The organism is Tabrizicola sp., assembly GCF_030694085.1.
GTDB lineage: Bacteria > Pseudomonadota > Alphaproteobacteria > Rhodobacterales > Rhodobacteraceae > Tabrizicola.
In genome coordinates this window covers 1-55,403 of sequence record NZ_JAUXZE010000048.1, presented here as the reverse complement: position 1 = coordinate 55,403, position 55,403 = coordinate 1, and the positions used below count along the sequence as shown (strand labels likewise).

General features: G+C 65.1%; 57 protein-coding genes and 1 tRNA gene (1 of these 58 running past the window's edge). 31 read left to right on the top strand and 27 right to left on the bottom strand.

Features of this window, described 5'->3' with window-relative positions; genetic code table 11:
* The 4 genes in view from mrdA to Q8M85_RS12380 are tightly spaced (at most 41 nt apart) and all read right to left on the bottom strand, a layout consistent with a single transcriptional unit that may run on beyond the window.
* Positions 1-159: the 5' portion of a penicillin-binding protein 2 gene (gene mrdA / locus Q8M85_RS12395; protein WP_305544930.1), read on the bottom strand. 1,788 nt of this gene lie to the left of the window's left edge; the window shows 159 of its 1,947 coding nt (coding positions 1-159); the start codon lies at positions 157-159; its stop codon lies beyond the left edge, outside the window.
* Entirely contained in the window at positions 156-695 is a 540-nt protein-coding gene (locus Q8M85_RS12390) for a rod shape-determining protein MreD (RefSeq protein ID WP_305544927.1), read from the bottom strand. The genes mrdA and Q8M85_RS12390 overlap by 4 nt, the downstream gene beginning before the upstream one ends.
* Positions 688-1,689, bottom strand: coding sequence for a rod shape-determining protein MreC (mreC, locus tag Q8M85_RS12385; protein ID WP_305544924.1), 1,002 nt, complete (start codon positions 1,687-1,689; stop codon positions 688-690). Before mreC ends, Q8M85_RS12390 begins: the two co-directional genes overlap by 8 nt.
* Before the next feature lie 41 nt (positions 1,690-1,730).
* Positions 1,731-2,768: a rod shape-determining protein gene (locus Q8M85_RS12380; protein WP_295017756.1), complete on the bottom strand. Its 1,038-nt coding sequence runs from the start codon at positions 2,766-2,768 to the stop codon at positions 1,731-1,733.
* A 227-nt stretch (positions 2,769-2,995) separates the two neighbouring features.
* Between Q8M85_RS12380 and Q8M85_RS12375 the strand changes: the two genes are divergently transcribed.
* Both Q8M85_RS12375 and Q8M85_RS12370 read left to right on the top strand, forming a co-directional pair.
* On the top strand, positions 2,996-3,748 hold the full coding sequence (locus Q8M85_RS12375) for an SDR family NAD(P)-dependent oxidoreductase (RefSeq protein ID WP_305544917.1): 753 nt from the start codon (positions 2,996-2,998) through the stop codon (positions 3,746-3,748).
* The gene (locus tag Q8M85_RS12370) at positions 3,745-4,494 is read left to right on the top strand and encodes a hypothetical protein (RefSeq protein WP_305544914.1); all 750 of its coding nucleotides are present in this window, start codon (positions 3,745-3,747) and stop codon (positions 4,492-4,494) included. Before Q8M85_RS12375 ends, Q8M85_RS12370 begins: the two co-directional genes overlap by 4 nt.
* Here the strand turns inward: Q8M85_RS12370 and Q8M85_RS12365 are convergent.
* The gene (locus Q8M85_RS12365) at positions 4,491-4,688 is read right to left on the bottom strand and encodes a hypothetical protein (RefSeq protein WP_305544911.1); all 198 of its coding nucleotides are present in this window, start codon (positions 4,686-4,688) and stop codon (positions 4,491-4,493) included. The genes Q8M85_RS12370 and Q8M85_RS12365 overlap by 4 nt on opposite strands.
* Before the next feature lie 94 nt (positions 4,689-4,782).
* On the opposite strand from Q8M85_RS12365, the gene Q8M85_RS12360 reads away from it, so the two are divergent.
* Entirely contained in the window at positions 4,783-5,697 is a 915-nt protein-coding gene (locus tag Q8M85_RS12360) for a LysR family transcriptional regulator (RefSeq protein ID WP_305544908.1), read from the top strand.
* Positions 5,698-5,768: 71 nt separating this feature from the next.
* Here the strand turns inward: Q8M85_RS12360 and Q8M85_RS12355 are convergent, their stop codons facing one another.
* From Q8M85_RS12355 to Q8M85_RS12340, 4 genes are all read right to left on the bottom strand, one after another.
* The gene (locus tag Q8M85_RS12355; RefSeq protein ID WP_305544905.1) at positions 5,769-7,331 is read right to left on the bottom strand and encodes a 2-isopropylmalate synthase; all 1,563 of its coding nucleotides are present in this window, start codon (positions 7,329-7,331) and stop codon (positions 5,769-5,771) included.
* Between the two features lie 328 nt (positions 7,332-7,659).
* Complete coding sequence (locus tag Q8M85_RS12350) at positions 7,660-8,253, bottom strand: hypothetical protein (RefSeq protein WP_305544902.1); 594 nt, start codon at positions 8,251-8,253, stop codon at positions 7,660-7,662.
* Between the two features lie 57 nt (positions 8,254-8,310).
* Complete coding sequence (locus Q8M85_RS12345; protein ID WP_305544899.1) at positions 8,311-9,192, bottom strand: hypothetical protein; 882 nt, start codon at positions 9,190-9,192, stop codon at positions 8,311-8,313.
* Between the two features lie 381 nt (positions 9,193-9,573).
* Complete coding sequence (locus Q8M85_RS12340) at positions 9,574-9,990, bottom strand: tellurite resistance TerB family protein (RefSeq protein ID WP_305544897.1); 417 nt, start codon at positions 9,988-9,990, stop codon at positions 9,574-9,576.
* 109 nt (positions 9,991-10,099) lie between these two features.
* On the opposite strand from Q8M85_RS12340, the gene Q8M85_RS12335 reads away from it, so the two are divergent.
* Positions 10,100-11,680, top strand: coding sequence for a lysine--tRNA ligase (locus tag Q8M85_RS12335; protein WP_305544894.1), 1,581 nt, complete (start codon positions 10,100-10,102; stop codon positions 11,678-11,680).
* Between the two features lie 18 nt (positions 11,681-11,698).
* Positions 11,699-12,289, top strand: coding sequence for a hypothetical protein (locus tag Q8M85_RS12330; RefSeq protein WP_305544891.1), 591 nt, complete (start codon positions 11,699-11,701; stop codon positions 12,287-12,289).
* A 129-nt stretch (positions 12,290-12,418) separates the two neighbouring features.
* Here the strand turns inward: Q8M85_RS12330 and Q8M85_RS12325 are convergent, their stop codons facing one another.
* A complete protein-coding gene (locus tag Q8M85_RS12325) occupies positions 12,419-13,279 on the bottom strand; it encodes a S9 family peptidase (RefSeq protein WP_305544888.1) in 861 nt (286 codons plus the stop codon).
* A 133-nt stretch (positions 13,280-13,412) separates the two neighbouring features.
* On the opposite strand from Q8M85_RS12325, the gene Q8M85_RS12320 reads away from it, so the two are divergent.
* Both Q8M85_RS12320 and Q8M85_RS12315 read left to right on the top strand, forming a co-directional pair.
* Positions 13,413-13,814 (top strand): DUF4864 domain-containing protein, encoded by a 402-nt coding sequence (locus tag Q8M85_RS12320; protein WP_305544886.1) that lies wholly within the window; start codon positions 13,413-13,415, stop codon positions 13,812-13,814.
* A 510-nt stretch (positions 13,815-14,324) separates the two neighbouring features.
* On the top strand, positions 14,325-16,613 hold the full coding sequence (locus Q8M85_RS12315) for a right-handed parallel beta-helix repeat-containing protein (RefSeq protein WP_305544884.1): 2,289 nt from the start codon (positions 14,325-14,327) through the stop codon (positions 16,611-16,613).
* Positions 16,614-16,664: 51 nt separating this feature from the next.
* Here Q8M85_RS12315 and Q8M85_RS12310 read toward each other — a convergent pair whose 3' ends face one another.
* Positions 16,665-17,171 (bottom strand): pyridoxamine 5-phosphate oxidase, encoded by a 507-nt coding sequence (locus Q8M85_RS12310; protein ID WP_305544881.1) that lies wholly within the window; start codon positions 17,169-17,171, stop codon positions 16,665-16,667.
* Positions 17,172-17,275: 104 nt separating this feature from the next.
* Between Q8M85_RS12310 and Q8M85_RS12305 the strand changes: the two genes are divergently transcribed.
* From Q8M85_RS12305 to Q8M85_RS12265, 9 genes are all read left to right on the top strand, one after another.
* The gene (locus tag Q8M85_RS12305) at positions 17,276-18,925 is read left to right on the top strand and encodes a SulP family inorganic anion transporter (RefSeq protein WP_305544878.1); all 1,650 of its coding nucleotides are present in this window, start codon (positions 17,276-17,278) and stop codon (positions 18,923-18,925) included.
* 288 nt (positions 18,926-19,213) lie between these two features.
* On the top strand, positions 19,214-21,172 hold the full coding sequence (gene acs / locus Q8M85_RS12300; protein WP_305544875.1) for an acetate--CoA ligase: 1,959 nt from the start codon (positions 19,214-19,216) through the stop codon (positions 21,170-21,172).
* A 4-nt stretch (positions 21,173-21,176) separates the two neighbouring features.
* Positions 21,177-21,839 carry an adenylate kinase gene (locus Q8M85_RS12295; protein WP_305544872.1) on the top strand — a complete coding sequence of 221 codons (663 nt, stop codon included), beginning with the start codon at positions 21,177-21,179 and terminating at the stop codon, positions 21,837-21,839.
* Positions 21,840-21,902: 63 nt separating this feature from the next.
* Positions 21,903-22,160, top strand: coding sequence for a DUF4212 domain-containing protein (locus Q8M85_RS12290; RefSeq protein ID WP_305544870.1), 258 nt, complete (start codon positions 21,903-21,905; stop codon positions 22,158-22,160).
* Positions 22,161-22,174: 14 nt separating this feature from the next.
* A complete protein-coding gene (locus Q8M85_RS12285) occupies positions 22,175-24,121 on the top strand; it encodes a sodium:solute symporter family protein (RefSeq protein WP_305544867.1) in 1,947 nt (648 codons plus the stop codon).
* Positions 24,122-24,181: 60 nt separating this feature from the next.
* Positions 24,182-26,005: a DUF294 nucleotidyltransferase-like domain-containing protein gene (locus Q8M85_RS12280; RefSeq protein ID WP_305544865.1), complete on the top strand. Its 1,824-nt coding sequence runs from the start codon at positions 24,182-24,184 to the stop codon at positions 26,003-26,005.
* A gap of 7 nt (positions 26,006-26,012) precedes the next feature.
* Complete coding sequence (locus tag Q8M85_RS12275) at positions 26,013-26,531, top strand: hypothetical protein (protein WP_305544862.1); 519 nt, start codon at positions 26,013-26,015, stop codon at positions 26,529-26,531.
* Positions 26,532-26,534: 3 nt separating this feature from the next.
* Positions 26,535-26,915 (top strand): response regulator transcription factor, encoded by a 381-nt coding sequence (locus tag Q8M85_RS12270; protein ID WP_305544859.1) that lies wholly within the window; start codon positions 26,535-26,537, stop codon positions 26,913-26,915.
* Positions 26,916-26,918: 3 nt separating this feature from the next.
* On the top strand, positions 26,919-28,976 hold the full coding sequence (locus tag Q8M85_RS12265) for an exonuclease domain-containing protein (RefSeq protein WP_305544857.1): 2,058 nt from the start codon (positions 26,919-26,921) through the stop codon (positions 28,974-28,976).
* Positions 28,977-29,038: 62 nt separating this feature from the next.
* Here Q8M85_RS12265 and truA read toward each other — a convergent pair whose 3' ends face one another.
* Positions 29,039-29,812: a tRNA pseudouridine(38-40) synthase TruA gene (gene truA, locus Q8M85_RS12260; RefSeq protein WP_305544854.1), complete on the bottom strand. Its 774-nt coding sequence runs from the start codon at positions 29,810-29,812 to the stop codon at positions 29,039-29,041.
* 213 nt (positions 29,813-30,025) lie between these two features.
* Between truA and Q8M85_RS12255 the strand changes: the two genes are divergently transcribed.
* Both Q8M85_RS12255 and Q8M85_RS12250 read left to right on the top strand, forming a co-directional pair.
* Positions 30,026-31,441, top strand: a complete 1,416-nt coding sequence (locus tag Q8M85_RS12255) for a YcjX family protein (RefSeq protein ID WP_305544851.1) — start codon at positions 30,026-30,028, stop codon at positions 31,439-31,441.
* Positions 31,442-31,470: 29 nt separating this feature from the next.
* The gene (locus Q8M85_RS12250; protein ID WP_305545208.1) at positions 31,471-32,421 is read left to right on the top strand and encodes a YcjF family protein; all 951 of its coding nucleotides are present in this window, start codon (positions 31,471-31,473) and stop codon (positions 32,419-32,421) included.
* Positions 32,422-32,558: 137 nt separating this feature from the next.
* Here the strand turns inward: Q8M85_RS12250 and Q8M85_RS12245 are convergent, their stop codons facing one another.
* Entirely contained in the window at positions 32,559-33,575 is a 1,017-nt protein-coding gene (locus Q8M85_RS12245) for a DUF2332 domain-containing protein (protein WP_305544848.1), read from the bottom strand.
* The gene (pth, locus tag Q8M85_RS12240; protein WP_305544845.1) at positions 33,572-34,243 is read right to left on the bottom strand and encodes an aminoacyl-tRNA hydrolase; all 672 of its coding nucleotides are present in this window, start codon (positions 34,241-34,243) and stop codon (positions 33,572-33,574) included. Before pth ends, Q8M85_RS12245 begins: the two co-directional genes overlap by 4 nt.
* Before the next feature lie 72 nt (positions 34,244-34,315).
* Here pth and Q8M85_RS12235 point away from each other — a divergent pair, with 72 nt between their 5' ends.
* Positions 34,316-34,999: an FkbM family methyltransferase gene (locus Q8M85_RS12235; RefSeq protein WP_305544843.1), complete on the top strand. Its 684-nt coding sequence runs from the start codon at positions 34,316-34,318 to the stop codon at positions 34,997-34,999.
* Here the strand turns inward: Q8M85_RS12235 and Q8M85_RS12230 are convergent.
* Positions 34,976-35,413: an NAD(P)H-dependent oxidoreductase gene (locus tag Q8M85_RS12230; RefSeq protein WP_305544840.1), complete on the bottom strand. Its 438-nt coding sequence runs from the start codon at positions 35,411-35,413 to the stop codon at positions 34,976-34,978. The genes Q8M85_RS12235 and Q8M85_RS12230 overlap by 24 nt on opposite strands.
* 220 nt (positions 35,414-35,633) lie before the next feature.
* Between Q8M85_RS12230 and Q8M85_RS12225 the strand changes: the two genes are divergently transcribed.
* The gene (locus tag Q8M85_RS12225; RefSeq protein ID WP_305544837.1) at positions 35,634-35,756 is read left to right on the top strand and encodes a hypothetical protein; all 123 of its coding nucleotides are present in this window, start codon (positions 35,634-35,636) and stop codon (positions 35,754-35,756) included.
* A 143-nt stretch (positions 35,757-35,899) separates the two neighbouring features.
* Here the strand turns inward: Q8M85_RS12225 and Q8M85_RS12220 are convergent, their stop codons facing one another.
* Entirely contained in the window at positions 35,900-36,511 is a 612-nt protein-coding gene (locus Q8M85_RS12220; RefSeq protein WP_305544834.1) for a 50S ribosomal protein L25/general stress protein Ctc, read from the bottom strand.
* A 428-nt stretch (positions 36,512-36,939) separates the two neighbouring features.
* Here Q8M85_RS12220 and Q8M85_RS12215 point away from each other — a divergent pair, with 428 nt between their 5' ends.
* Positions 36,940-38,085 (top strand): MFS transporter, encoded by a 1,146-nt coding sequence (locus Q8M85_RS12215; RefSeq protein ID WP_305544832.1) that lies wholly within the window; start codon positions 36,940-36,942, stop codon positions 38,083-38,085.
* Here Q8M85_RS12215 and Q8M85_RS12210 read toward each other — a convergent pair.
* Genes Q8M85_RS12210 through Q8M85_RS12190 form a run of 5 tightly spaced genes read right to left on the bottom strand, consistent with a single transcriptional unit; the run spans position 38,073 to position 43,012 of the window.
* Positions 38,073-39,656, bottom strand: a complete 1,584-nt coding sequence (locus tag Q8M85_RS12210) for a 5-guanidino-2-oxopentanoate decarboxylase (RefSeq protein WP_305544829.1) — start codon at positions 39,654-39,656, stop codon at positions 38,073-38,075. The genes Q8M85_RS12215 and Q8M85_RS12210 overlap by 13 nt on opposite strands.
* Complete coding sequence (locus tag Q8M85_RS12205) at positions 39,653-40,840, bottom strand: pyridoxal phosphate-dependent aminotransferase (RefSeq protein WP_305544827.1); 1,188 nt, start codon at positions 40,838-40,840, stop codon at positions 39,653-39,655. The genes Q8M85_RS12210 and Q8M85_RS12205 overlap by 4 nt, the downstream gene beginning before the upstream one ends.
* On the bottom strand, positions 40,837-41,496 hold the full coding sequence (locus Q8M85_RS12200) for a TetR/AcrR family transcriptional regulator (RefSeq protein WP_305544824.1): 660 nt from the start codon (positions 41,494-41,496) through the stop codon (positions 40,837-40,839). The genes Q8M85_RS12205 and Q8M85_RS12200 overlap by 4 nt, the downstream gene beginning before the upstream one ends.
* Positions 41,497-41,553: 57 nt before the next feature.
* Positions 41,554-42,444, bottom strand: coding sequence for a cation diffusion facilitator family transporter (locus Q8M85_RS12195; protein ID WP_305544821.1), 891 nt, complete (start codon positions 42,442-42,444; stop codon positions 41,554-41,556).
* Entirely contained in the window at positions 42,434-43,012 is a 579-nt protein-coding gene (locus Q8M85_RS12190; protein ID WP_305544818.1) for an SH3 domain-containing protein, read from the bottom strand. The genes Q8M85_RS12195 and Q8M85_RS12190 overlap by 11 nt, the downstream gene beginning before the upstream one ends.
* A gap of 129 nt (positions 43,013-43,141) precedes the next feature.
* Between Q8M85_RS12190 and Q8M85_RS12185 the strand changes: the two genes are divergently transcribed.
* From Q8M85_RS12185 to Q8M85_RS12170, 4 genes are all read left to right on the top strand, one after another.
* Positions 43,142-44,128, top strand: a complete 987-nt coding sequence (locus Q8M85_RS12185) for a D-glycerate dehydrogenase (RefSeq protein WP_305544816.1) — start codon at positions 43,142-43,144, stop codon at positions 44,126-44,128.
* Between the two features lie 115 nt (positions 44,129-44,243).
* On the top strand, positions 44,244-44,519 hold the full coding sequence (locus tag Q8M85_RS12180) for a hypothetical protein (protein ID WP_305544814.1): 276 nt from the start codon (positions 44,244-44,246) through the stop codon (positions 44,517-44,519).
* Positions 44,520-44,791: 272 nt separating this feature from the next.
* Entirely contained in the window at positions 44,792-44,977 is a 186-nt protein-coding gene (locus Q8M85_RS12175; protein ID WP_305544811.1) for a hypothetical protein, read from the top strand.
* 224 nt (positions 44,978-45,201) lie between these two features.
* On the top strand, positions 45,202-45,396 hold the full coding sequence (locus Q8M85_RS12170; RefSeq protein ID WP_305544808.1) for a hypothetical protein: 195 nt from the start codon (positions 45,202-45,204) through the stop codon (positions 45,394-45,396).
* A gap of 67 nt (positions 45,397-45,463) precedes the next feature.
* Here Q8M85_RS12170 and Q8M85_RS12165 read toward each other — a convergent pair whose 3' ends face one another.
* The 6 genes from Q8M85_RS12165 to Q8M85_RS12140 all read right to left on the bottom strand — a co-directional run bounded on the left by Q8M85_RS12165 (position 45,464) and on the right by Q8M85_RS12140 (position 50,591).
* Positions 45,464-46,348, bottom strand: coding sequence for an MBL fold metallo-hydrolase (locus Q8M85_RS12165; protein ID WP_305544805.1), 885 nt, complete (start codon positions 46,346-46,348; stop codon positions 45,464-45,466).
* A 15-nt stretch (positions 46,349-46,363) separates the two neighbouring features.
* Positions 46,364-46,795, bottom strand: a complete 432-nt coding sequence (locus Q8M85_RS12160) for a YeeE/YedE family protein (RefSeq protein ID WP_305544802.1) — start codon at positions 46,793-46,795, stop codon at positions 46,364-46,366.
* On the bottom strand, positions 46,795-47,229 hold the full coding sequence (locus Q8M85_RS12155; protein ID WP_305544799.1) for a YeeE/YedE family protein: 435 nt from the start codon (positions 47,227-47,229) through the stop codon (positions 46,795-46,797). Before Q8M85_RS12155 ends, Q8M85_RS12160 begins: the two co-directional genes overlap by 1 nt.
* Before the next feature lie 7 nt (positions 47,230-47,236).
* Entirely contained in the window at positions 47,237-47,440 is a 204-nt protein-coding gene (locus Q8M85_RS12150; protein ID WP_305544796.1) for a DUF2892 domain-containing protein, read from the bottom strand.
* Between the two features lie 61 nt (positions 47,441-47,501).
* Positions 47,502-48,158 (bottom strand): Crp/Fnr family transcriptional regulator, encoded by a 657-nt coding sequence (locus tag Q8M85_RS12145; RefSeq protein WP_305544793.1) that lies wholly within the window; start codon positions 48,156-48,158, stop codon positions 47,502-47,504.
* A complete protein-coding gene (locus Q8M85_RS12140) occupies positions 48,159-50,591 on the bottom strand; it encodes an FAD-dependent oxidoreductase (protein ID WP_305544791.1) in 2,433 nt (810 codons plus the stop codon).
* Between the two features lie 168 nt (positions 50,592-50,759).
* Here Q8M85_RS12140 and Q8M85_RS12135 point away from each other — a divergent pair.
* The 6 genes from Q8M85_RS12135 to Q8M85_RS12110 all read left to right on the top strand — a co-directional run.
* Positions 50,760-50,849, top strand: a tRNA-Ser gene (locus Q8M85_RS12135).
* A 96-nt stretch (positions 50,850-50,945) separates the two neighbouring features.
* The gene (locus Q8M85_RS12130; RefSeq protein WP_305544788.1) at positions 50,946-51,410 is read left to right on the top strand and encodes a hypothetical protein; all 465 of its coding nucleotides are present in this window, start codon (positions 50,946-50,948) and stop codon (positions 51,408-51,410) included.
* On the top strand, positions 51,397-51,900 hold the full coding sequence (locus Q8M85_RS12125) for a hypothetical protein (protein ID WP_305544785.1): 504 nt from the start codon (positions 51,397-51,399) through the stop codon (positions 51,898-51,900). The genes Q8M85_RS12130 and Q8M85_RS12125 overlap by 14 nt, the downstream gene beginning before the upstream one ends.
* A 12-nt stretch (positions 51,901-51,912) precedes the next feature.
* Positions 51,913-52,563, top strand: coding sequence for a hypothetical protein (locus Q8M85_RS12120; RefSeq protein ID WP_305544782.1), 651 nt, complete (start codon positions 51,913-51,915; stop codon positions 52,561-52,563).
* Positions 52,560-52,841: a hypothetical protein gene (locus Q8M85_RS12115; protein ID WP_305544779.1), complete on the top strand. Its 282-nt coding sequence runs from the start codon at positions 52,560-52,562 to the stop codon at positions 52,839-52,841. Before Q8M85_RS12120 ends, Q8M85_RS12115 begins: the two co-directional genes overlap by 4 nt.
* Before the next feature lie 1,503 nt (positions 52,842-54,344).
* The coding region (locus Q8M85_RS12110) for a hypothetical protein (protein ID WP_305544776.1) at positions 54,345-55,403 on the top strand (1,059 nt) is incomplete at its 3' end.

Sequence of the window (55,403 nt, the reverse complement as noted above, 5' to 3'; positions counted from 1 at the left end):
CTCGGCCAGAAGCTTGAACTGGTCGGCCTGATCAACCTGGAGATAGCGCATCCTGACACCCAGGACGGCGACCATCGCCGCCATCGCGCCGCCCAGCATCAGGGTGCGGCGGTTGAGGCTGCGGTTGCTTTCCTCGGTGTCGCGGGCCGTGCGTCTCACAACCGTCTCCCGAAATTGTCCACTTCGCCGGTCGCGGGCTTGCGCAGGTCAAGGGCCAGGTGCGACAGGCCAACGACCACCGGATAGACCGCGATCGACCACAGGACCTGCACGATCACAAAGCCGAACGGGGCTTGTGGCACGAAGGCGATGCCCAGTGTCAGCCGATAGATCAGCATCATGCCCAGCATCACGCCCGAGACAAGCAGCCATTCGACAACGAAACTTAACTCTCGCGTGAGCGCGATGCGCCCGCGCAGGAACTCGGTCGCCAGGATCACGATGGCGGTCCACAGGCCGGGGGGGCGCATCAGGATCAGGTCCTCGGCCAGGATCACGACCAGGATCAGCGGCATTGGCAGGAATTCGGGTCGGCGGACGATCCAGGCCAGGATCACGCACATCAGGATATCGGGGCCGGGCAGGGCACCGGGCGCGTTGCCAAGCGGCAGCAGGCGCATGAACAGAAGAAGCAGCGCGATCACCACGAAAAGGCTGCGGAAGACCAACTGCTCCTGGCGCCAGAAGTCACCCATCGGCGGCCTCCGTCGCGGGACCTTCGGCCGCGCCCGAGCCCGCTTCCTCGACATTGCCGCCCTCGGTCGCGGCGGGCGGGGCCCCGGCGGCGGCTTCGGCGGCACCGGCCGAGGTATCGGGCAGCGGGGCGGTCGCGGGCGGCGCCACCAGGCTGCCGGGGTCGGTGATCGGTTCAAGGTTGTGACTGCGCAGGACACGCAGGAACTCTAGCCGCTGGTAGTCGGCCGCCAGCACCACCCGCAACCGCTTGTCGGTGCCAAGCGCGACCTGTCCGACCAACAGGCCCGCCGGGAAGACCTCGCCATCGCCCGACGTCACGACACGGTCGCCGGGGCGGACCTCGTCGGTGTCCTCGATGAACTCCAGGGGCGGCAGGGGCGAGTTGTCGCCGGAGAGCAGCGCCTTCTGGCCCGAGGGCTGGATGGTGACCGGGATACGGCTGTTGCTGTCGGTCACCAGGATCACGCGGGCCGTGCGCTCGCCCACGCCCGAGATGCGGCCGACAAGTCCGATCCCGTCCATCGTCGCCCAGCCATCGCGGATGCCGTCGCGGGCGCCGACGTTCAAAAGGACCGACTGGCGGAACGGGCTGCCGCTGTCGGCCATCACCACGCCAGTCACATGGGTCAGTTTCGGGTCGAGACGCACGTTGTTCAGGTCCAGGAGGCGGGCGTTCTTCTGTTCCAGCTGAAGCGCCGCCTCTTTCCAGGCCTTCATCTGCTGAAGCTCGCGCTTAAGCTCCTGGTTCTGTTCGTAGATCCGGGTATAGGACTGGAAGTCGTCGACCATGCCCGCGACCATCGTGATCGGGCGCATGGCCCAGTCGAAGTTCGGCACCACAGCGTCGATGATCGCGGCGCGGAAGCGTTCCACGCGCGGGGAATCGATGCGCCAGACGAGAAAGATCGCCAGCAGCACCAGCACCGCGATCCAGACCAGAAGTCGGCGCAGCGGGCGCGAGTATTCCTCGGGGGCGGTGCGGTTCTTGGCCACGGGACTTCAGCCTTCCTTCGCCGTCAGGCCTGCGGGTCGCTTTAGGTATCGTAGTCGATCACATGCCGAAGCTGCTTCTCGTATTCCAGCGCCTTCCCGGTCCCCAGGGCAACACAATTCAGTGACTCGTTGGCCACGCTGATCGAAAGCCCGGTCTGTTCGCGAAGGCTCAGGTCCAGCTCGCCCAGAAGCGCGCCGCCGCCCGTCAGCATCACGCCCCGGTCCACGATGTCCGCCGCAAGGTCCGGCGGGGTGGCTTCCAGGGCCTGCATCACAGCGTCGCAGATCTGCTGCACGGGTTCGGCCAAGGCTTCAGCGACCTGGGCCTGGTTGATCTCGGTTTCCTTCGGCACACCGTTCAGAAGGTCACGGCCCCGGATGGTCATCGAAGACCCGCGCCCATCGTCCGGCATCCGCGCCGTGCCGATCGAGGTCTTGATCCGTTCCGCTGTGCTTTCACCGATCAGCAGGTTCTGGTGGCGGCGCAGGTAGTTCACGATGGCTTCGTCCATCCGGTCACCGCCGACGCGGACCGACCGGGCGTAGACGATGTCGCCAAGCGACAGGACCGCGACTTCCGTGGTGCCGCCGCCGATGTCGACGACCATGTTGCCCGTAGGTTCGGTGATCGGCATCCCCGCCCCGATGGCCGCCGCGATGGGCTCGGCGATCAGGCCCGCGCGCTTGGCGCCTGCCGACAGCACCGACTGACGGATGGCGCGCTTTTCCACCGGGGTCGCGCCGTGCGGCACGCAGACGATGATCTTGGGTTTGCTGATGGTGGACCGCTTGTGCACCTTGCGGATGAAATGCTTGATCATCTCTTCCGCCGCCTCGAAGTCGGCGATCACCCCGTCGCGCATCGGGCGGATCGCCTCGATGGTGCCGGGAGTGCGGCCAAGCATCAGCTTGGCGTCCTCGCCCACGGCCAGGACCTGCTTCTTGCCGTCCTTGTTGTGGTAGGCCACCACCGAGGGCTCGTTCAGCACGATGCCCTTGCCGCGGATGTAGACCAGCGTATTCGCGGTCCCGAGGTCGATAGCCATGTCCGACGAAAACAGGCTTGGGAAGAAAGCCATGTGCGGTCCTTCAAGTAATAGAGACGGCCCCGACTCGGGGGTACCGACGGGGCGCCTTCTTATAAGGGCATGGAGCGGCCAAGCGGAAGCCCCGCTGGTCGCAATCCGCGCACTTCCGCGTGCTTGCATAAATCGGATATTTCATTCGACATTATGCAGATCACTTGCCGCTTTCTTGCACTATTACGATATGTCACCGTCTGAAGGTCACAGGACAGGATCGGACGATGACAAGGACCGGGCGCGTGGCGCTGGTAACGGGGGCAGGATCGCCAGGGGGAATCGGCTTTGCCATCGCGCGGGCTCTGGTGGCCCGGGGCGCACAGGTGGCGATCACCGCGACCTCGGCGCGCATACATGACCGGGCGGCGGACCTGGGCTGCCTGTCGCTTGTCGCCGATCTGACCGATCCGGCGCAGGTGGCGGACCTGATGGCCGCGGTCGAAGCAAGCCTGGGGCCGGTCGAGATCCTGGTGAACAACGCCGGGATGGTGCAGACCGGCAAGGCGGTGACGGACCAGCTTCTCGCCAGGATCGACGATGCCTCCTGGGCGCATCACCTGGCGCTGAACCTGAACACCACCTTCCACTGCTGCCGTGCTGTCCTGCCGGGGATGGCCGCGCGGGGCTTTGGCCGGATCGTCAACATCGCCTCGGTCACCGGGCCGCTGGTCACCTTCGCGGGGACGGCCGGATATTCCACCGCCAAGGCCGCCATCACCGGGTTGACCCGGTCAATCGCGCTGGAATATGGCGGCCAGGGCATCACCTGCAACGCCGTCCTGCCCGGCTGGATCGCCACGGAAAGCCAGACCGAGGCCGAGGCGAAGGCAGGCTTGGCCACGCCGCTTGGCCGGTCCGGCACGCCTGATGAGGTGGCTGCCTGTGCTGCCTTCCTCGCCTCGGACGCGGCGTCCTATGTCACGGGCGCGATGCTGGTTGTGGATGGCGGCAATGTGCTGCAAGACATGAAAGGATGAGCACTCCATCCTTCCTTCCCGGCGTGGCGGCTGACGCCGTGCTTGCCGCCCTGGCCCGCGCACCGGGAAGCGAGCTGGCCTCGGGCAAGTTCGACAGCCCCGAATCTTCGGCCGCGCTGGCAGTGAACGCCTTTGGCTGGTTCCTTGACCGGCCCCGATCCATGCTCCCTCTCCCCGGCGTGCCGATGGGATTGCCGGTCGCCCTGAAGATCGAAGCCGAGCTGCGCTTTCCGTGGTCTGGGGGCCGACATCCCTGGCTCGACGCTCTAATCACAACGGCGACCACGCTGGTCGGCGTCGAAAGCAAACGCTACGAGCCGTTTCGCCCGGCCAAGGCCACCGGCTTTTCCGAAGCCTTCGACAGCCGCGACTGGGGCCCGGGCATGGCGCGGTATACGGCCTTGCGGCTGGCGCTGACCCAGGGGCGGCAAAGCTATCGCTGCCTGGACGCGGTGCAGTTGGTGAAACACGCCTATGCGATGCGGACCCAGGGGGTGAAGCGCAACCTGGGCGCGGTGCTGGTCTACCTGCATGCCGCCCCGGCGACCTGGGCCAGCGGCAAGCCGGTGTCCCGTGACGCCATCGCCCGCCACGAAGCCGAAATCGCCGACTTCGCGCGCCAGGTGAAAGGCGACGATGTCACCTTCGTTGCCCTGCGCTGGGCCGATCTTCTGGCGGACTGGGCCAGGATTCCGGCGCTGGTCGCCCATGCTGCCGCAGTCAGCGCGCGCTTCGGGCCCCTTTAGCTGCGCGCCAGCCTGCCCGACACCGGGCAGGCGCAAGTCGCGGGGGTCTCGGGGTGGTCCGCTCGCTGCCCCATGACCAGCGCTCGAAGGCCCTCCCGCTCCAGGCCCATGTCCTGCAACATCCGGTCGTTCATTCCTTGTAGGCCGACCAGCGCACCCTCGGCAGCCCACCAACGTTTCACACGGTTCCACATGATCGCTCTCCGTTCTTGATGCCCCCTTTTGCCACGTGCGACTTTCTGCGATAATCCGACAATAACGGAATGACTTTTGAAGTAGGGCTAATCAATGCGCGGCAGCGACTACAGCGAGCTTCGCGCCTTTGCCGCCGTGGTGCGGCACGGCAGCTTTACCCGAGCTGCGGCACATCTGGGGGTCTCGCCTTCGGCGCTCAGCCAGACGATCCGCGCGCTTGAGGACCGGCTGGGCCAGCGGCTCTTGAACCGCACCACCCGCTCGGTTGCCCCCAGCGCGGCAGGGCAGGCACTGGCCGAACGGCTGCTGCCGGTGCTGGACGATCTGGATGGGGTGGTGGACACGGCCTTTGCGGCGTCGGGTGAGGTTTCGGGACCGCTTCGTCTGGATGTCGTCCGGGTGGCGATGCCGCATCTCGCGCGGCTGGTGCCCGGATTCTTGTCGCGCTACCCGCGCGTTCGGCTTGAGGTCGCCTCGAACGACGCGCTGGTCGATATTGTGGCGCAAGGCTTCGATGCCGGGATCAGGCTGGCCGAGCGGCTGGAGGGCGACATGATCGCTGTGCCGTTCGGGGGCGACCTGCGGATGATCTGCGTGGCATCACCCGACTACCTGGCCCGCCATTCCGCGCCGCTGCACCCGCGCGACCTGGCCGGTCACGACTGCATGGTGACGCTGACCCCCTCGACCGGGACTCCCTATCGATGGGAGTTCGAGAAGGACGGTGAGGCCCTGCGCATCGCCGTCGGCGGGCCTTTGGTGTCACGCGACACTGACCTGCGTGTGGCGGCCACGGTGGCCGGGGTGGGGATCGGGTTCTTCTTCGAGGACGAAGTGCGCGACCTGGTGGCGGCGGGCCGCCTGATGCAGGTGCTGGCGGACTGGACCCCGGCCTTCCCCGGCGCCTATCTCTACTTCCCCAGCCGCCGGAATCCGGCATCGCCCTTGCGCGCCTTCGTCGACTATGTGCGGGAAACGGGCCGTGGACAGACCTTTCCAGAAGGTTAACGTCCACGGAATAGTTCTTTAAAAGTAAATAGTTGCCCGAAATGTCCACCGTGGACACTTCGGGCCTTTGCTCATTCTCCGTGGTAGCTGACCGTCTTCACATCCTCACCCGGGGCGGTCTTCTGCCGTCGGATGATCAGCCGGTTCAGGGCGTTGATATAGGCCTTGGTCGAGGCGACGATGGTGTCGGTATCGGCCGAGGACCCGGTCACGATCCGCCCGTCCTCCTCCAGCCGGACGCTGACCGTCGCCTGAGCATCCGTCCCCTCGGTCACCGCATGGACCTGATAGACCTGCAGCCGCGCCTTGTGGGGGAAGAGCATCTTCACGCAGTTGAAGGCCGCATCGACAGGCCCGTCGCCAGTTGCGTCGATGTGGTGATCGGTGCCGTCGATGGTCAGGATCATGTCAGCCTCCTGCGGCCCCTCGGTCCCGCAGACCACCCGCAGCTTCTTCAGCTGGAGGTATTCATAGGCGTCGTTGGTCTGCTCATCGGAGACAAGCGCGATCAGGTCGTCGTCGTAGATTTCCTTCTTGCGGTCAGCCAGCGACTTGAAGCGGACGAAGACGTCGTTCAGCTGGTTGTCGGCCAGATCGAAGCCCAGTTCCTTCAGCTTCGAGCGCAGGGCGGCGCGGCCGGAATGCTTGCCCATCGTCAGGTTGTTCTGCGTGATGCCGATGTCTTCGGGCCGCATGATCTCGAAGGTCTGGACGTTCTTCAACACGCCGTCCTGATGGATGCCGGATTCGTGCAGGAAGGCGTTCTTGCCGACGATGGCCTTGTTGAACTGGACCGGGAAGCCGGACACTTGAGAGACGCGGCGGCTGAGGTTCATGATCTTCGTCGTGTCGATCCCGGTCTGGAACGGCAGGATGTCGTTCCTGACCCGCATCGCCATCACGACCTCTTCCAGCGCGGTGTTCCCGGCCCGCTCACCCAGTCCGTTGATGGTACATTCGATCTGCCTTGCCCCGGCTTCCACGGCGGCGAGGGCGTTGGCGGTCGCCATGCCGAGGTCGTTGTGGCAGTGGGTGGCGAAGATGATCGTGTCGGCGCCGGGGACACGTTCGAGGAGCATGCGGATGATCTTCGCCGACTCCATCGGGTAGGTGTAGCCGACGGTGTCGGGGATGTTGATCGTCGTCGCCCCGGCCTTGATCGCGATTTCGACGACGCGGCAGAGGTAGTCGGGTTCGGTCCGGGTCGCGTCCATCGGCGACCACTGGACGTTGTCGCAGAGGTTGCGGGCGTGGGTGACCGTTTCGTGGATCCGCTCGGCCATCTGGTCCATGTCGAGGTTCGGGATCGCGCGGTGGAGGGGGGAGGTGCCGATGAAGGTGTGGATGCGGGGGGACTTCGCGTGCTTCACCGCCTCCCAGCAGCGGTCGATGTCCTTGAAGTTCGCCCGGGCGAGGCCGCAGATGGTGCTGGTCTTGGCACGCTTCGAGATTTCACTGACGGCGGCGAAGTCGCCTTCGGAGGCAATGGGGAAGCCGGCCTCGATGATGTCGACGCCCATCTCGTCGAGGAGGGAGGCGATCTCCAGCTTTTCCTCGTGGGTCATGGTCGCGCCGGGGCTCTGCTCGCCGTCGCGGAGGGTGGTGTCGAAGATGACGACTTTATCTTGGGTCATGGGTCTGGTCCTTGTCTTAGCTTTGCCGGGGGGGCGCTGGTCACCTCTGAGCGGTCGCGCCCGGGGGCACGCTCAGAGGCGGCTAAGAAGGAGGAGACCACGGGGCAAGAGGGGGCGCGCGGTCGCCCCGAGGGAGTGGATATGATGGCCCATGATCATGGGGGGCGACTATACGGGGGAAATCGGGGAAGGGAAGGGGGTTTCTTGGGGGCGGGGGCCGCAAGGGACTCCGGCGGGGTGTCCACGGTGGACGGATGGGGGTAAGGGGTTGATTTTGCAGGGGAATGGGTGTGGACGGTAAGGATTTGTTAAGGGGGTGGTTAATGGGCTAGCGCGCCCATCTATCACCTCGGAGCATCAGGAAAACATCAACGACCCGGAGGTAAAATGCTTGCTTATTGTTTGCTGGAATGTGACGTGACTGCAAGTATTCTGAAATCTCACGACCGTAGTCAGACAAACACAGCGCTTCAACATGTGAGAGATACTCACTATAGGGGTATGGGAGTTCTTGAAGCCGAAGAACCTGTTTCAGGCCACGCCTTGCAAACTGATCAAAGGCGATGAATTTTTCTGGTTTGTAAAAGGCGGCAAGCTTTGAGACTAGCGACACCTCTCGTCTGAAGCCCCGCTGAACAAGAGCTTCTACCAATTTGTCGACATCAGAACCACTAGAGCAATCTTTAATCAGACCAATCTCAATTATTACTCTGCGAAGCCTCAGACGTTCTGCCCTGGTAACTCCACGTAACAGTCCGTATTCACTAATAAACGTCGAAAAGCGTTTTTCGCTATCCAATGCTGGGCAAGCAGGCTTCCTCGCTTCAAAGCATTCGCGCCAATGTACCCAATTGGACCCAGCAGTAAAATAACAGAAATCAAGTTCATCGATGCTTGGAAGTATGTTGTTCTGCTCACTCATGGTCGCGTTCTGCGGTCAGTCGCCGCGGAAGGCCGATTCCTGCATGAAGGCTAAGCTCTACTTCCATTCCACGGTGCCATATCCGTCGATAGGAAGCACCACCTCTTCTCCTAGTAGTTCAGCACTTTCCAATCGGACAGCCAGGTCACCATAAGGCGTTGCACGATAAACAACGCCACTGATCCTAAGAAGATCCCCATCATAAATGCCGGAACCGCTGACTCCATCGATAAGAAAGAAGCTAAGAATTACGGGATCGACGTAACTCTCACCGTTGCTGTTGGCATTGTTGACGCCACTCGCAACTACTGTGTGGCAAAGTGGGCGCGGCGCGTTCTCCCCAAGGGCTGGTATGCCATACGTCGCAAAATTGTCAGTAAACGGCTCAAGTTCTTCATCGATAATTCCATTAATACCCCATCTGATGGTTGCGACGTAGCAGACTACGTTCTCAAATTTGACCGGGTTCTCTCCATACTCAACACTGAAAATGTTGAGCACGTTGTTCCATGCCGAAATTCCGCTCTGCAATTCAATACTGGTTGATCTGTCTGAAAAGTCGAGAGCGCGATCAATTTTGGCTTTTGCCATTTTTGAGCCAGCTTGCATCGACACAATTAAAGAAGCGCCCGGAGAAAGTCCATCCAGACCCTCTTGTATGGAGCGGGTAGAGTCTCGATCACGCTGAAGATAAACTTGCCGAATATCGTCAGCTATGGTCATGTCCTTCGCCAATTGAACAAGGTTGGACTTCGTGCTGGCACCTACCAAAGACCAAGGCATATACCACGATATGTTCATCCCATCCTTTTGAAGCACACTTCTGTACGTCTCCAAGTCTTGCTCAGTTTTAGGCTCAATGACCGCGATCTGTTGAGCAGTTGCGACCGATGATGTGACAAGGCCTATGAGAAGCACACCGCTCTTCAGAAAATTCACTTCAACCTCCATATCGCCGACTTCCCACCGTGACATGGTCGATTGCTAAGGACAACGGCAAACCTGATCCGTGGCGCTGGGCGCTTTGCAGCGGCAGTCACCCGAACTGCGGTGGGAGGGGTTGAGGGATAAAGTGCTTCGAACGGCCGTTGCGGCGCCCGCCCGAGGCAGGGCGCGGCCCTGTGTGGGGATGGGTGGTGGGCAGATTGCCCACCCTACGGTGGGGGGTGGTGCGCTGTAGCGCACCCTACGGGGTGTCATTCCCGCGAAGGCGGGGATCCAGTTGGGCTTGCCGGGTATGGGTCCCCGCCTTCGCGGGGATGACAGGGGGGAGGGAGTCGGGGTGAACCCCGACCTACGGGGTGCGCGTTTGGGGCGCCCTTACACCCCCATATGCCGCACCCGCGCGCCCCACTCGATGGCGGCGGCGTGGAGGCGGTCGATCTTCAGCTCCTCGCGGACCTCTTCCAGCATGCGGAGCTCGACCTGGGAGTGGCGGCCGTCGGCGGTGACCACGTCGCAGGCGAGGGCGTAGGCGGTCTCGAACAGGCGCTCGGGGAGGGCCTCGCGGATCAGGCCGAAGAGGGCGGCGAGGCCGTCTTCTTCCTCGAAGAGGTCGAACACCGTGCGGCTGACGCGGCGGATGCGGTCGGGGTCGTAGGTGGCGAAGGCGGGCATGTGGTTGACCATGCGGGTGATCGCCACCAGCTCGGCGGTGCGCATGTTCTGGTCCGAGGCGGAGCAGGCGACCATGACGGCCACAAGCGCGTCCTGGGGTGACATGGCGGATTCGGGCATCGTCGGCTCCTGTATGCGTTGGCGGCAGATTATTGACGGGGGGGGCGGGGGGCAATAGAGGACGGGAGCCTGCGGCAATGGGGTTCGTGGGCGGATCTGGAGATATGCGATGAGTGCCCTGCGTGATGCGGCGATGAATTCGAAGGCCTGGCCCTTTGAAGAGGCCCGCGCGGTGCTGAAACGCTATGGCGGGAAGGACCCGGCGAAGGGGTATGTGCTGTTCGAGACGGGTTATGGGCCGTCGGGGTTGCCGCATATCGGGACGTTCGGGGAAGTGGCGCGGACGACGATGATCCGGCGGGCGTTCGAGATCATCTCGGACATTCCGACGCGGCTGATCTGCTTTTCCGACGACGTGGACGGGATGCGGAAGGTGCCGGAGAACGTGCCGCAGCAGGAGATGCTGCGTCAGCATATGCAGAAGCCGTTGACCAGTGTCCCCGATCCCTATGGCGAGTTCGAGAGTTTCGGGCACCACAACAACGCGATGCTGCGGCGGTTCCTGGACACGTTCGGGTTCGAGTATGAGTTCATTTCGGCCACGGAGTTCTACAAGTCGGGGCGGTTTGACGACACGCTGCGGCTGTGTGCCGAGCGGTATGATGCGATCATGGCGATCATGCTGGCCAGCTTGCGCGAGGAGCGGCAGCAGACCTATTCCTGCTTCCTGCCGATCCACCCGGAGAGTGGCCGTGTGATGTATGTGCCGATGAAGAACGTCGATGCCTTGCGGGGCGAGATCACGTTTGACGACGAGACGGGGCGGGAGTGGACGCTGCCGGTGACGGGCGGGAATGTGAAGCTGCAGTGGAAGCCGGACTTTGGCGCACGCTGGGCGGCGCTGGATGTGGACTTCGAGATGTACGGGAAGGACCACTCCACCAATACGCCGATCTACGACGGGATTTGTGAGGTGTTGGGGGGGCGGAAGCCGAACCATATGACCTATGAGCTGTTCCTGGATGACCAGGGGCAGAAGATTTCGAAGTCGAAGGGCAACGGGCTGACCATTGATGAATGGCTGACCTATGCGGCGACGGAGAGCCTGTCGTATTTCATGTACCAGAAGCCGAAGACGGCGAAGCGGATGCATTTCGACGTGATCCCGCGGGCGGTGGACGAGTATCACCAGCAGTTGCGGGCCTTCCCTGAGCAGACACTGGACCAGCAGGTCAACAACCCGGTGTGGCATATCCATGGGGGCAAGCCTCCGGTTTCGAAGATGGTGGTGTCGTTCGGGATGCTGCTGAACCTGGCGTCGGTGTCGGGGGCGAAGGATGCGGGGGCTTTGTGGAAGTTCCTGAAGCGCTATGCGCCCGAGGCTTCGCCCGAGACGCATCCCGATCTGGATGCGGCGGCGGGGTATGCGGTGCGGTATTTCGCGGACCGGATCGCGCCGACGCGGCAGTTCCGGGAGCCGGACGCCAAGGAACGGGCAGCGATGGAGGATCTGGTCGCAAGGCTCAAGGTCTGGGATGGGGCCACGGACGACGAGGCGTTGCAGTCGATGGTCTTTGCGGTGGGCAAGGAGCATGGGTTCGAGCCGCTGCGCGACTGGTTCAAGGCGCTGTACGAGGTGCTGCTGGGCGCGTCGGACGGGCCGCGCTTCGGCGGGTTCATTGCGCTTTATGGTGTCGAGGAGACCGTGGCGCTGATGGAGCGGGCGCTGCAGGGCGAGTTCGTCGCCTGAGGCCCGACAGGAGGCCGGATGGGACGCGAGACGGAAGGGCATGCGGTCTGGCGCGATCAGTCCGGCGCGGTAAGGGCGCTTCTGGAGAGCGACGGGATCATCCTGCGCGGCGAGGTCAGGGGCAAGCTGCCCAGGGCCGGGCTGATGGGGTGGCGGGTGGAGGGGGAGGACCTTTGCCTGTCGTCGGACGGTGAGCCGCTGGTCCTGACCTTGGGCGCGAAGGAGGCCGGGGCCTGGGTCAAGGCGCTGGAAAAGCCTGTGCCCTCACTGGCGGCGAAGCTGGGGGTTTCGGCGACGGCGCGGGCCTGGGTGATCGGCGGGCCGCCACCGGAGGAGATCGCGGTGGCCGTCTCAGGTGCGACCGTAGCGGGGCCGGAGGGGGCCGCGATGATCGTGGCGGTGCTGTCGGGGCCGGACCACCTGGAGGCGGCCTTGGCCGCCGGGCAGGCCAGCGGTCTGCGGGTCTGGTGCGTGCATGGCAAGGGCAAGGCGGCCGCCGTTGGCGATGCGGCGGTGCGGGCAGCCTTTCGAGCGGCGGGCTGGGTGGACATCAAGGCAAGCGCGGTGTCCGATGCGTTCACAGCCACGCTGTATCGCCCGCCGGTGTAGCGGGCGGCTCGTCGGGAGACTGCGTCCATTCTCGCTTTCGGGAAGTGGCGGCGGCGGCTCGTCGTGGGACTTCGTCTTCTCCTCGCGGGGGTCATTCCGACGAGGAGACGAAGGCGAACGAGGAGGTATTTACTGGAGATGCGGCTTCAGGAAGGCCACCGTCTCGCCGACCATCTGGTCCAGCGTTTCGGGGCCGGTGAAGGCGTTGAAGACGTGGTCCATCTCGGCCAGCCACTTCGATTCCTCGCCGTCATGGGCGGCAAGGAAGGTACCGACGGCAGTCGGCAGGACGGTGGTGTCCAGGGTGCCGTGCGCGATGAACAGCGGCCCGGCGTAAGAGGCAAGCTCGGCCGGGGGATCGAAGGTGGTGACGCCTTCGAAGAAGCCACGTTTGAGCTCCACCACTGCGCCCCAGGGGAGAGTGACGGGCAGGGCGGCATCGCCAGCTTCGAGCCCTTTGGCGATGGTCTCGGCCCCGACAATTCCGCCGAAGCTTTCCTCGGGGTTTGCAACGGCAGCCCAGAGGACCAGGGCATCGGGCTTGTCCGACCGACCGGCGACAGCGGTGGCGACAAGGCCGCCCTGGCTCCATCCGATCACGCCGAGCCGCTGGCCGTCGACGGCGGGGTTGGCTTCCAGCCACGCAAGAGCGGCAAGGCCGTCGGCGACCTGGCCCTCGAAGGTGGTGTCGGCAAAGGCTCCCGGGCTTTCGCCCGAACCGCGGAAGTCGATCCGCAGGGAGGCGATGCCCTGTTCGGCCAGAAGCCGCGCGGTGCGGGAGAAGACGCCTTCGTCGGTATTGGCGACGGGGAGTTCGTCACGGACGCCGGTGAAGCCGTGGAAGAGCAGCACCACGGGTGCTGGGTCCCCCGCCGGGGTTTCAAGAGTGCCGATCACCGGGCCAAGCGGAGTGTCGATGGTGACGGCTTCCTCGGACTGGGCAAGGGCGGGGCTGGCAAGGAGGGAAACGAGGGCGAGGGCGGCGCGCATGGGGCAGGTCCTTCCGGTTGGGTCGGAACATGGTGGCGCGGGGGGAGGGGGGGCTGTCAAGCGCCGGTTGACTTCCAGCGCGGCGGTCTACGTCCGAAGTGTAAGGGGACGTCCGCAACAGGAGCACTTGCCGATGCGCAATGGTCTTTACGCCGCATTGATCGCCGCTGTCATGGCCTGGCCCGCCACTGCCCAGGAGGCGCCGATCCAGGACACGATCCAGAGCCAGATCGAGGCCTTTCAGGCCGACGATTTCGCCCGGGCCTTCACCTTCGCGAGCCCCACCATCAAGGGCATGTTCGGCACGCCCGAGAATTTCGGAGCGATGGTGAAGAACGGCTATCCGATGGTTTACCGTCCGGCGGAGGTGCAGATGATGGACCTGCGCGACGTGGCGGGAAATCTTTGGCAGCGTGTGCGGATCACCGACCAGGCGGGGGCGGGGTGGCTGCTGGACTACATGATGGTCCAGACCGCGGAGGGCTGGCAGATCAACGCGGTGCAGATCCTGCCGGCACCGGACGTGGGGGCCTGACGGCGGCGATGGCGCACGACTGGCGCTTGCACCGGTCCTCTGACCTTGCAGGTGGGACGCGGTGGACGCACCGGGATTGATTTGCGGGCGGTTGTCCCCCTCACCCCGGCTCTCTCCCGCTGGGGGAGAGGGGACGCCTGGCGCGGGCGCTGCACACGGTTCCGTGGCCGCGACCGACGTCGTCTGAGGCTTTGGTCGCTGCTGCCGATGACGGGGAAGCCCCCGGTTGCAGACGTCGGCGGAGTTTCGGGGCTGAGCCGGGACCGAAGTCCTGGCCAATGCCTCCGTGCGTCGCCAGGAAAGCCGCACCCTGGGACGCGCGGCCTGCGTGCCGGAGACGGTCGGGGTGGTCGCTGCCGTTGCGCTGTCGGCCCGAGCAGCGCGCGGGGGACTGAGCGCCGGTTAAGCCTTCCTTGTTACCCCCTTGGCCCGATGACGGCGCGTTGTCTCCGGGGGGTCCTGGCGCATCGCCCGTGGCAGTGGCGCGAAGCGAGGCAAGGGAAATCAAAGATGAACAAGGCTATCACTGACGGGCTGGTCCTGATGCCGCCGCCGTTCACGGCAGGGCTTAACCTCTGGTCGCGCGAGGACGGGACGCCCGGATCGGGGTCCTACCAGGGCCAGCCGAACGCAGGCTTGGTGACGAATGACCAGGACTTCGGTGGCTGTCTGGAATTGCAGAAGACTGAGGCCACGCAGAAGCTGCGCAGCTTTGCGCAGACTCCGATCCAGCCGGGGCTTTATCTGCGGGTGACGGCCCGGGTGAAGGCGGTGTCGGGGAACCTGCCTTCGGTTCGCATCGCGGCCTGGGCGGGCGACGTGAGTGGGCAGAACGTGGCAGGTCTGCCGCAGACCGGGGCGTCGGTGGCGCTGACGGCTTACGGCCAGGTGGTGACGGTGAGCGCGATCATCTCGCCCGCCAGCCGGACGGGGGTCACGCTGCCCTGGTCGCTGCAATCGGTCTACGCGCATGTCGGGCTGGACCTGACCGGGGCCAATGGGGGTGTCGTGCGGATCGACGACATCGAGGTCGAGGATGTCACCAACATCTTCATTCGCAAGCTGATGGACTGGGTCGACGTGCGTGACTATGGCGCCCTGGGCAACGGGACCACAAATGACGCGCCGGCCTTCCTGGCCGCGGATGCCGACGCCCAGGGACGCGAGATCCTGGTGCCGTCGGGGGTGTTCCGGCTGACCAGCGATGTCACGATCAACAGCCGTATCCGCTTTGAGGGCACGGTCTCGATGCCATCCAACCGGCGGCTGGTGCTGACGCGGAACTATGACCTGAACACCTATGGCCAGGCTTTCGGGACCGAGTTGGAGGGCTTCCGCCGCGCGCTGCAGGCGCTGTTCTTCTTTACCGACTATGTCACGCTGGACCTCTCTGGCCGCCGGGTCGAGATCACCTCGCCGATCGACGTGGCAGGGCTGTCTGGACTGACCAGCTTCACCGGACGCCGAGGTATCCGCAACGGGTCGCTGGTCGCGGTTTCCGGTCCGGCCTGGACGACCGATGAGTTCACCTCGATCGCCACCTATGCCACCTCGAACAACCTGACGCTGACCAACGTCGCCAATGTGGCGAATATCCCGGTCGGCGCGCTGGTGATCGGCACCGGCGTGGGCCGCGAGGTCTATGTCGCCGCAAAGAACGTCAGCGCGGGAACGCTGACGCTGAGCCAGCCGCTTTACGCAGCGGCGGGGACGCGGACCTATACCTTCCGACGCTTCAAGTACATGCTGGACTTGTCGGGCTTCCAGCTGATGTCGCGTTTCGAACTGGAGGATCTTGAGTTCAACAACCTTGGGACCGGCTCGGCGGTGATGCTGCCGATGACGGGGAATACCCAGCGCTTCCTGTCCTGCACCTTCAACCGGCCGCAGGACCGGGCGATCACGTCGCCGGGTGCGGGTTGCCAGGGCATGTTCGTCGACATGTGCCAGTTCCTGTCGAACGAGCAAAGCGTGGCTGCCGTAGACCGCACCACGATCTGCGTGAACATCAACGCCAATGACGTGAAGCTGCGCAACAACCGGATCGTGCGCTTTGCGCATTTCGCAATCGTCCACGGCTCGGGGCATCTGATCCACGCGAACCACTTCTTCCAGGGCGACAACACGGCGGCTGGCCTGCGGCGGGCGGGACTGGTGTTCACGCAGACCAACGTCTCGACCGTGGTGACGGGGAACTACATCGACAACTGCTTCATCGAATGGGGCAACGAGCATGACAGCGAGCCGCAGGAGAACGGCGAGTTCTCGTTCGGAGGGCTGAACATCGTGGGCAACGTGTTCATCTCGTCGGACACTTCGGCCGCGTTCCGCTGGATCGTGGTCAAGCCCTATGGGCCGGGGCACTTCCTGTCGGGCTTCTCGATCTTGTCGAACAGCTTCCGAAGCGTCAGCGCCATCGTCGACCGGGTGGATATGGTGGACACCAGTTTTGCGACGCTGGATTTCAACCGGACGCGCAATGTGCGGGTCGAAGGCAACAGCTTCAACAACGTGACCCAGTGGATCATCAACCCGGTGCAGGTGATGCATACCCAGAACACCGCAGCCGAGACCTGGAACGTCAGCGCGGGCGGCTTTGTGCCGTTCGGGGCGCGGATCCGCATGGTCGAGGCGGTCGCGCCCGAAGGCATGATCACCAATGCCGCCGGCGCCGGGCGGTATGTCTTCCCGTATTCGGTTCCCGGAACCGGAGCCGGGGCCAACGAGGCGCAGGTCCGCTGGGGCGAGGCGGTCCGGGGCAAGGCGCTGGTGACGATGCGGATGGATGTGCCGGCCTGATCTTTCGGGTCTGCAATCAGCGGGCGGTCCTTTGGGGCCGCCCGTTTCCGTTCACAGATCGCCGGGCGCGATGTGGTAGGCGCGGGCGAAGCCGCCATTCAGCAAGGCCGAGATGGGCGTCAGGCGGACGAAGGCGAAGTCGGAGAGGTCGATGTAGATCGTGGCTTTCGGGTTCCGCTCCAGCCAGCGGGCGCGAAGGCCGGGGCGCGCGGGGTCGTCGGGTGCGACGAAGCTGGCCCGGGCGCGGATCATCAGGCGGGGATGGGTGAGGGGGTCACCCTTGCCACCGACATCGCCCAGCATCAGGGCACAGTCCGGGCGGTCCCGCAAGGCGCGGAAATGCGGGGCAAGGCCGGAGACGAGGGTCAGCATCCCCACCTCTGGGTCGCGGGCAAAGGCGATGCGGCTGATGCCGGGGGTGCCGGTGTCGGGGTCCTCCCAGGCGAGGGCGGCATGGTCCAGGGTCAGAAGCTGGTGGACAAGCGCCAGAGCCTCGGCGTTTGCGGGCTGGACGGGATCGGGGCGTTTGGGGTCGGGGCTTCTGGGATCGGGGGTCATGCAGCCTCGCGGCAGTTGACAGTCGGGATACGGAGGAGTCTTCTGACGCCATTCCGACAGACTTGCCAGCGATTACTGGCGTATCTCCTGGCCTGGATGCCATCATGACCGACGCCGCGCGGGGCCACACCGGCCCGTCCGAGTTCCTGCCGAAGCTCTTCACCGTCTGGCGCGAGGGCTATGGCCTTTCAGCCCTGCGCGCCGATGCGCTGGCCGGGTTGACCGTCGCCATCGTGGCGCTGCCCTTGTCAATGGCGATTGCCATTGCCAGCGGGGTCGGGCCGGAGCGGGGACTTTACACCGCCATAGTGGGCGGGTTCCTCGTCAGTGTCTTGGGTGGGTCGCGCTATCAGATCGGGGGGCCCGCTGGGGCGTTCATCGTGCTGGTCGCGGCCTGCGTGACAGCGACGGGGGTGCAGGGGCTGATCCTGGCGACGATCCTGTCGGGGCTGATCCTGATCATGGCGGGGCTGCTGCGGCTGGGCACCTACATCCGTTACATCCCCTATCCCGTCACCGTAGGCTTCACCGCCGGGATCGCCGTCATCATCTTCGCCAGCCAGCTGCGCGAGATGTTCGGGCTGACCCTGCCCGGCGGCGAACCGGGAGAGATCGTCGAGAAGGTCCGCGCGCTGTGGGAGGCGCGGGGGACGGTGACCTGGGCGGCGGTTGCCGTGGCGGCGCTGACGGCGGGGGTGATCCTGGGGCTGCGGCGCGTGCGCCCGCACTGGCCGGGGATGCTGATCGCGGTGGCGCTGGCCTCGGTCGTGGTGGCGGTTCTGGCCTTGCCCGTGGCCACCATCGGCACGCAGTTCGGCGCCTTGCCGCAGATGCTGCCGGTTCCCGCATTGCCGGACCTGGCGCTATGGCAGCAGGCGCTGCCCTGGGCGGCCAGCTTCGCCCTTCTCGGCGCCATTGAATCGCTCCTGTCCGCCGTGGTCGCCGACGGGATGTCCGGTGCGCGGCATCGGTCGAACGCCGAACTGGTAGCGCAGGGTGTGGCCAACATCGGTTCAGGCCTTTTCGGCGGGTTCTGCGTCACGGGGACCATTGCGCGGACGGCGACGAACGTGCGGGCCGGAAGCAAGGGGCCGGTGTCCGGGATGCTACATTCCCTGTTCCTGCTGGCCTTCCTGATGATTGCCGCCCCCTTGGCTGCCTACATCCCCTTGGCCGCGCTGGCCGGCGTCCTGGCCGTCGTCGCCTGGGGCATGGCCGAGCGGCACGAGTTCGCAGCCCTTCTGCGGTCGTCGCGGGGCGATGCGCTGGTGGTCCTTGCCACCTTCCTCCTCGTCGTCTTCCGCGACCTGACCGAGGGGATCGTGGTGGGCTTCGCCCTGGCGGGTCTCGTCTTCATCAAGCGCATGTCCGAGACCGCCGGGATGCGCCCGCGCGACGAGCATCTGGATACGCCCCGGGCCGACCGCGTGGTCTATCATCTGGAGGGCCCCTACTTCTTTGGCGCGGCCGCGCAGCTGGGCGGCGTCCTTGACCGCATCGCCGAGGCTCCGCGCGCGCTGGTGCTGGAGATGTCGGGCGTACCCTTGATCGACAGCTCCGGCGCGCGGGGGATGCACAGCCTGGCCGCGCGGGCAGGGCGGCGGGGCGGGCGGCTGTACCTTGTCGGGCTGAAACCGGCCCTGCGCCGTCAACTGGAAGCGCAAGGCCTGCACGAGCCGGAAGTGAAGTATTCTGCCACCCTGGCCGAGGTCGATGCGGCGCTGGATACGCAACCGGGCGGCGAATCACACTAAAGCCGGGTGCGGTTCGGCCGGTTCCTTCAAGTTCACGAGAAAACTTTCATCTTCACGCGGGCGTGAGCGGTAACGCGCCAGCGAAAGCAAGCACTTGGCTGCCTCAATTTTCACACATTTACAGAATTGACGATGGATCAGTCAAGTAGTTTACAGAATTATTGATGAAAAATATGGGGTTACGAAATTCTTTACGAAGTGGTAGTCTGGGCCATGGGACGGGAAGTTCCTGACCAGTCCCAGGCTATTCCGGGGTGTCGGCCCACACCCCTTCCGGGAGGAGAGAAAATGACCGAAGCCGCCAAATCCGTTTATCCGCCGTCGAACGACTTCATGGCGAAAGCCCATGTCGACGCGAAGGCGTATGAGGCGCGCTATGCGGCCTCGGTCCAGGACCCGGAGGCGTTCTGGGGCGCGGAAGGTCTGCGGCTTGACTGGATCAAGCCGTATACGCGCGTCAAGAACACCTCGTTCCAGCCGGGCAACATCTCGATCAAGTGGTTCGAGGACGGGCATCTGAACGTCAGCGCCAACTGCATCGACCGTCATATGCTGACCCGCGCCGACCAGACCGCGATCATCTGGGAACCCGATGATCCGAAGACCCCGGCCAAGCACATCACCTACCGAGAACTGCTGGAGCAGACCTGCCGCCTGGCCAATGTGCTGAAAGCGCATGGCGTGACCAAGGGCGACCGGGTCGTGCTTTACATGCCGATGATCCCGGAAGCGGCCTATGCGATGCTGGCCTGCACCCGGATCGGCGCGGTCCATTCCATCGTTTTCGGGGGCTTCTCGCCGGACGCGCTGGCGAACCGGATCAATGACTGTGACGCCAAGGTGGTCATCACCGCCGACTGGGCGCCGCGGGCGGGCAAGAAGACCGGGTTGAAGGACAACACCGACAAGGCGCTGCTGCACTGTTCGGACAACGTGAAGGTGCTGGTCGCCAAGCGCACCGGGGACCAGACCTCCTGGGTGGAAGGGCGCGACTTCGACCTGACCGCCGAGATGGCGGCGGCCAAGCCCTATTGCCCTTACGTCGAGGTCGGCGCGGAAGACCCGATGTTCATCCTGTATACCAGTGGCTCGACCGGCAAGCCGAAGGGCGTGGTGCATACGACGGGTGGCTATCTGGTCTATGCGTCGATGACGCAGCAGATCACCTTCGACTACCATGACGGCGATGTCTTCTGGTGCACCGCGGACGTGGGCTGGGTCACCGGGCACAGCTATATCGTCTATGGTCCGCTGGCGAATGGCGCGACGACGCTGATGTTCGAGGGCGTGCCGACCTTCCCCGACGCGGGCCGGTTCTGGGAGGTCTGCGCCAAGCACAAGGTCAGCCAGTTCTACACCGCACCGACAGCGATCCGCAGCCTGATGGGGCTGGGGGCCGAGTGGGTGGAGAAGCACGATCTGTCCAGCCTGAAGCTTCTGGGTTCGGTCGGTGAGCCGATCAACCCGGAAGCCTGGGCCTGGTACAACACCCATGTCGGCAAGGGCAAACTGCCGATCGTCGACACGTTCTGGCAGACCGAAACCGGCGGCCACATGCTGACCCCGCTGCCGGGCGCGATCCCGACCAAGCCCGGTTCGGCCACGGTGCCGTTCTTCGGCGTGCAGCCGGTGGTGCTGGATGCGGCCTCGGGCGCGATCCAGTCCGAAATCGAAACTGAGGGCGTCCTCTGCTTCGCCGACAGCTGGCCGGGGCAGATGCGGACGCTGTGGGGCGATCACGCCCGGTTCGAGGAAGCCTACTTCAGCCAGTACAAGGGCTATTACTTCACCGGCGACGGCTGCCGGCGCGATGGGGATGGCTATTACTGGATCACCGGGCGCGTGGATGACGTGATCAACGTCAGCGGTCATCGGATGGGCACGGCCGAGGTCGAAAGCGCGCTGGTGGCGCATGAGGCCGTCGCGGAAGCGGCAGTCGTCGGCTACCCGCACGACATCAAGGGGCAGGGCATCTATGCCTATGTCACCCTGATGAAGGGGATCGAGCCGACTGAGGACCTGCGCAAGAAGCTGGAAGCCTGGGTCCGCAACGAGATCGGGCCGATTGCCAAGCCCGACCTGATCCAGTGGGCGCCGGGCCTGCCCAAGACCCGGTCGGGCAAGATCATGCGCCGCATCCTGCGCAAGATCGCCGAGAACGACTTTGGCGCTTTGGGCGACACCTCGACCCTGGCCGATCCTTCGGTGGTCGACGACCTGATCGCCAACCGCATGAACAAGGGCTGATCGGGTGGGTCCCGTTCTGATCCTTCTTGGCCCGCCCGGCGCGGGCAAGGGCACCCAGGCGCGGATGCTGGAAGAGGACTTCGGTCTGGTCCAGCTTTCGACCGGCGACCTGCTGCGCGCCGCCGTCGCGGCGGGGACCGAGGCGGGCAAGCGGGCCCGCGCGGTGATGGAGGCTGGGCAACTGGTTAGCGACGACATCGTGCTGGCGATCCTGAAGGACCGGATGGCTCAGCCCGACGTGGCCAGGGGCGTGATCCTGGACGGCTTTCCCCGCACGGCGGGGCAGGCGGCGGCGCTGGACCGGCTTCTGGCCGAGGTCGGGCAGAAGGTCACCGCCGCCGTCAGCCTTGAAGTTGACGACGAGGCGATGGTCGCCCGCGTCTCGGGACGCTACACCTGCGCCGCCTGCGGCGAAGGCTATCATGACGAGTTCAAGCAACCCGCCACGGCGGGCGTTTGCGACAAGTGTGGCGGTACGGCGTTCAAGCGCCGGGCCGACGACAACGCCGAAACGGTGCGCGAGAGGCTGACCGCCTATCACGCCCAGACGGCACCGCTGATCGCGCATTACGACCGTCTGTCCGTTCTGGAACGGGTGCCGGCGATGGGGTCCATCGACGGCATCCGCGCCAGACTGGCCGATATCGTGGGGCGCGTCTCAGCCTGACGGGAGGGGCCGCTCCCCTGGATCCCCCGGGGGTGCGGAAAAACAAACAAGGGAGTTCACCTCATGGCAGACAAAACTTCTGCCAACGCCTATTGGGCAGCGAACATCAAGGTCATCACCATCTCGATGATCATCTGGTTCGCCTGTTCCTTCGGGCTTGGCATCCTGCTTCGGCCGGCACTTTCCGGGATCCACATCGGCGGTGCCGACCTTGGGTTCTGGTTCGCGCAGAACGGCTCGATCTTCGTGTTCCTGATCCTGATCTTCGTCTACGCGAAGATCATGAACGGGATCGACCGCGCGCACGGCGTGGAAGAGTAAGGGATCAGGGACAGATGGATCAGTTTACTCTCAACCTCATCGTCATCGGCCTTTCCTTCGCGCTTTACTTCGGGATCGCGTTCTGGGCCCGGGCTGGATCGACGGCGGAATTCTATGCGGCAGGCCAGGGTGTTCCCCCGGTCATGAACGGCATGGCGACGGCGGCCGACTGGATGTCGGCGGCGTCCTTCATCTCGATGGCGGGTCTTATCGCCTTCGGGGGCTACAACAACTCGGTCTTCCTGATGGGCTGGACCGGCGGCTACGTGCTCTTGGCGCTGCTTCTCGCCCCGTACCTGCGCAAGTTCGGCAAGTTCACCGTGCCGGAATTCGTGGGTGACCGTTTCTATTCGACCTCGGCCCGCATGGTCGCGGTCATCTGCCTTCTCGTCATCTCGATCACTTACGTTATCGGGCAGATGGTCGGTGTCGGCGTGACCTTTGCGCGCTTCCTGGAAGTGTCGACCACGACCGGCCTGCTGATCGGCTCGGCGGTGGTGTTCGCCTATGCGGTGTTCGGCGGCATGAAGGGCATCACCTATACCCAGGTGGCGCAGTATGTCGTTCTGATCACCGCCTACACGATCCCGGCGATCTTCATCTCGCTGAACCTGACCGGGCAGTTCCTGCCGCAGATCGGCCTGGTCAGTGGCTATGCGCCGACCGGTGGCGAGACCTACTTCCTGGACAAGCTTGACCAGGTCGTGACCGACCTTGGCTTCACCGCCTATACTGCCGACACCACGAACATGCTGAACATGTTCCTTGTCACGATGTCGCTGATGATCGGGACCGCGGGTCTGCCGCACGTGATCATCCGCTTCTTCACCGTGCCGAAAGTGTCGGACGCCCGCATCTCGGCTGGCTGGGCCCTGGTGTTCATCGCGCTTCTGTACACGGTCGCTCCGGCGGTCGGGTCGATGGCGCGCCTGAACATCACCACCACCTTCTGGCCGGGTGCAATCGACGGCGAGACCTTCTCGAAGCCCGCGCTTTCGCTTGCCGAGATCGACAGCAACCCGGATCTTGCCTGGATCCGCAACTGGGAAAAGACCGGGCTTCTGACGTTCTCTGACAAGAACGGCGACGGCTTGATCCAGTACTTCAACGAACCGAAGCCGGTGACCGATGCGAACGCCGCCGTCGCCGCTGCGACCAAGGCACTGACCGATGCTGCCGCCGACGCCGACAAGGCGCCGCTGGAAGCTGCGGTCGCCGAAGCCACCACCGCACGCGACGCGGTTCTGGCCGAAGCGCAACTGGGGGGTCAGTCGCTGGCCGCTCAGGGCATCGTCGGCAACGAACTGACCACGGTCAACAACGACATCATGGTTCTTGCGAACCCTGAGATCGCTGCTCTGCCGGGTTGGGTCATCGCCCTTGTCGCCGCCGGTGGTCTTGCCGCCGCGCTGTCGACGGCTGCGGGCCTTCTGCTGGCCATCTCTTCGGCCATCAGCCACGACCTGATCAAGGGTGCCTTGAACCCGAACATCAGCGAAAAGGGCGAACTGCTGGCCGCGCGGATCTCGATGGCCTTCGCCATCGTGCTGGCGACCTGGCTTGGCTACAACCCGCCCGGCTTTGCCGCGCAGGTGGTGGCGCTGGCCTTCGGTCTGGCGGCCGCGACGATCTTCCCGGTCTTGATGATGGGGATCTTCTCGACCCGCGTCGGCAAGGAAGGCGCGATCGCCGGCATGCTCGTCGGTCTGATCACGACCTCGGTCTACATCTTCCTGTTCCTGGGCTGGTTCTTCATCCCCGGCACGAACGTGTACCCGAACACGGCTGACGCGCACTGGTTCGGCATCTCGCCGGCAGCGTTCGGCCCGATCGGGGCTGTCCTGAACATCGCCACGGCCTACATCGTGTCGATGATGACGAAGGCTCCGCCGCAGGAAGTGCAGGACCTGATCCAGTCGATCCGCGTGCCGAAAGGCGCCGGCAAGGCAACGGCTCACTAAGCACACCGCGCCTCCGGGGATTTTCTCCGGGGGTGCATCTCCCTTACCGGAAACAGGATCATGGATCAGGACAGCACCCCGCTTCTGGCCTTCCTGGAGACGGTTCACCCCTATGACAGCCTGCCGCGGGACGAGATGGCGCGGGTCGCCGCCTCTTTCAGCCGCAGACATTACGACGATGCCGCCGTGATCTATTCGGCGGGCGAGCCAATGACCGGAATCTTCCTGATCCTGGACGGCTCGGTCGAGGTGCTGGAGCCTTCGGGTGGCCTGGTCTCGCTTTTGGGTCCCCGCAACAGTTTCGGCGAACGCGGACTGATGCGCGACGGGGTCGCGGTCACGACGGCACGGGCGACCGAAGGCGCGGACATCCTGATGCTGCCCGAGGCAGAGTTCCGTCGCCTGATCGCGACCTATCCGGCCTTCGAGCGATTTTTCCACCGCGGTCGCCAGCACGAGAACCGCGAGGCCGACATCTCGACCCGCAAGGTCGGCGACCTGATCGCGCGCGCGCCCATCGCGGTGCCGCCCACCACTTCGATCCGCGAGGCAGCCGAGAAGATGCGCGCGGCGCATATCTCATGCCTGGCGATCACCGAAGGCGACCGGCTGGTCGGCATCGTCACCGCGCGGGACTTCGTGAACAAGGTGCTGGCGCAGGGGCTGGACCCATCGGCCCCGGTCGGCACGGTGATGGCCGCCGATCCGATGGTCCTGACACCGGACAGCCTGGGATCGGATGTCCTGAACCGGATGCTGGAACACCGGATCGGGCATCTGCCGGTGGTGGACGACGGCAGGCTGGTCGGCATGATCACCCAGACCGACCTGGTGCGGTTCCAGGCCGTGTCTTCGGCGCTCTTGGTCCGCGACGCGGCGACGGCCGGAACGGTGGCGGAACTGGCCGAGAACACCGCACGCATCCCGCGACTGCTGGTGCAGCTGGTCGGTGGCGGGTCTGCGCACGAGGTGGTGACACGGCTGATCACCGACATCGCCGACACCGTGACGCGGCGTCTTCTGGCAATGGCCGAGGCGAAACTGGGGCCCGCGCCGGTGCCCTACCTCTGGCTCGCCTGCGGATCACAAGGGCGGCAGGAACAGACCGGCGTCAGCGACCAGGACAACTGCCTGATGGTCGACGATACCGCGACCGAGGCCGACATGGCCTATTTCGCGGCGCTGGCGAAGATCGTATCGGACGGGCTGAACGCCTGCGGCTATATCTATTGCCCCGGCGACATGATGGCCACGAACCCGCAATGGTGCCAACCGATGCGCGTCTGGCGTGGCTATTTCCGCAAATGGGTGACGACCCCCGACCCGATGGCACAGATGCTGGCCAGCGTGATGTTCGACCTGCGCCCCATCGGCGGAACCGCCAGCCTTTACAGTGATTTGCAGGCCGAGGTGCTGGAGATGGCCGCGAAGAACTCGATCTTCGTGGCGCACATGATTTCCAACAGCCTGAAGCACAACCCGCCGCTGGGCCTGTTGCGAGGGTTCGCCACGATCCGGTCGGGTGAGCACAAGAACCACATCGACCTGAAGATGAACGGGGTCGTGCCCGTCGTGGATCTGGGTCGGATCTACGCCCTGATCGGCCAGATTCCGGCGGTCAACACCCGCGCCCGGCTGGAAGCGGCGGCCGAGGCGGGGGTCATCAGCCCCAGCGGTGCCCGCGACCTGATAGAGGCCTACGACCTGATCGCCGAGACCCGGCTGGAACATCAGGCGCGGCGGGTGAAGGCGGGTGAGCGTCCCGACAACTTCATCGCGCCCTCGGAACTGTCGGATTTCGAACGGAGCCACCTGCGCGACGCCTTCGTTGTCGTCCGCACCATGCAATCTGCCGTGGGATCGTCCCGCGGCGCCAGAAGTTGAGACCCAAATGGCCCTTGAACTCCTCGGCTCGTTCTTCGTCGCCCTGACGCTTGGCCTTCTGGTCTGGGCGTTGCGCAAGCGCTTTGCCGCGGTCCCCGGCTGGGCCACCCCGGTCGCGGCCGGGGTGGGCCTGATCGGCACCGCGATCTGGATGGAATACAGCTGGTTCGACCGGGTTTCCGGCGCGCTGCCTGCCCAATTCCAGGTGACCAACGCGGAAACCACCGCCTCGCCGCTACGACCCTGGACCTATGTCGCCCCGCTGGTCAGCCGCTTCACCGCGCTCGACGGCTCGAAGCTGGGCCGCCACCCTGAACGGAGCGAGCTGATCGTTGCCCCGGTCTTCGGCTTTGCCCGGTGGGAGAACCCGCAAAGCGCGCTGATGGTCTTCGACTGCGCTGCCGGGCGCCGGGTCCCCTTGACCGAGGGCATGGCGATCGACGCCAGCGGCACGCTCACCGGCGCCGAGTGGCTGGTGCTGGAAAACCCCGACGGCCTGCAACTGGCCGCCTGCAAGGAGGGATGAAGGATGGACCGCAAGCCACGCATCCTTGTCGTCGAGGATGAGGACAACATTGCCGTCGCCCTGGACTACCTGATGACGCGCGAGGGCTATGACCACGACCGCGTGGCCAGTGGTGCCGACGCGCTGCCCCGCATCCGCAGCACGCATCCAGACCTGGTCCTTCTGGACGTCATGCTGCCCGAGGTGTCGGGTTACGAGATCTGCGAAGGTATCCGCACCGATCCGTCGCTGTCTGACGTCAAGGTCCTGATGATGACGGCCCGCGGGTCCACCATCGAACGGCGCAAGGGGCTTGCACTGGGGGCCGACGGCTTCATCTCGAAACCCTTCGAACTCAAGGACCTGCGCGACGAGGTGCGGCGACTTCTGGCACCCGGGGCATAGGGGATGCTGACCCGCCTTTCCCTTCGCCTGCGGGTCTTCCTGATCTTCGCGGGCCTCGCGGCCGCGATCCTTGCGGCAACGGGACTGGGCCTCTGGCTGGGTTACAGCCGCCTTGGCCAGCCCGGCGTGGGGCAGGGCTTCGTCCAGGCCGGAGTGCTGGCGGGCTTTGCCGCCCTGGGGCTGGTCGCGGCGGTCTGGTACCTTTTCGACCTGAACGTGGCCAAGCCCATCGAGACGCTTTCCGGTGCTCTGCGCGCCCGTGCCCATTCGGACGTCACCGCCGGGATGGACGCCGCCATCGCCCGCTACCTGGGCGATCTTGCCCCCGCCGCCCAGGCCGCCGCGCAAAGCCTGGCCGAGACGCGGTCGGCGCTGGCCGAGGCCGTCGCCCGGGAAACCCTGCGGCTGGGCTCGGAAAAGGCCCGTCTTGAAGCGCTACTTTCGGACGTTCCGGTGGGCGTCATCCTCTGCTCGGCCGACCACGCGCTGGTCTTTTACAACGGGCCTGCCGCCGACATCATCGGCACCAACCGGGGGCTGGAGGCGGGCCTTGACCGCAAGCTTTTCGACTACCTCCACGCCGCCCCCCTGCGTCTCGCGCATGAACGCCTGATCGCCACCGGCGACCCGGACGCGGTGTCGGACCTTCTGTGCACCACCACGACTGGCGCGCGCGTGCTTGCCGCCCGGATGCGGCTTCTGGGCGATGGCGGCACGCAGGGCTATGTGCTGACCCTGCGCGACATCACCGGCGACATGGCGGCGGATGCCCGGCGCGAGGCGATGCTGGAGGGCGCGCTTGACAGCTTGCGCCGCCCGTCGGCGGCCCTGGCGACGCTTGTCGGCGTGATGCCCGACGACGCCTTGCCCGCTCCGATGCAAGGCGCGCTGAGGGAAGAGGTCGCGCGCCTGAGCCAGGCCGTGACCCGCTTCGGCGCCGCCCGCGACGAGGCCCTGTCCGAAACCGGCGCCCTGCCGCAGACCCGCGCCTTTGACCTGGCGCAGGGCCTTGTCGCCCGCCTGGGCGCGCAAGGGGTCCCCGTCACCACCCAAACCGCCGACCTGATCCTGCGCTGCAACGGCTATGAGGTCCTGACGCTTCTGGAACACCTCGCCCGGCGCCTGTCAGACCGCGCGCCCCTGCACCTGACCATCGATGAAGAGGACACCGGCGCCACGATCCGTCTCTCGTGGACCGGCCCCCGCGTCGGTGTCGGCGAACTGGACGGCTGGCTTGCCTTCCCCCTGTCCGACGACAGCGACCGACCGGCCCGCACTGTCCTGGCCACCCACGCGACCGAGCTTTGGCCCGAAATGCTTGCAGGTGGCCGCCCCGCCTTCTGCCTGCCGATCCGCCAGGCCCGCCGCGCCGTGGCCCGCCCGAAGCCGGTGGCGCGCAAGGTGGTCTACGACTTCGACCTTCTCTCGCCCGCCCGCACCGACAAGCTGGCCGATACCCGCCTGGACCGCCTGACCTATGTGGTCTTCGACAGCGAGACGACCGGCCTCAATCCGCGTCAGGGCGACGAGATCGTGCAGCTGGCCGCCGTCCGCATCGTCAATGGCCGCCGGGTCGAGGGCGAAGTCTTCGACACCTTGGTCAATCCGGGCCGCGCCATCCCGCCGGTCTCGACCGAAGTGCACGGCATCACCGACGCGATGGTCGCCGACGCGCCGCCCGTCGCCGATGTCGTCCGCCGCTTCCACAAGTTCGCCGAGGGCGCGGTGCTGATCGCCCACAACGCGCCTTTCGACATGGAATTCCTGCGCCGCCTGGAACGGCAGCTCGGCCTGGCCTTCGACATGCCGGTCCTCGACACCGTGCTGCTGTCCGCGGTGGTCTACGGCCAGCACGAGGTGCACAGCCTGGACGCGCTGTCACACCGCCTGGGCATCACCATCCCCGAAGAGGCACGGCACACCGCGCTTGGCGACACGCTGGCTACGGCGGATGCCTTCCTGAAACTGATGCCGATGCTGTCGGGCCGTGGCCTCGACACCTTTGGCTCCGTTCTGACCGAGGTTCGCAAGCACGGGCGCCTTCTCAAGGACCTGAACTGATCCCTTTCATCTTTGTCCAAATATCCCGCGGGGGTCCGGGGGTGTGAAACCCCCGGGGTCGGTCATCCAGCGAAGGGGTCGACCGGATAGCTGACGCCTACAAGATACAGCCCTTGAGGCGGGCTTACGGGTCCGCAAGCCGCCCGGTCGCGCGCCTCCAGCGCCCTTCGCACATCGTCTGGCGTCCAGGCGCCCGCGCCGACCCGCTCCAGCGTGCCGACGATCGAGCGCACCTGGTTGTGCAGGAAGGACCGCGCCGCAAGGTCGAAGCGGTATTCGATCCCGCCGGGGTAGGGGTGCGCACTGATGTCGATCCTGTCCAGCGTCTTCACCGGGCTTCTTGCCTGGCACAGGGTCGACCGGAAAGTGGTGAAGTCGTGGTTGCCAACCAGTTCCGCCGCGCCGGCCCGCAGGGCGTCGACGTCCAGCCGGTTCAGCACCTGCCACACAAGACCCTTGTCATGCGTCACCGGCGCACGGCGGGCGACAAGGCGGAAGCTGTAGCGCCGCCCGGTGGCCGAGAACCGGGCGTGGAAATCCTCGGGCACTCGCGCACAAGCCAGGATCGCCACCGGATCGGGTCGCAGATGCGCGTTCAGCGCCGAGGCAAGGCGGAACGGGTCCCAGTCCTTCGCAAGGTCGGCATGCGCGACCTGCGCCGTGGCATGGACCCCGGCATCGGTGCGCCCGGCGGCGGCGATGGTATGGGGACCGGGTTCCAGCCTGCTTAAGGCGCGTTCAACGGCTTCCTGCACCGAGGGCAAGCCCGGCGCCTGCCGCTGCCAGCCCGCAAAGGGGCCACCGTCGTACTCGATCTGCAGGGCATAGCGGGGCATGGGCCTTCCCTACCCCGGAAGCAGCCCGTCGCGCAATCCTTGCCAATTTCCTGACGCGCACACGGAAGCTCATGAAAACATTGAACATGATCCCACCGTCCTGTGTGGACAGTTCAAGAGTAGGGTGGGCAATACTGCCCACCCTACCCACCCGCCTTCCATTCCCGCCCGGCCCACCCTATCTTGACCTGCGCGAAGGAAAAGGAACGGACCGTGGCATTTTCCGGGCTGACGGACGGGATCACCCGCGGGATCGAAGGTGCCGGGGCCAGCCTCTCCGAAACCCTGTTCGACACCACGCTTCGCCTTGGCGTGACCGGCCTTTCCCGCGCCGGCAAGACCGTCTTCATCACCGCGCTGGTTGCCAACCTTCTGAACCGGGGACGGATGCCGCAACTGAAGGCCCAGGCCGAGGGCCGCATCCAGGCCGTCTACCTGCAGCCCCAGCCCGACGTCACGCTGCCGCGCTTCGACTATGAGGCCCACCTTGCCGCGCTGACCGGCGACGCCCCCCGCTGGCCCGCCTCGACCCGCGCGATTTCCGAACTTCGGCTGTCGTTCCGCGTCCAGCCTGCCGGGTTCCTGTCGTCCTGGCGCGGCCCCCGGACGCTGCACCTCGATATCGTCGACTATCCGGGTGAGTGGCTTTTGGACCTCTCTCTCCTTGACCAGAGCTATGATGCCTGGTCCGAAGCGACCCTCGCGCGGCTGGAAAGGCGGCCCGAAGCCGCCGCCTATCTTGCGCTTGCAAGGGCCGAGGACGGTGCGCTGCGGTTGGACGAGGCGAAGGCCCGCCAACTGGCCGAGACCTTCACCGCCTACCTGACCGCCGCGCGCGACCTGGGCCGGGTCGACGTGACCCCGGGCCGGTTCCTCTTGCCGGGGGACCTTGCCGGGTCGCCTGTCCTGACCTTCGCGCCGCTGCCGAAACCCGCCACCACCGGCCGGTCGAGCCTCTGGCGCGAGATGGAACGGCGCTATGAGGCCTACAAGGCGCGCGTCGTCCGCCCCTTCTTCCGCGACCATTTCGCCAGGATCGACCGGCAGGTCGTGCTGGCCGATGTGCTGGGCGCGATCCACCAGGGGCCAAGGGCGGTCGAGGACCTGCGGCGGGTGATGGCCGAGGTCTTGCAGGCCTTCCGGCCGGGGCGCAATTCGTGGCTGTCGTCGATTTTCGGCGCGCACCGGGTGGAGCGCATCCTGTTCGCGGCGACCAAGGCCGACCATCTGCACCACGAACAGCACCCGGCCCTGACGGCGATCACGGCAAGCCTGCTGGCCGAGGCGAAATCCCGCGCGGACTTTTCTGGCGCACGAACCGAAGCGATGTCGCTGGCCAGCTTGCGGGCAACGGTGGAAGAGGTCGTCACGCGGGACGGGGTCACGGTTCCGGCGGTGCGGGGGGTGCTGGAAACCACCGGCAAGCCCGCGCTGATGTATCCCGGTGCGCTGCCCTCTGACCCGTCGAGGTTGCTGTCCCCCGCGCGGGAAGGGGCGGTGGCCTGGCTGGATGCGGACTACAGCCTCATGACCTTCGCCCCGGCCCGGCTGGCCCTGAAACCGGGCGAGGGGCCGCCGCATATCCGGCTGGACCGCGCCGTCGAGTTCCTGATCGGAGACCAGTTGTGAGCCGCCCGCCGAAGCCGTTCCTGGAAGAGATGGAGGAAGCCGCCGACCCCGGCGCTGCGCCTCCGGTGCCGGATGCCTTGCCCGAAGGGCAGGCGATGCAGGCGGTGGCGGCCCTGTCGCAGCGGCGGGGGTCCGCCTTGACGCGGTTTGCGGTCTGGGCCTTCACGGCACTGTTCGGCTTTGCCTTGTCGGTGGCCGCCTATGACTTCGTGACCGGACTTCTGGCGCGCAATGTCGTGCTGGGCTGGGCCGCCTTTGCGTTGGTCGTGGTGGCGGCCCTTGCGGGGCTGGTGCTGGCCCTGCGCGAATGGGGCGCTTTCCTGCGGCTGAAGCGGCTGGACGGGCTGCGGGACCGCGCGCTGACGGCGCGGGCCGCAGCAGACCTGAAGGACGCGCGACGGGTGGTTGCGGGCCTTGTGGGCCTTTACGGCGCGCGGGGCGATACGGCTTGGGGCCGGGCGCGGCTGGCCGAGCGCGAGGGGGAGGTCATGGATGCCGATGCGCTTCTGTCGCTGGCCGAGCGGGAGCTCTTGACGACGCTGGATGCCGAGGCGCGGCTGGTGATCGAGGGCGCGGCGCGGCAGGTGGCGACGGTGACGGCGCTGGTACCGCTGGCGCTGGCGGACGTGGCCGTGGCGGCGGTCGCGAACCTGCGGATGATCCGGCGGATCGCGGAAATCTATGGCGGACGGTCGGGCAGCTTTGGCAGCCTGAAGCTGCTCCGCCGGGTGTTCGGGTCGCTGGTGGCGGCGGGGGCGCTGGCGCTGACGGATGACATGATCGGGTCGGTCGCGGGGGGCGGGGTGCTGTCCAAGTTGTCGCGCCGGTTCGGCGAGGGCGTGGTCAACGGTGCCCTGACCGCGCGGGTGGGGGTCGCGGCGATGGAATTGTGCCGTCCGATGCCCTTCGTCGCCCTGGAGCGGCCGGCGGTGTCGTCTCTGGTGTCGCGCGCACTGGCAGGGTTGGTGTCGCGCGGGTAGGGGCAGCCTTCAAATTGAGCGCTGACGCGCAAGCCTTTTGTCTCGACTTATGCGCGCGAAGGGCGCGCAACGGCTCGGACGTTGGGGGCGCTTCGCCCCCCAAGCCCCCCGAGGATATTTGTGCAAATGTGAAAGGCTCAGGGGGGTGGGGCTTTCCAGTCCACCCAGCGGCCGTGAAAGTCGGCGCGGCCGAGGGGGATGGTCTTCCCGCCGGGCCATAGGGTGAGGGTGATCGCAGCGCCGGGGGGCTGGCCGTCGCCCTCCAGTGACAGGTGGGCGAGGGGGGCGTGTTGGCCGGCGCTTTCAATACCTGCCAAGGCGCGGGCCTGAGTGGCGGGCGGGAAGTATTGCCAGGCGACGGTGTGGAAGATCAGGTGCAGCGCGCCGGGGATTGGGGTTGCAAGGCGGGTTTCCAGCCACTCGGCGGCGTCGATGCGGTCGACTGGGGGACGCAGGCGCGCGGCCAGATCCAGTGCGGCGCGGGTGCGGGCAAGGCGCTCGGGTTGATCGGGCCAGAGGAAGGCCAGAAGGCGCAGGCGGTGGGTGACGGGGTCGAGGGGGTTCAGGTCAGTGCCGCGACGGTCAAGGATCGTGGGGGTGGCGAAGGGTGACAGGGGGCCGGTCCAGTCTGGCGTCAGGGTCAGTGCCGGGCTTGCGGGGCCGAAGCTGTGGCCGTGGATTGACAGGGCGTAGTGGTCCCACAGCAGGTTCAGGCCCGCGCTGGCGCCGAGTTCGCTGAGGACCAGGGGGAGGCCGCAGCGCGCGGTCAGCCAGTGGGCGGCAGCAATGAGAACGGCGGAGCGGCGAACCTCGTTCGTCTGAGGCGGAGTGGTCAGCCAGTCGAGGAGGAAGGCCGGATGGGCGCGGATCGTGGCGAGGGCGGTTTCGGTCGGATCGGCTTCGGTCCGGTAGATCGCGGCAAGGTCCAGCGCCTGGCCGGACAGCGCCAGCGCGTGCAGGCCACCGGCCAGCCGCAGGGGCACAGAGTCGGACCTGGACGAGGCATCACCGTTCCAGTCCAGCACGCGGTCGCTGACCGGATCACCAGGGGTCAGGCGGTCGGCAAGGCCCGCCATCAGGCGTTCCATCAGCGGCGAGCCAAGCGCGGCGCAGGCCTTTGCCTGGTCGCGGAAGGCTTGCCGGACCAGCGTCACCGGAACTTGTCCAGAAGCTTTTGCATCGGGCTGCGGCTGTCCTCGGCCGGGGGTGCCACGGAGGGGGCCTCGGGTTTGTCCTTGGTCGTGGAGGACCGTGGCGGCGCGGTGCGCAAGGACACCGCATTCATGAACTTTTGCCCGTCGCCTGCTGCAAGCGCCTCGGCCCCGTCGGAGATGCCGCGGAGGAGATCCTCCAGCCACTCGGCGTCGGCCTTTGCGAAATCGTGCAGGACGTAGGCCGGCACCGCGTCCTTGTGGCCGGGATGGCCGATGCCAAGGCGGACGCGGGCGTAGTCGTCGCCCAGGTGGCCGTGGATCGAGCGGAGACCGTTGTGGCCCGCGTGCCCGCCCCCCTGCTTAAGGCGCATCTTGCCCGGGGCTAGGTCAAGCTCGTCATGAAAAACGGTGAGGTCGGCCAGCGGCAGCTTCCAGAAGGCGACGGCGCCCTGCACGGACTGGCCGGACAGGTTCATGAAGGTCTCGGGCTTCAGGAGCGCGACCTTCTCGGCACCCAGGCGGCCTTCCGAAACGAGGCCCTGGAAGGCCTTGCGCCAGGGGGTGAAGCCGTGGTCCGTGGCGATGCGGTCCACGGCCATGAAACCGATGTTGTGCCTGTTGCCCGCGTATTTCGCACCGGGATTGCCGAGGCCGACCCAGAGTTTCATCCTTTGCTCTCCCCATGCGCGTCGGGTGGGGTATAGCTTTGGCATGGGGTCGAGACAACCAAGCGGGACCGGATGCGCAGCTTCACCCTTCGCGGCCTGACGCTTTACCTGCCGGAGGCGGCGCTTAAGGGGAACCTGGAGCGCGCACTGTCCAGTGGCCGCTACGAGAACCACGAGGCGGATGCGCTGCTGCTGCATCTGCGGCCGGGGGACCGGCTTCTGGACCTGGGCGCGGGGCTGGGGTTCATCTGCGCGCTGGCGGCGGGGGTTCTGGGCGAGGATGCGGTCATGGGCGTCGAGGCCGGACCCGAGACGGTGAAGCTTGCGCGAAGGAACCTGGTGGCGAACGGGGTTCCGGGCGTCAAGGTGCTGAAAGGCGCGGTGGTGGGGGCGGGCGCGGGCGAGGTGGATTTCGGCCAGCGTCCCGCATTCTGGGCGAGCAGTCTCAAGGGGCCGGACGGCTGGCCGGAAAGTGCCGAGGTGATCCGGGTTCCGGCGCGACCGCTGGGCAAGCTGTTGGCACGGTTCGCCCCCACCGCGATCTGCTGCGACATCGAGGGGGGCGAGCTGGAGGTGTTGACCCAGCCTTTGCCGGGGGTGAGGCTTGTGGTGGTCGAGACGCACCCACAGGTTTACGGGCCGGAGGGAGTGCAGCGGATCGTGGCGGCCTTGGTGGCGCAAGGTTTCGCCGAGGCCGAGGGTGCGAAGAAGGATACTCTGGTCTTCCGCCGGTCAGTCGGCCCGGGTGCCGAATAGGCGGGTGTCGGCCAGCCAGCGCGCGCGGAGTTCGGGCGTGCTGTGTTCGACCGGCGAGAAATAAGTGTGGCGGAGGGGTTTCAGGCCGACGAAGGACAGGATCTGGCGATGGACCTGCGGCTTGAGCGCGCAGCCATACATCAGCAAGAAGGCCCAGGCGGGGGTGTCGGAGGTGAGCATGAAATGCGCGGTCCTTCCCGACAGGAGCGGGGTCGGTAAGGCCATCCGGCGTTGGCGAGGGTCGAAGGCGAAGCCCGGCAGGAGCGTGCGGTCGAAAAGCCCCTTGGTCTTGGCAGGAAGTCCACCCCACCACATCGGGGTGACAAGCACGACGTGTTCGGCCCACAGAAGGTCTTCGCGGAAGGTTTCCAGGTCAGGTTCCAGCGCCGGTATTGCGAAAGCTGGTCTGGCCAAAGTCGGGGTCGAACGATGCGCAGCCTGGAGCGGGTATATCGCCTGTTCGCATCGGATGCCGAAACGGTGGCGTTGCTTGCCCGGTTCAGCGGTCCGGCGGGCGCGGGGCTGGACAAGCTGATCTTTCTGGTGGTCGAGCGGCTGGCCGCGGGAGTAGCGGGGATGCAGGCGCGGGGAGAGCTGGGGTCAGGCCGCGCCGGAAGTGCTGGCCGAGGCGGTGATGGCGCTGGTCTTTCACGCAGCGGCTTCGGCGCAGTGCGGGATGCATGGCGATGCCGGGGCGGTGAGGGCCCGCGCGGGCCAGTCGCCTGTGGACATGTCCGACGCGCTGCTCTTGCCGTAACGCCAGGGGCTGCTCCTCGTGCGACTTCGTCTTCTCGTCGCGGGGGGGCGCCGCAGCGAGGAGTGACGAAGTCATCGACGAGCGGTGCCGCAAATGCAGACGGGGGGCCCGAAGACCCCCCGCGCAATCAGGATGCCGATGCCTCAGGCTTCGGCGTCGGCTGCGGCGTTCTCTTCCGACACCAGGCCCGACGGAGCCGCGAGGTTCGCGATCACGAAGTTCCGCGCAATGGTCGGCTTGACGCCGGCGGGCAGTTCCACATCGTTGATGTGGATGACGTCGCCGATCTTCCTGCCGGTCAGGTCGACCGTGATGTGATCGGGGATATCCGAGGCGGTGACTTCCAGTTCGACTTCGGGACGGACGACGGTCAGGGTGCCGCCGCGCTTGAGGCCCGGGCTGGCTTCGTGGTTCACGAATTCGACGTGGATGAACAGTTCGATCCGGCTATCATCGTGGATGCGCATGAAGTCGACATGCGTCGGCATGTCCTTGACCACGTCGCGCTGGACGCCACGGCACACGACGTGCACGTCGGGCTGACCTTCAACCTTGAGGTTGAACAGCGACTGCAGGAAGCGACCCTGCCGAAGCTTGGTCAGGAGGTAGTTGAATTTCATCTTGATCGCGACCGGCTCAGAGCCGTCGCCATAGATGATGCCAGGTACGTAGCCGTCACGACGGGCTTGACGGGCGGCCCCCTTGCCTGTCCCCGTCCGTACCTCGGCCAGAAGATCGGTGATCTCGCGTGCCATAGGTTCTCTCCATATAAGTCCGCCATCCTCCAAGGGTGCATGGCGCGACCGGGGGGCATTAACGGAGAATGGGCCGGAAGGGAAGGGGGAAGTTCGCCCTGCGCAGTGGCGGCGCGGCGCAGGGTTAACCGTCAGTGAAGGCGGAAAACCGGCCTTGGGACGCAACGGGGGATAGTGCAGCGGTCAAGATATTGGGAACGCTGGATTAATGCCGCTGTTTTCAGAGGCCACAGGTGTCTGGAACAGGTATGTAACCCGTCTTCCTTCCATACATACGCACGGCCATACGGCAGGCCGTTAACCTTGCCGCGCGAATCGCAGCGGTCGGATGCCGGTGTCGCTTTCGGCGGGCTGGTGCGTCGCCCGTGGGCTGGATGGAACCGGAGCGCCGGGATAGCTGTCATTCTCTTGCCCAGGAGCCTTCCGCCATGATTTCCCTTCCCACCCTGGCGCATGCCCGTCCCGCCATTGGGGCCTTTGCGGCGATGGGCGTGCTTTGGGGGACCTTCGCGGCGGTCCTGCCGGACCTGAAGCTGATGCTGGGTGTGGACGAGGCGCAACTGGGGCTATTGATCTTCTGCACACCCATTGCCGCGATCAGCGCCATGCTGGTGGCCCCGACATTCGGGGCGGCGATGGGGCGGGCGGCGCTGCCGGTGGCGGTCCTGATGATGGCGTTGACCTTCATGCTGCCGGGGCAGGCCTCGGTCTGGTGGCTGTTTCCGCTGGCGATGGCCTGTGCGGGGGCCGCAACGGGGCTGACGGATGTGCTGATGAACGCGCGGGTGGCGGCCATCGAGACCGAGCGCGGGTTGCACCTGATGAACCTGGCCCACGCGGCCTATTCCTTCGGTTATGCCGGAGGCGCGGTGCTGACCGGCGTCTTGCGGGGGGCGGGCTGGGGGCCGGACTGGGTGATGGGGACAATGGCGGTGGTGGGGGTCCTGTGCGCGACGCTGACCATCGAACGCGACGGGCGGATCGACGGGCTGCGCAGGCCCAGGGACGGAACCGCCGTGCCGTTGGGCCTGGTGCCGGTGCTGGGTGGCGGGATCGTGCTGATCGCCTTCATGACGGAAAACGCGGCCGAGAACTGGTCGGCGCTGCATATCGAGAAGACCCTGGGCGGCAGCCCGGAGGAAGGTGCTCTGGGGCCGGCGATGCTGGCGCTGACGATGGGATTTGCGCGGCTGGGCGGGCAGTGGCTGGCGGGCAAGGTGGATGCCTTCACCATCCTGCGGGCGGGCGCGGTGATCGCGGCGGTGGGCGCGCTGGTCGTGGCGCAGGCGCCAAGCCCTTTGGTCGCCTATCTTGGCTTCTTCGTCATGGGCATCGGCGCATCAGTGCTGGCACCGACGGCCTTTTCGCTGGTGGGGCAGATGAGCCCCGATTCCGCGCGTGCTCGGGCCGTCGCCCGGGCGACGCTGCTGGGCTACTTCGGATACTTCGTCGGGCCGCCGCTGCTGGGGGTGCTGGCCGGAACCTTCGGGCTGCGCTTTGCCTTCGTCTGGGCGGCCTGCCTGGTGGGCCTGGTCTTTGTCCTGGCCCCGATCCTGAGGCGTCAGCGGGCCTGAACCTCCAGGAAGCGCGGGCCGTCGTGCGGGGTGATCAGAAGTTCGCCCAGCTGGTCGGGGTCGGGGGGCACACTGGCGAAAACCATGTCGCAGGCCATCGCGAAGTGTTCCATGTCCAAGGGCGAGGGGTGGCAGCCGATGATCGGGTCCACCTTGGCCTGGCGAAGCGCATCCTCGATCTCGCGGAAGCCGGCGTTGTTCCAGACGACGTAGGTGATGGGGAGCTTTTCGTCGACGGCGGTGCGAAGTTCGCCGGGGCTGAACTGCAGGCCGCCGTCACCGATCAGGCAGACCACAGGTACGCCGGGCGCAGCGATGGCGGCACCGATGGCAGCACCTGGGGCAAAGCCAAGCGCGCCGTAGCCGGTGGCCGCGTTGAACCAGCCGCGAGGGCGGTCGTGGTCGTAGTAGAGGTTGGCGGCATAGACCGGCTGGGTGCTGTCGCCTACGATGATCGAATTCGGCATGGCGTCGCGGATCACCTCGACCATGTCGAGTCGGGCTGGCATGCCCTCGTCAAGCGCCGCAATCTCGGCCCGTGCGGCCTGGCGGACCGCTTCGGCCCGGGCGGCGCCGTCGCGGTTGCCGCGGATGGTCATCGGCATGAGCGCGGCCATCATTGCCCCGGCGTCGGCCTTGACCGGCATCTTGGCCGGGTGGCGGGCCAGCTGATCGGCGCAGATGTCGATGCGGATCATGTCCGACAGGTTCGGCACCCGACCGTTGGCATACATGTCATAGTCGGTCGGCCCAAGTTCGGTGCCGATGGCAAGGATCTGATCGGCGTCGGCGATGAACTTCCTGACCGAGGTCAGGCTGGGCGAAGCGGGGATGGTCAGCCGGTGGCCGAACATCGCCCCGCGCGCGTTGACGGTCTGGATCACCGGTGCGTCAAGGGATTCTGCCAGCTTTTGCAGGGGACCTTCCGCCCCGCGGGTGCCGCCACCGGCCAGGATGACGATACGCTCGGCTGCGTTGAGCGTGGCGGCGATGCTGCGGAGGCGGCCAAGCGGCAGGGGCACGGCGCTGGTTGATGTGACCGAGGGCGGCAGTTCGGGGCAGGGCTGGCCCATCATGTTGGTGGAAATCTGGATATGCGCCGGGCCGGGGCGACCTGCGGTCATTGCGGCGAAGGCACGGTCCAGAACCTCGCCCAGCTTCTTCGGGTCAGTCACGGTTTCGGTGTGGCACAGCGTGGCGACCATCGCGCCCTGGTCGGGAAGTTCGTGCAACCGGCCAAGACCCTTGCCCAGGGTGTCGCTGCGGCCAAGGCCGGAGATGACCAGCATGGGGACGCTGTCCGCCTTGGCCTGGGCCATCGCGGTCAGGGTATTGGTCAGGCCGGGGCCGGTGATGACGAAGGCGGCGGCGGGTTTGCCCGAGACGCGGGCATAGCCGTCGGCCATGAAGCCCGCGCCCTGTTCGTGGCGCGGAGTGACGTGGCGGATCTTGCCCTGGGCCGCGGCGAGGCCACGGTAAAGCTCGATGGTGTGGACACCGGGGATGCCGAAGACGGTGTCGATGCCGCGGGCGAGCAGGCCCTCGACCAGACGGATGCCAACGGTGGTCATGCTGCGTTCCCCAGGATGCTGGCCGCGTGGGCGGCGATGCGATTGGCGGCCTCGGTCGTGCGATCGTCGGGTTGCGTGAGTGACAGGCGCAACCAGCCCGAAAGCCCGGCGCCGAAGCTTTCGCCGGGCATGACCGCGACCTTCTGACGGTCAAGGAGCGAGGCCGCGAAATCCTCGCCCGAAAGGCCGGTGGCGCGGACGTCGATCAGGGCAAACATGCCCGCCTCGGGTCGGTGGACGTAAAGCCCGTTCACGCCCGACAGCGTATCGGCGATAATCCCGGCGCGGCGCGAGAAGCGTTCGGCCATACCGGCGGCGACGGGCGAAGGTTCGGAAACTGCAAGTTCGGTGGCATCGGCAAGGAAGGGCTGGCTGCCAAATAGCATGGTTTCTGAAAGTGGCAGCATCCGGGAACAGAACTCGGCCGGGCCGACGCACCAGCCAGAGCGGAAGCCGGGGGCAGCATGCGACTTCGAGATCGACGAGGCGACGATGGTGCGGTCGGCAAGGTCGGCGTAGTTCAAAGGCGAGGTGAAGGTCACGCCGGGGAAAACCAGATCCTCATAGACCTCGTCGCAGAGGATCCAAAGGTCGTGCGCCTTTGCCAGATCGCCCAAGGCGCGGATGTCTTCGGGGCGGAGGACCGCGCCGGTTGGGTTGTGCGGAGAGTTCAGGAACACCACACGGCTGCGCGGCGTGATCCGGGAGGCGACGTCGGCGGCCTGCATCCGAAAGCCGGTTTCGGGTTTCAGAGGGACGGGAACCACCTTTGCGCCGGTCTGGGCGATCAGGCCCTCGTAGGTCGCATACATCGGGTCGCCAAGCAGCACCTCGTCCCCGGCTTCCACAAGCGTCCGCAGGATGCCGTAGAGGACGGTCTGCGTGCCTGGCAGGCACATGATCTGGTCACGGCTGATCTCGCGACCGCGGCGGGCGGTGTAGCGGGCGGAAAGGGCGGCGACGAGGCCAGGTTCACCCCGGCCATTGGAATAGCCGGTGCGTCCGGCCTGCATTGCCGCACTTGCGGCTTCGATGAAGCGGGTTGGGGTGGGAACGTCGGGCTCGCCTATGGTGAACTCGATGATGTCCTCGCCTGCGGCCTTCATCGCACGGGCGCGGGCGTGCAGCGCCCATTTGGCACCGCCAAGGCCGGACAGGCGATCGGTGACGGAAGCGTATCTCATGGCGTGGTCTTTCCGAAATCGGGGAGCATGGCAGTGTGGTCCAGCAGGTTGATGCCGAGGATGGCGCTGACCGCCGAGAGGCCGATGGTGATGACTTCGCCAGGCTCGAATGTGCCGGGCAGAAGCGAGCCCTCGACCCAGAGCCCGTCGATCAATGCGTTGCAGGCAATGGCCTCGACCCGGGTCTGGCCGGGTTTCACCGCGCGCGGGAGCGTTTCGATCAGCTTCTGCAAGGTGTCGCGGTAAGCAAGATAGCTGGCCTCGTGCACGGCCATAAGGTCGGGGTCACTGCGCACCTTGTGCATGTAGCCGGCCCAAAGCACGACGGCCCCTGCGTCCAGGACCGGCGGGCGCAGCGAGGCGGCGATGAAGGCGGCAAGGCGCTCTTCGGGGCCGGCACCGACGCCTTCAATGGCATCCGCGCCCTTGGCCGTCATCCCGTCCATCAGCGCGCGATAGGCGGCGCGCGACAGTTCGTCCTTGGACTGGAAGTAATGCCGGATGAGGCCCGGAGTGACCCCGGCCCGTTCGGCGATGGCGCGCACCGTCGCAGCCTCGGGCCCGCCTTCGGCCACCAGTTCCTGCGTGGCCGAAATCAGCGCCGTGCGGCGGCTTTCTTCGCTTTCGCGGCGATAGAGGCGGCGGGCGGGTTGCATGAGGTCCGACTGTTATACGCGCGTATAATCGTGCGGAGAGTGGGTGAAGTCAACCGCTTACGTCTCGCGGTGGACGTCCTTGTGGATGATGACGTCTGCGTGGGGGTAGGCGTCCAGGATCGCCCTGCGCAGGCTTGCGCCGATATCATGCGCCTGACGCAAGGACTGTTCGCCATCAAGCTCGATGTGAAGATTGACGAAGACGCGGCTACCCGCCGTGCGGGTCTTGAGGTCATGGTAGCCGCGCACGCCCGGCCAGTCGGCGGCAATCTTGCCGATGCCCTCGATGATCGCGGGGTCGGCAGCGCGGTCCATCAGCGCGTCCCAGGCGTCCTTGCCGATGCGAAGCGCACCGATCACCATGACGGCGGCGGCAGCCAGCGCGACGACCGCGTCGATGGACCCGATGCCGTAGCGCCTGGAAGCCCAGAGCGCGCCGATGGCCCCGAGACTGGGCAGAAGGTCGCCCAGATAGTGCAGCCGGTCGGCGGCGACGACCTTGCTGCCGGTTCGGCGGGCGACGCGGCCCTGCCACCAGACCAGCAAGAGGGTCAGCATGATCGAGATGACCATGACGAACAGGCCGCGCCCTTCAGAGGCAAGCTGGTGCGGGGTGTCGGCGGTCAGACGCCGGACGGCGGTCCAGCCGATCACGCCAGAGGAGATCAGGATGAAGGCCGATTGCGCCAGCGCCGTCAGATCTTCGGCCGAGGTATGGCCGAAGGCATGGTCCTCGTCGGCCGGGCGGGCCGCGTAGACGATTGCGGCGGCGGCGCCAAGCGACATCATCAGGTCAAGCGCAGAATCGGCCAGCGACGCGGCGATGGACAGGGCCCCGGTCTCGGCCAGGGCCCAAAGCTTCAGCGCAACCAGAACCCCGGCAACCAGGACCGATGCCAGCCCCGCCGAAATCGCGAGTCTGGCCCCCCCCTTCCGATCAATCGACAACTTCGTCTTCCTTCACGCCCCAGATCGCTGCCTTGCGGATCCAGCCGCGCATTCCATCCAGAGAGACCCGGCACCAGGCCGGGTTACATTCGAGGACACGTCCGATGACGCCCAGTTCGGCCTGGGCGACCACGGTCGAGCCGTCCCCTGGCGCGTCGTGCAGCTCGGCCATGTCAAGGGTGACCAGGGCGGTGCGGACGCCAGAAAGGAGCGAGTAGTGGACCCAGCCCCCCGCGCCTTCAAAGTCCTCGACCCGGCGCCAGTTCTCGAATTCAGCGGTGATCTTCAGGGGCATGCCCGCACGGGTGAAGACCCAGTCGATCCGGTGGGTCAGGCCCGGGCCGCGCCGTGCGTTGCCCTCGGACCCCTTCAGCGAGACGTATCGGGGCAGGGGAAGGTTCGTGACGCAGCCGATGTCGGGCTGGCACTGCTTTTCCGGGGGCTTGTCGGAGACCGTCGGCGCGTCGGTCTCTGGCGCGGCGGTCTCTGGCGCGGCGGTCTCTTGCGCGGCAAGGGTCGTGCCCGAAAGAGCGCCCAGAAGTGCCAGAACCCCGACCAACCGTTTCATCTTGCCGCCTTCCGGGATGCCGTGCGGTGCATCCGTGCCATTACCGCTCTACCTGGGTCTTGTGCATTGCCCCGCTTGGCTGCACCTTGCCCCAAGGACGCCGGATTTGGAAGTGTCGGGGAGAGTGCCATGCCTGCCAGCCGCCTGACTGTGGTCGTGACGCGACGGCTGCCCGAGGTCGTGGAGACGCGGATGAAGGAGCTCTTTGACGTCGAGCTGCGCGACCCCGATGTGGCGATGACGCGTGAAGAGCTGGCCGAAGTGATGCGACGGGCCGATGTGCTGGTGCCGACGATCACCGACACGATCGATGCGGGCCTGCTGGCGCAGGCGGGCGAGACGTTGAAGCTGATCGCCAATTACGGGGCGGGGGTCGATCATATCGACGTGGCGACGGCGCGGCAGCGGGGAATCCTGGTGTCGAACACGCCCGGTGTGACGACCGAGGACACGGCGGACATGGTGCTGGCGCTGATTCTGGCCGTCACTCGGCGGATTCCGCAGGGGTTGCAGGTGATGCAGGCGGGCGGCTGGACCGGCTGGTCGCCGATGGCCAACCTGGGCGGGCGTCTGGGCGGGCGGCGGCTGGGAATCCTGGGGATGGGCCGGATCGGGCAGGCCGTGGCGCGGCGGGCCAAGGCCTTCGGGTTGCAGGTGCATTACCACAACCGCAAGCGCGTCCGCCCCGAGATCGAGGCCGAACTTGAGGCGACCTACTGGGAAAGCCTGGATCAGATGCTGGCGCGGATGGATATCGTCAGCGTGAACTGCCCGCATACGCCTTCGACGTTTCACCTTCTGAACGCGCGGCGGCTGAAGCTGATGAAACCCTCGGCCGTGGTGGTGAACACCTCGCGCGGGGAGGTGATCGACCAGAACGCGCTGACCCGCGCGCTGCGGGCCGGGGAACTGGCGGGGGCTGGGCTGGATGTCTACGAGCACGGCACCGACATCAACCCGCGGCTGGTGGAACTGCCGAACGTGGTGCTCTTGCCGCATATGGGGTCGGCCACCATCGAGGGCCGCATCGAGATGGGCGAAAAGGTCATCATCAACATCAAGACCTTTGCCGACGGACACCGCCCACCGGATCAGGTTGTGCCGGGTATGTTCTGAAAATACAACCTGTAGGAGATCATCGGCGGATTCCTGTGGAGAAACTGTTTCTTCGACGTTGGGTTGATTGCCTGATGATTCGGGTCGCACTAAGGAAGTCAGGCAAGTTTGTGACATGCACGTCACGTTCCTGCGAGATGAGGAGAACGACATGTTGAATACCTTCAAGGCGGCGCTGGTCGCAGTGACAGCGCTGTCCGCATCGGCGGCCTATGCCGGTGGTCCGGTCATCATCGAAGAAGGCAACGACGAGCTGATCGCCGAAAACCCCGGCAGCCGGATCGGCATTCTGCCGGTGATCGGTGCTTTGGTTCTTGTTTGCCTGATCGTGTGCGGCGGTGGTGACGACGATCCGGTGCCGCCGACCGAGGGTGATCCCAAGGAGTTCTGACTCCAGCTTCCGGGTGAGTCGTAAGGGTAACTGAACGGTAGAGGGGGCGGCACCTGCCGTCCCCTGCCATTTCTGGACATCGCAGTCAGCGGGCCTGACTGGGAACACCGTCTGCAACGCACCGAAACCACGGCCATTCTGTTGCATTAAAGCCAAAACGCCGGACTCATTCGTCACAGTTTTTCACGAATCCGTTGTGCCCAGAGCGGCACTTGCCTTAGCGTCCGAAGCTGTGTTCCCCCGGGCTGCCCGGAAATTAGAAAGGAAATGCCATGAAGAAGTTTCTTGCCCCGATGTTGGCGGCTACCATGATCTCGTCCGCTGCCTTCGCCGGTGGCCCGATCATCGTGGAAGAAGAGCCCGTTGTCGAGGCTGCCTCGCCGCGTTCGGGCTGGATCGTTCCGGTCGTGGTCGGCCTGGTCCTGATCTGCGCGATCGCCTGCGGCAACGACGACTGATTTTGCGATCAACACCGGACGTGTTGGTTGAACGGCAGCGCCTCAGGCGCTGCCGTTTTCATTTGGGCGCACCAAGTCTTGAACAGCCGGGATGATGCATCTTTGGCACAGGTTGCGTCTGAGGATGCGACATTCGGGTTTCGACCACTCATATTCCAAGCTGACCTGTGTTATGCGAAACGAGGGCCGGTAACGACCGGTCACGACATCAAGGAAAACACAGAATGACCAAGATCGCATCGAGCATCCTCGCCCTTACCCTTGCCTTCAGCTCGGCCGTTTCGGCTGGCGGCCCCATCGTCATCGTCGAAGAACCCCAGCCGCAAGTCGTCGCTGACAGCCCGCGTTCGGGCTGGATCGTTCCGGTTGTTGTCGGTCTGGTGCTGATTTGCGCCATCGCTTGTGGCGACGACGAATAATAATCCTTTCTGACTGACGTCAGAACGGGCCCCGGTCTCCATCACGGCGACCGGGGCCTTCTTCATTTCAGATCCCGTTGATCGGCACCTTCAGATAGCGCTTGCCGTCCTCGTCCGGCGGGGGCAGGTCGCCGCCGCGCATGTTGACTTGCAGCGACGGGATGATCAGCTTTGGCATTGCCAGCGTCTTGTCCCGCGCGACGCGCATTGCGACGAACTCCTCGCGCGTTCTGCCGCCGCCGACGTGGATGTTATGGGCCTTTTCTTCGCCAACGGTCGTTTCCCAGCGAATGTCACGGCCATTCGGGCCGTAGTCGTGACACATGAAGAGCCGCATCTGTTCGGGTAGGGACAGGACTTTCTGGATGCTGTCATAAAGCTGACCGGCATCGCCGCCGGGAAAGTCCGCCCGGGCCGAGCCGCCGTCCGGCATGAAGAGGGTGTCACCGACGAAGGCCGCGTCACCCATCACATGCGTCATGCAGGCGGGGGTGTGTCCGGGGGTATGCATCGTGAAGCAGGTCATCCCGCCGATCTGGTAGGTATCGCCATCGTCGAAAAGCCGGTCGAACTGCGAGCCGTCGCGCTGGAACTCGGTCCCTTCGTTGAAGACCTTGCCGAAGGTGTCCTGAACCACGGTGATGTTGCGCCCGATGCCGATCTTGCCGCCCAGCTGGCGCTGGATGTAGGGCGCGGCCGAGAGGTGGTCGGCGTGGACATGCGTCTCGATCAGCCATTCGAGCGTCAGGCCCTTGTCCCGGACATAGGCGATCAGCTCGTCGGCGTGGTCGTAGGTGATGCGCCCGGCGGCATAGTCGATGTCCATCACGGAATCGACAATGGCGCAGGAATTCGAGGCCGGGTCCTTCACCACATAGCTGATGGTGTTGGTCGCGGGATCGAAGAAGCCCTTCACTTCGGGCTTCACGGACAGGTCAACCTTGATGGTCATGGACATCTCCTTTGGTCAGGCTGGCTTGCGGGCGGGAAACCGGCTTTGCAGCACGCGCGCCAGAAGAAGGCCGCCGATCAGGGCGGCAAGGAAAAGAAGGACCGTCGGATCGCCGGTGCCAAGCGCGGGAAGCGCGCCGCCGGGGCAGAAGCCGGCGATGCCCCAGCCCACGCCGAAGGTGGCCGAGCCCAGGACCAGGCGACGGTCGATCAAGCGGGTGTCGGGCAACTGGAAGTGCTGCTCCATCGCCGGGGCAGGGCGGCGGAAGACCAGCCGGTAGCCGGGGATCGCAACGCCAAGTGCCCCGGCCATGACGAAGGCGAGACTCGGGTCCCAGGTTCCGGCGATGTCGAAGAAGTTCAGCACCTTGGCCGGGTTGATCATGTCGGAAATGGTGATGCCGAGGCCGAAGATCAGGCCGATGGCGAAGGCAGCAAGAAGGCGCATCACCAGCCCCCCAGCAGATGTCGGATGACAAAGACCGTAGCGATGGCAGTGGCCATGAACGAGGCTGTCGCCACCAGCGACCGGCGCGAGAACCGCGCGATGCCGCAGACCCCGTGGCCCGAGGTGCAGCCGCCGCCGTAGCTGACGCCCACCCCGACGATCAGACCGCCAAGGACGACGCCCCAGTTCGGCACCGGAAGATCGATCACCGGCAGCTCACCCGTGACCAGAAGCCAGGCGAGCGGTCCGGTGGCCATCCCGGCGATGATCGCAGCACGCAGCGACCAGTCGGCCGGATCGGTGAATCGCAAGAGACCGCCCAGGATGCCGGTGGCCCCCAGGATGCGGCCGTGCAGGGCCATCAGAAGAACGGCCGCGAGGCCGATCAGTGCGCCTCCCCCCAGTGAGGCCCAGGGGGTAAAAGCTGTTTCCATGCAACCCTCAGATCTTGCAGGTGTTGATCCCCACCAGCCGGTAAAGCGGGCAGAAGCCCACGGCGGCGGTGCCCAGCATGATGACACCAACCGCTGCCGCTGCCCAGACCGTCCAGCCCGAGAACCAACCGAGGGCAAACGCACCAGCCAGCGCCAGGATCCCGATCAGTGCGCGCAAAGCCCGGTCCACTGTTCCAACATTCCGTCCCATATCCGACTCTCCTTGTTCTGGATGAGTGGAGTCTGCCACGAAACCGCGGCCCTGTCGGTGACTAGGTCACAGAGCGCGACAGCCGCTCCAGACCTGCGCGCTGGGTGATCGAGATTTCCCCGCGTGCCGTTTCCACCCAGCCCCTGCGCTGGAATTCGCCCAAGGTCCGCGAGATGACCTCGCGCGCGGTGCCAAGCTCGACCGCAAGCGCCTGATGCGTGGCCTGGATGATGCCGTTCTGTTCCAGGTCCAGCAGGCGTTCGGCAAGCCGGACGTCAATTCGCTGGAAGACGATGTCGTCGATCAGCGCAAAGAGATCAGCGATCCGGCGGGAATAGGTCCGAAAGACGAAGGTGCGGAACGCGACCGATCGCGCGGTCAGATCGTCGAAGACCGAGCGGGGAATCGCAACGGCCTCGACCTCGGTTTCGGCGATGCCTTCGGCGGCATACTCCTCGTCCGCCAACATGCATGCGGTGGTCAGGATGCAGCTTTCCCCGGCGTGGACGCGGTAGAGAAAGACCTCGCGTCCGGTGTCCGAACCGTGCTGGACCCGCACGCTGCCCTGCAAAAGCAGAAGCATGTTCTGCGCCCGCTGACCGGCTTCGAACACCCGGGTACCGGCGGGCAGATGAACCACGCGGCTGCGCGCGACAAGATCGTTGCCGACAGGGGTGGGCAACTGGCCCAGGTCGGCGAAGCGCTGGAGCCAGGACATCTAGGCGCGGATCCGGGCGCCGGTCGGGTCGTAAGGCGGGGTGAGCGTGATCTCGGCGGACGTCTCGTCGCCGGCGATGACCAGCGCGTAGCGGCCTTGGCTTACCCAGTCCGGGGTGACGCCCCGGTCATTTCGGACATAGCCGTAGCCGATGCTTTTCCCGACCGTGTAGCCGTAGCCGCCCGAGGTCAGGTACCCCACGGGCTGACCGTCGCGCAGGATCGTCTCGCGTCCCAGAAGGACGGCCTGGGGGTCGGCGACGGTGAACCCGACGAAAAGCTTCGGCAGCGGCTGGTCCTGGCGCGCAATCAGCGCCTCACGGCCAAGGAAGGGACGGCCGGATTTCAGCTTGACCGCCCAGCCAAGTGCCGCCTCGAAGGGCGTGTCGTTCGGTGTGATGTCAGAGGACCAGGCGCGGTAGCCCTTCTCCAGCCGCAAGCTTTCCAGTGCACGGTATCCCACGGGTTTCAGGTGCGGATCGGCGGCCATCAGAGCGTCGTAGACCGTGCCAAGGGCGGCAATGGGGACGTGCAGTTCCCAGCCAAGCTCACCGACATAGGTCACTCGGAGGGCGCGGACCGGGACCCCGGCGATGGTAATCTCGCGCGCCGAGCCGAAGGGCAGGGCAAGGTTCGACACGTCCGCCGTGGTGACCTTGGACAGGATGTCGCGCGCCTGAGGACCCATCAGCGACAGCGTGCCCCAGTCTTCGGTCACATCGCGGAAAGTGATGCCGGTGGCGGGCAAGTGGTCCGCGATCCAGCCGAAGTCATGGGTGCGGAAGCCAGTGCCGGTGACGATGTAGAAGCGGTCCTCGGCCAGCCTTGCGACGGTCAGGTCGCACTCGATCCCGCCGCGCGAGTTCAGAAGCTGAGTATAGGTCAGCCGGCCGATGTTGCGCGCAACGTGGTTGGCGCAGATCGCTTCCAGTGCCTCGGCCGCCGTGGGGCCGGAAAGCTCGTACTTGGCGAAGGAGGACTGGTCGAATACCCCGGCAGACGCGCGGACGTGCCGGTGTTCCCGGCCAACGGCGTCGAACCAGTTCTGTCGCCCCATCGAGTAGACGTCCTTCGGGTCCACGCCGGGGGGCGCGAACCAGTTAGGGCGTTCCCATCCCAGTTTCGACCCGAAGACCGCGCCTGCCGCCTTAAGCCGGTCGTAAAGCGGCGAGACGATACGGGGGCGGCCAGAGGTGTATTCTTCATGCGGGAACGCGACGCTGTAGTGCTTGCCATAGGCTTCCAGCGTCCGTTCGGCGACCCAGGAACGGTCGCGGTGAAGGGTCGAAAAGCGGCGGATGTCGACCGCCCAGAGATCCAGGGGCGCTTCGCCCCGCATGACCCAGTCGGCAAGGACCCAGCCCGCTCCGCCCCCGCTTGCAATGCCGAAGGCGTTGAAGCCTGCACCCACATACATGTTCGCGCACTCGGGCGCCTGGCCAAGGATGAAGTTCCCGTCCGGGGTGAAGCTTTCCGCGCCGTTGATCATCTGCTTGACGCCGACCTCGGCCAAAGCGGGGATGCGGGCAATGGCCTGTTCAAGGTGCTGGCCGAAGTGGTCGTAGTCGTCGTCGAAGAGCCGGAACTCCCAGTCTTCCGGGATGTCGCCGGTGACCCAGCCCTGCGGGTTCGGCTCGTAGCCACCCATGACCAGACCGCCCACCTCTTCCTTGAAGTAGGTGCGCCGGTCGGGATCGCGCAGGGTGGCCGCGTCGGGGGCGAGGCCGGGGATCTTCTCGGTCACGATGTACTGGTGCTTCACCGGGTGCAGCGGCACTGCGACCCCCGCCATTGCACCGATCTGCCGCGCCCACATGCCGCCGCAGTTGACCACGGTGTCGCAGGCGATATTGCCCTGGGGCGTCTCGACATGAGAGATCCGGCGGCCGTCCATCTTGAAGCCGGTGACACGCACCCCCTCGACGATCCTTGCGCCATGCATCCGCGCGCCCTTGGCCAGGCTTTGCGTGATGTCCGAGGGACTGGCCTGCCCGTCCGTCGGCAGCCACGAGGCGCCGATCAGGTCGGAGGTGTCCATGAGCGGCCACATGCGCCTGACCTCGTCGGGTCCGATCAGCTCCATCTCCATCCCGAAGCTGCGGGCGGTGGTGGCAAGCCGCTTGAACTCGGTCCAGCGGTCGGGCGTGGTGGCCAGCCGCAGGCAGCCGGTCATCTTCCAGCCGGTGTCCAGACCGGTCTCGGTGGCCAGGTCCTTGTAGAGGTCCACTGAATACTTGAGCACTTTGGTGATCGAGGCCGAGGAGCGCAGCTGCCCCACCAGCCCCGCTGCATGCCAGGTCGACCCAGAGGTGACCTTCCCCTGCTCCAGCAGCAGCACGTCAGCCTTGTGGTCGCGGGCCAGGTGGTAGGCGGTCGAACAGCCGATGATACCGCCGCCGATGACGATGATCTGGGCTTGGGCAGGAAGTGACATTTCTGGGTATCCCCGTGTTTGCGCCCGGCTGTCCCAAGCATCCCGCCCGCGTCTGCCGTTTCCGGCAGGTTAGTGCGGGCTTTTGCGGAACAGAAGCCTTCTCTGCCGGTGCGCGCACCGCTACCTTTCCACTTGCCCCCGCACCGACGCCCCGATAAACGGGCAGGCGGAGACGTGGCCGAGTGGTCGAAGGCACGCCCCTGCTAAGGGCGCAGACCCGAAAGGGTCTCGAGGGTTCGAATCCCTTCGTCTCCGCCAACGCGACTTCGGTCGAACCTTCTCTGGCACCGAACGCTCGGTTAACGATTTCCAACCCGAACCGATGTAGGTTTCCTTCAACTCCAAGGGGAAGCCATGAGTTCATTCGCCAGTTTCAGCCAGGTCATCCGTCATGGCGGTCATGCAAGCATCATCCTGAGCCTGCTTGCTGTTGAACGGTCGCTGGAGCTAAAGCAGTCGTGGCCTGACCCGACCAGCGTTGATGCTTTTGAGCAGCGCCTGCGCGAACTTGCTGCTGAAAACTGGTTCGGCCTTGCAGCAGCCCTTCGGCGGGCTGGCATTGAGGCCGACCCAGCCGCAGAAGACATCGAGGCCGAAATTGGTCAGGCGCGGGCGACATATTCCGATCAGGCTTCCGCGATCCTGTCAGCTGGCGACCCATCTGTTTCCGAAGCAGATCTCGCCACATTGTCGGATTGGCTGGCGCGGCGTTTCCTGACCGAGATCAATGAACGGCGTCAACGTGACCTGGGAGTGACCCACTACATCTGGCGCACCCAAGACGATCCCAAAGTTCGAACGACGCATGGCGAGCGATGACAGACTCTTCTCTTGGGATGACCGCTTCAGCGACGGGCACCCCGGCCATGGCTACAACTGCCGCTGCACGGCCGAACCTGCAATCCTGGACGGAGCAATCCTGCTGACAGAAGTTACGCTTTCGGAAGGCCTGTCGAACCGGATCGCCGATGCGCAAGGAGCAGGTTTGGCTGATGCGGCGGCTGAAGCGGCAGCGGGCGGGGTCGAGACGCTTTACTCCACAATCCGGTTCTCCTGGCTCGGCTATCGGCGGCTCTTCGGAGTCATCACGCCCGAGGAAGAGGTCGAACGCCTTGCAATGCGCGAAGGGCTGATCCGGACCATCGACACGATCATCAACCTTGATGCCGAAACTGCACATAGCATGGCCGAGGCGTTTGTCGACTACTTCGACGCGCGCCATGCCGACTTGCGCCCGCTTGACCTGGAACACCGTCTGGGGCTTGTCCCGGAAGGTTCCCTAATGAGCGCCTACCGGCAGGTGGCGTAACTTGATGCGTCGGTGACACTTGGGGCCACTGCCCTGACCACCGTTGCGTCACGTTTGGGAATTGGTGTGGCGCGCCTGCGGCCGCGAGATACCATCGTTGCCTTGCGCACGGCTGCCGCGCGCTATGACGGGATGCTCAGCATGCGTCGAGCTTCCGTTGCCACCTATGTGTCTCGACGCTTTGCGGACCTGTCCACCCAAGGCCACGGTCCGCAACGCCATGAAGGTGCCGTGACAAGGGCGATGCTTGAGGCGCGTGTTCTGCGCGGGATAGACCCGATGACTGGAACACGTGTTGATGGCGAAACAGGGGGTCGGCATCGAGCGCCACGTGCAGCGTCGAGATTTACCTCGCCCGAAGCCTTTGTGGCTGCAGAAAACTATGTTCGCAGTACGCCTGAATATCGCGCTGCGCGCGACGCGGCACTGTTTGATCCGGCATATCAGCGCGGAGCTTTTGAGGTCGTCGTCAGAATCGAAGATGCTTTGGGACTCAATTTGCTTACATCGGTGGAAGGGGTCATGCGCATCGGCCACCGCAGCGGCCCTGTACCCCTAGCCGCGATGGATTTCGATGGCGGCCTCGTCATTGCTCGTTTCAGAATTGCCGCCGATGGCGAGCCGCAGCTCGTCACGATGCTTCCGGTTGGGAGGCGCGAATGACCGTTCCGTACGAATTCATGATGACAGCTCACCTGTTTCTGCACACTGACAATTATCAACCGCATGAGTTGAAGGCGGCAGTTGCGGAAAAGTCTGAATGGATCGAGCGCGTCCAGCGGCAGTTTGACGAAGTGCTGCGAACGCGTTCGGTGACAGTTGACTGGTATGCAGATCATGCCAACGAATTGTTTGATGACGAGGAAACCTTGTACCGCTATCTCAATGAGGTCTACGACTACGTGTTTCGGGACGGGCCCTGGCCAGTGACTGAAAGTTGACGACCGCCCAGAGAAGGTTGGACTGCAGTCGCGCTCCCGCCGCCATTTGCCCTGATACATGGCATATCATTGGACGTTCTCTTCGCCCCCTCATGATCGTGCCCGACGTTCTTGGAATATTTGATTGATGGCAGCAGCCAAAGGTTCGCAGCGCCGACTGGCTGAGCCAGGGTGAGGCGGGCGGGCGTTTTGTGGTGGGCGCGTTCAAAGCTGCGCAGCTCGCCTTGCAAGTCCTCACAATGGCGCTGCAAATCATCGGGAGCTTCTGCAGCGCAAAGGGTTCTGTAAAGCGGCAGACGAGTGGTAATCTCGTTATAACGATCCCGACCGGCGCAACGCGATCACCGAGCAGCGGCAGTCTTCACCGAATGGAACCCGACGGCGGCGGGGGATATGGAGGCGCTGTTCTCGATCCGGGACATGAATGGCGATAGTCGGCGGTGGGGGTTTCCACGGTGGACAAACGCGGATGGATGTTTGGAATCAACGGGCTGGTCGCGGGCGTTAGGGATTTGGAGAGGTTTGACTTTCCGACTTTTGGGGCGCGCGCGTGACGGGTGAAAGGTGGTCGCCCTGCGGTTGATATTCTGGTTCTGGGAGGGGTGCTGCTGTAACTTCGTAACAGTGGGTGTGGGCTATTGCATGGAACCACTTGGCTGAGTGAGGGTGGGGGCCGTAAAATATTCCTGTGGGAAAGTGTCAGGGAGGATTGACAGCTCACGGTTGTGGGAGGTCTGGTGAGAGCGTGGTTAACGGGTCGGTGCGCGGATGGACGGGGTTGGAGTCAGGGGTGCGGGGAGTGGGGTGTGGGCTGGGGGCCGAAGGTTGGGTTTGGTTGACGCGACGCCAAGTCTCTACCATCATCATCCGCTACCTTTCTCCAAAAGACTTTTACAGACTGAGCAAGTACAGTTTTCAGATGCGACCACCCTGCATCGCCTCCAAAATTCTTTATTTGCGAAATATTGCACTGAAATGCAGCTTCCGGCGTGCTTGCGTGGGAAGCTTGTAGCGATCAAGGAAGCAGCAGGGTCCGCAAGAGTCTCCACGCAAGTAATAATGGAGACGATAAATTGAGGCGTAGGCTGGATACCGTTCTAGCCTCCCTGGCAATGTCGAGGAAGTTTCCATTCTTGAAGCTTCTTCCAAGCACCTGCGAGAACTTATCTGAAAGGCTTGAAGTCACAATCTTTTACGGGCCGACAGGAACGCCCGTGCGTTATCGAGTAAAGAAGGTTAATGGGACTTCTGATGGACTTTCTGGAAGCGATACTCTTATTTCGATCACCTTCCCTGCTCCGGATATGGGCTTTCGGCATTTTCTTACACCTCGCGAACCTAATGAGCGATTCTCTCTTGGTAGGTATGTTTGCTCATGGATGAAGGGCAAGCCGTTGCTAATGATTTACGACGATATGACTTTCCTTATCACCACAACTGAAGCACTCGCCCTAGATCGGCTAATATTTGGAAGCGCCGATCCAATCTGGACAGGAGAGACACATGGCCGAGACTGACGTTGACTATGGGTGGCTGGACAGCGCTGCGGACTTCTTTGGCGTTACGGGTGCTGGTTTTGGGGTCCTGTACGCTTCTGGCGGAGTGAAGGGCGACTTCTACGGAAAGTACGAGATTTCCTATAATATCGGCCTAAAGGCCGATGTGAAGCTTCCACCGGTATTTAGCGGAAGCGTCGAGTATCGACCTACCAGTTGGGATGGTGGGTCTTTGCGAGTAACCGGTGGTGCTGGCTTGTTTAAGCAGGAATTTACTTACAGGCACACAACGAACTCTCAAGGAATGGTTACCGAGGACTATGGTTTCAAAGTCAAATCTCCTGGTGGAAGCATCAGCATCTTCGGCGGAGTGTTCACTGACGAAGATACAGCGCTAGGTTCCGTGTTAAGCTTCTCCTACGATACTCGCAATTGGAAGAAATTCTCGAAGTTTGTCGACATGTATGCAGAATACGTCGGCGCTCCGTTGGCGGCTATCGAGAAGGGAATTGGATTGGGCGCTGAGGTGCCCCCCGGCGGGCTTCAGTGGAGTCTTAATTTTTCGTTCACGCTGAGAGCAGACATTCTTTCAAGGGATTTGACGCCACAAGTCGGAGAATCATGGAGCGATAGGCGCGACCGCGCGCTGGGGACTCCCGGTGAACCTGGCTATCTTGGCGACAAGTATGTTTCGAGCGAGATTGTCAACCAATACGTTAATTCATACGCCTCTGGCGATCTTCAGAAGGCCGCCAAGGTCCTAGTTTCTGGATACAACGGCGTAGCTATCACGGGGGACAAGAATTTCTATCCAGATGCAATCCTTCGAAAGCAGGCTGGCTATGAAGGCGGAACCGGCTCTGGATCAACATTGATTTCGAAAAGCAGTGGAACCTCGTCTACTAAGAAGCAGGAGAGCTACGCCGACAAGTACAGCGGCTCTGGCGGCGGCGGCGGGGACTCGGGCAAAGCCGGGTCAGCTGTTTCCAGCAAGTCCACCTCGTCCAGCAAGAACGAATACGGCTACGAGAAGACCACCACGACCACGACCTACAAGTCTGGTGTC

Coding starts and splice junctions, on each gene's coding strand:
- Q8M85_RS12390 (WP_305544927.1), bottom strand. CDS start 695: ATGGGTGACTTCTGGCGCCAGGAGCAGTTGGTCTTCCGCAGCCTTTTC.
- Q8M85_RS12380 (WP_295017756.1), bottom strand. CDS start 2,768: ATGGCTTTCTTCCCAAGCCTGTTTTCGTCGGACATGGCTATCGACCTC.
- Q8M85_RS12375 (WP_305544917.1), top strand. CDS start 2,996: ATGACAAGGACCGGGCGCGTGGCGCTGGTAACGGGGGCAGGATCGCCA.
- Q8M85_RS12370 (WP_305544914.1), top strand. CDS start 3,745: ATGAGCACTCCATCCTTCCTTCCCGGCGTGGCGGCTGACGCCGTGCTT.
- Q8M85_RS12365 (WP_305544911.1), bottom strand. CDS start 4,688: ATGTGGAACCGTGTGAAACGTTGGTGGGCTGCCGAGGGTGCGCTGGTC.
- Q8M85_RS12360 (WP_305544908.1), top strand. CDS start 4,783: ATGCGCGGCAGCGACTACAGCGAGCTTCGCGCCTTTGCCGCCGTGGTG.
- Q8M85_RS12355 (WP_305544905.1), bottom strand. CDS start 7,331: ATGACCCAAGATAAAGTCGTCATCTTCGACACCACCCTCCGCGACGGC.
- Q8M85_RS12350 (WP_305544902.1), bottom strand. CDS start 8,253: ATGAGTGAGCAGAACAACATACTTCCAAGCATCGATGAACTTGATTTC.
- Q8M85_RS12340 (WP_305544897.1), bottom strand. CDS start 9,990: ATGCCCGAATCCGCCATGTCACCCCAGGACGCGCTTGTGGCCGTCATG.
- Q8M85_RS12335 (WP_305544894.1), top strand. CDS start 10,100: ATGAGTGCCCTGCGTGATGCGGCGATGAATTCGAAGGCCTGGCCCTTT.
- Q8M85_RS12330 (WP_305544891.1), top strand. CDS start 11,699: ATGGGACGCGAGACGGAAGGGCATGCGGTCTGGCGCGATCAGTCCGGC.
- Q8M85_RS12325 (WP_305544888.1), bottom strand. CDS start 13,279: ATGCGCGCCGCCCTCGCCCTCGTTTCCCTCCTTGCCAGCCCCGCCCTT.
- Q8M85_RS12320 (WP_305544886.1), top strand. CDS start 13,413: ATGCGCAATGGTCTTTACGCCGCATTGATCGCCGCTGTCATGGCCTGG.
- Q8M85_RS12315 (WP_305544884.1), top strand. CDS start 14,325: ATGAACAAGGCTATCACTGACGGGCTGGTCCTGATGCCGCCGCCGTTC.
- Q8M85_RS12310 (WP_305544881.1), bottom strand. CDS start 17,171: ATGACCCCCGATCCCAGAAGCCCCGACCCCAAACGCCCCGATCCCGTC.
- Q8M85_RS12305 (WP_305544878.1), top strand. CDS start 17,276: ATGACCGACGCCGCGCGGGGCCACACCGGCCCGTCCGAGTTCCTGCCG.
- acs (WP_305544875.1), top strand. CDS start 19,214: ATGACCGAAGCCGCCAAATCCGTTTATCCGCCGTCGAACGACTTCATG.
- Q8M85_RS12290 (WP_305544870.1), top strand. CDS start 21,903: ATGGCAGACAAAACTTCTGCCAACGCCTATTGGGCAGCGAACATCAAG.
- Q8M85_RS12285 (WP_305544867.1), top strand. CDS start 22,175: ATGGATCAGTTTACTCTCAACCTCATCGTCATCGGCCTTTCCTTCGCG.
- Q8M85_RS12280 (WP_305544865.1), top strand. CDS start 24,182: ATGGATCAGGACAGCACCCCGCTTCTGGCCTTCCTGGAGACGGTTCAC.
- Q8M85_RS12275 (WP_305544862.1), top strand. CDS start 26,013: ATGGCCCTTGAACTCCTCGGCTCGTTCTTCGTCGCCCTGACGCTTGGC.
- Q8M85_RS12270 (WP_305544859.1), top strand. CDS start 26,535: ATGGACCGCAAGCCACGCATCCTTGTCGTCGAGGATGAGGACAACATT.
- Q8M85_RS12265 (WP_305544857.1), top strand. CDS start 26,919: ATGCTGACCCGCCTTTCCCTTCGCCTGCGGGTCTTCCTGATCTTCGCG.
- truA (WP_305544854.1), bottom strand. CDS start 29,812: ATGCCCCGCTATGCCCTGCAGATCGAGTACGACGGTGGCCCCTTTGCG.
- Q8M85_RS12250 (WP_305545208.1), top strand. CDS start 31,471: ATGGAGGAAGCCGCCGACCCCGGCGCTGCGCCTCCGGTGCCGGATGCC.
- pth (WP_305544845.1), bottom strand. CDS start 34,243: ATGAAACTCTGGGTCGGCCTCGGCAATCCCGGTGCGAAATACGCGGGC.
- Q8M85_RS12235 (WP_305544843.1), top strand. CDS start 34,316: ATGCGCAGCTTCACCCTTCGCGGCCTGACGCTTTACCTGCCGGAGGCG.
- Q8M85_RS12225 (WP_305544837.1), top strand. CDS start 35,634: ATGGCGCTGGTCTTTCACGCAGCGGCTTCGGCGCAGTGCGGGATGCAT.
- Q8M85_RS12220 (WP_305544834.1), bottom strand. CDS start 36,511: ATGGCACGCGAGATCACCGATCTTCTGGCCGAGGTACGGACGGGGACA.
- Q8M85_RS12215 (WP_305544832.1), top strand. CDS start 36,940: ATGATTTCCCTTCCCACCCTGGCGCATGCCCGTCCCGCCATTGGGGCC.
- Q8M85_RS12210 (WP_305544829.1), bottom strand. CDS start 39,656: ATGACCACCGTTGGCATCCGTCTGGTCGAGGGCCTGCTCGCCCGCGGC.
- Q8M85_RS12205 (WP_305544827.1), bottom strand. CDS start 40,840: ATGAGATACGCTTCCGTCACCGATCGCCTGTCCGGCCTTGGCGGTGCC.
- Q8M85_RS12200 (WP_305544824.1), bottom strand. CDS start 41,496: ATGCAACCCGCCCGCCGCCTCTATCGCCGCGAAAGCGAAGAAAGCCGC.
- Q8M85_RS12190 (WP_305544818.1), bottom strand. CDS start 43,012: ATGAAACGGTTGGTCGGGGTTCTGGCACTTCTGGGCGCTCTTTCGGGC.
- Q8M85_RS12185 (WP_305544816.1), top strand. CDS start 43,142: ATGCCTGCCAGCCGCCTGACTGTGGTCGTGACGCGACGGCTGCCCGAG.
- Q8M85_RS12180 (WP_305544814.1), top strand. CDS start 44,244: ATGCACGTCACGTTCCTGCGAGATGAGGAGAACGACATGTTGAATACC.
- Q8M85_RS12175 (WP_305544811.1), top strand. CDS start 44,792: ATGAAGAAGTTTCTTGCCCCGATGTTGGCGGCTACCATGATCTCGTCC.
- Q8M85_RS12170 (WP_305544808.1), top strand. CDS start 45,202: ATGACCAAGATCGCATCGAGCATCCTCGCCCTTACCCTTGCCTTCAGC.
- Q8M85_RS12165 (WP_305544805.1), bottom strand. CDS start 46,348: ATGACCATCAAGGTTGACCTGTCCGTGAAGCCCGAAGTGAAGGGCTTC.
- Q8M85_RS12160 (WP_305544802.1), bottom strand. CDS start 46,795: ATGCGCCTTCTTGCTGCCTTCGCCATCGGCCTGATCTTCGGCCTCGGC.
- Q8M85_RS12155 (WP_305544799.1), bottom strand. CDS start 47,229: ATGGAAACAGCTTTTACCCCCTGGGCCTCACTGGGGGGAGGCGCACTG.
- Q8M85_RS12150 (WP_305544796.1), bottom strand. CDS start 47,440: ATGGGACGGAATGTTGGAACAGTGGACCGGGCTTTGCGCGCACTGATC.
- Q8M85_RS12145 (WP_305544793.1), bottom strand. CDS start 48,158: ATGTCCTGGCTCCAGCGCTTCGCCGACCTGGGCCAGTTGCCCACCCCT.
- Q8M85_RS12140 (WP_305544791.1), bottom strand. CDS start 50,591: ATGTCACTTCCTGCCCAAGCCCAGATCATCGTCATCGGCGGCGGTATC.
- Q8M85_RS12130 (WP_305544788.1), top strand. CDS start 50,946: ATGAGTTCATTCGCCAGTTTCAGCCAGGTCATCCGTCATGGCGGTCAT.
- Q8M85_RS12125 (WP_305544785.1), top strand. CDS start 51,397: ATGGCGAGCGATGACAGACTCTTCTCTTGGGATGACCGCTTCAGCGAC.
- Q8M85_RS12115 (WP_305544779.1), top strand. CDS start 52,560: ATGACCGTTCCGTACGAATTCATGATGACAGCTCACCTGTTTCTGCAC.